Annotated in this window: 61 protein-coding genes and 2 tRNA genes (1 of these 63 cut by a window edge); 45 read left to right on the top strand and 18 right to left on the bottom strand. The window is 66.8% G+C overall.

Features of this window, described 5'->3' with window-relative positions; all coding sequences use genetic code 11:
• Positions 1-124, bottom strand: the start of a protein-coding gene (locus F579_RS0110110; RefSeq protein WP_017925122.1) for a PleD family two-component system response regulator. Its footprint begins 296 nt before the window's first position; 124 of the gene's 420 nt are visible here — the first part of the coding sequence; it begins with the start codon at positions 122-124; its stop codon lies beyond the left edge, outside the window.
• A 206-nt stretch (positions 125-330) separates the two neighbouring features.
• Here F579_RS0110110 and gshB point away from each other — a divergent pair, with 206 nt between their 5' ends.
• The 11 genes from gshB (at position 331) to F579_RS0110055 (ending at position 9,227) form a co-directional block, all read left to right on the top strand.
• Positions 331-1,272: a glutathione synthase gene (gene gshB / locus F579_RS0110105; protein ID WP_019023326.1), complete on the top strand. Its 942-nt coding sequence runs from the start codon at positions 331-333 to the stop codon at positions 1,270-1,272.
• A gap of 18 nt (positions 1,273-1,290) precedes the next feature.
• Positions 1,291-2,343 (top strand): FAD:protein FMN transferase, encoded by a 1,053-nt coding sequence (locus tag F579_RS0110100; RefSeq protein WP_019023327.1) that lies wholly within the window; start codon positions 1,291-1,293, stop codon positions 2,341-2,343.
• Positions 2,340-2,714, top strand: coding sequence for a NusG domain II-containing protein (locus tag F579_RS0110095; protein ID WP_019023328.1), 375 nt, complete (start codon positions 2,340-2,342; stop codon positions 2,712-2,714). The genes F579_RS0110100 and F579_RS0110095 overlap by 4 nt, the downstream gene beginning before the upstream one ends.
• Before the next feature lie 7 nt (positions 2,715-2,721).
• Positions 2,722-3,267 carry a Gx transporter family protein gene (locus F579_RS0110090; protein ID WP_019023329.1) on the top strand — a complete coding sequence of 182 codons (546 nt, stop codon included), beginning with the start codon at positions 2,722-2,724 and terminating at the stop codon, positions 3,265-3,267.
• Entirely contained in the window at positions 3,242-4,174 is a 933-nt protein-coding gene (locus F579_RS0110085; protein ID WP_019023330.1) for an energy transducer TonB, read from the top strand. Before F579_RS0110090 ends, F579_RS0110085 begins: the two co-directional genes overlap by 26 nt.
• A gap of 47 nt (positions 4,175-4,221) precedes the next feature.
• A complete protein-coding gene (locus F579_RS0110080; RefSeq protein WP_019023331.1) occupies positions 4,222-4,800 on the top strand; it encodes a YqgE/AlgH family protein in 579 nt (192 codons plus the stop codon).
• Positions 4,801-4,818: 18 nt separating this feature from the next.
• The gene (ruvX, locus tag F579_RS0110075) at positions 4,819-5,211 is read left to right on the top strand and encodes a Holliday junction resolvase RuvX (RefSeq protein ID WP_018993249.1); all 393 of its coding nucleotides are present in this window, start codon (positions 4,819-4,821) and stop codon (positions 5,209-5,211) included.
• Positions 5,208-5,732 (top strand): bifunctional pyr operon transcriptional regulator/uracil phosphoribosyltransferase PyrR, encoded by a 525-nt coding sequence (gene pyrR / locus F579_RS0110070; protein ID WP_012983770.1) that lies wholly within the window; start codon positions 5,208-5,210, stop codon positions 5,730-5,732. The genes ruvX and pyrR overlap by 4 nt, the downstream gene beginning before the upstream one ends.
• Positions 5,729-6,751, top strand: a complete 1,023-nt coding sequence (locus F579_RS0110065) for an aspartate carbamoyltransferase catalytic subunit (protein WP_018138146.1) — start codon at positions 5,729-5,731, stop codon at positions 6,749-6,751. Before pyrR ends, F579_RS0110065 begins: the two co-directional genes overlap by 4 nt.
• Positions 6,748-8,043, top strand: coding sequence for a dihydroorotase (locus F579_RS0110060; protein WP_019023332.1), 1,296 nt, complete (start codon positions 6,748-6,750; stop codon positions 8,041-8,043). The genes F579_RS0110065 and F579_RS0110060 overlap by 4 nt, the downstream gene beginning before the upstream one ends.
• A gap of 278 nt (positions 8,044-8,321) precedes the next feature.
• Positions 8,322-9,227, top strand: coding sequence for a dihydroorotate dehydrogenase electron transfer subunit (locus tag F579_RS0110055; RefSeq protein WP_019023333.1), 906 nt, complete (start codon positions 8,322-8,324; stop codon positions 9,225-9,227).
• Between the two features lie 65 nt (positions 9,228-9,292).
• On the opposite strand, the gene F579_RS0110050 is transcribed toward F579_RS0110055, so the two are convergent.
• Genes F579_RS0110050 through F579_RS0110040 form a run of 3 tightly spaced genes read right to left on the bottom strand, consistent with a single transcriptional unit; the run spans position 9,293 to position 12,687 of the window.
• Positions 9,293-10,411, bottom strand: a complete 1,119-nt coding sequence (locus F579_RS0110050) for a PilT/PilU family type 4a pilus ATPase (RefSeq protein WP_019023334.1) — start codon at positions 10,409-10,411, stop codon at positions 9,293-9,295.
• Between the two features lie 27 nt (positions 10,412-10,438).
• Entirely contained in the window at positions 10,439-11,611 is a 1,173-nt protein-coding gene (locus tag F579_RS0110045; RefSeq protein WP_017925113.1) for a PilT/PilU family type 4a pilus ATPase, read from the bottom strand.
• Positions 11,612-11,652: 41 nt separating this feature from the next.
• Positions 11,653-12,687, bottom strand: coding sequence for a type IV pilus twitching motility protein PilT (locus F579_RS0110040; RefSeq protein ID WP_012983776.1), 1,035 nt, complete (start codon positions 12,685-12,687; stop codon positions 11,653-11,655).
• A 143-nt stretch (positions 12,688-12,830) separates the two neighbouring features.
• On the opposite strand from F579_RS0110040, the gene F579_RS0110035 reads away from it, so the two are divergent.
• Both F579_RS0110035 and proC read left to right on the top strand, forming a co-directional pair.
• Positions 12,831-13,544, top strand: coding sequence for a YggS family pyridoxal phosphate-dependent enzyme (locus F579_RS0110035; RefSeq protein WP_019023335.1), 714 nt, complete (start codon positions 12,831-12,833; stop codon positions 13,542-13,544).
• A 14-nt stretch (positions 13,545-13,558) separates the two neighbouring features.
• Positions 13,559-14,377: a pyrroline-5-carboxylate reductase gene (gene proC, locus F579_RS0110030; RefSeq protein ID WP_019023336.1), complete on the top strand. Its 819-nt coding sequence runs from the start codon at positions 13,559-13,561 to the stop codon at positions 14,375-14,377.
• 103 nt (positions 14,378-14,480) lie between these two features.
• On the opposite strand, the gene cysQ is transcribed toward proC, so the two are convergent.
• Genes cysQ through F579_RS0110015 form a run of 3 tightly spaced genes read right to left on the bottom strand, consistent with a single transcriptional unit; the run spans position 14,481 to position 16,638 of the window.
• Positions 14,481-15,314 (bottom strand): 3'(2'),5'-bisphosphate nucleotidase CysQ, encoded by an 834-nt coding sequence (cysQ, locus tag F579_RS0110025; protein WP_019023337.1) that lies wholly within the window; start codon positions 15,312-15,314, stop codon positions 14,481-14,483.
• Positions 15,315-15,371: 57 nt separating this feature from the next.
• Complete coding sequence (gene nudE / locus F579_RS0110020) at positions 15,372-15,917, bottom strand: ADP compounds hydrolase NudE (RefSeq protein ID WP_019023338.1); 546 nt, start codon at positions 15,915-15,917, stop codon at positions 15,372-15,374.
• Between the two features lie 7 nt (positions 15,918-15,924).
• A complete protein-coding gene (locus F579_RS0110015) occupies positions 15,925-16,638 on the bottom strand; it encodes a hypothetical protein (RefSeq protein WP_019025618.1) in 714 nt (237 codons plus the stop codon).
• Between F579_RS0110015 and F579_RS0110010 the strand changes: the two genes are divergently transcribed.
• Positions 16,637-17,410, top strand: coding sequence for an HAD family hydrolase (locus tag F579_RS0110010; RefSeq protein ID WP_026300971.1), 774 nt, complete (start codon positions 16,637-16,639; stop codon positions 17,408-17,410). The genes F579_RS0110015 and F579_RS0110010 overlap by 2 nt on opposite strands.
• 498 nt (positions 17,411-17,908) lie before the next feature.
• On the opposite strand, the gene F579_RS0110000 is transcribed toward F579_RS0110010, so the two are convergent.
• Entirely contained in the window at positions 17,909-18,562 is a 654-nt protein-coding gene (locus F579_RS0110000; RefSeq protein WP_019023342.1) for a 7-cyano-7-deazaguanine synthase, read from the bottom strand.
• A 44-nt stretch (positions 18,563-18,606) separates the two neighbouring features.
• Here F579_RS0110000 and F579_RS0109995 point away from each other — a divergent pair, with 44 nt between their 5' ends.
• A complete protein-coding gene (locus F579_RS0109995; RefSeq protein ID WP_019023343.1) occupies positions 18,607-19,080 on the top strand; it encodes a TerB family tellurite resistance protein in 474 nt (157 codons plus the stop codon).
• A gap of 15 nt (positions 19,081-19,095) precedes the next feature.
• Complete coding sequence (locus tag F579_RS0109990) at positions 19,096-19,758, top strand: sulfite exporter TauE/SafE family protein (protein WP_019023344.1); 663 nt, start codon at positions 19,096-19,098, stop codon at positions 19,756-19,758.
• A 31-nt stretch (positions 19,759-19,789) separates the two neighbouring features.
• Here F579_RS0109990 and F579_RS0109985 read toward each other — a convergent pair whose 3' ends face one another.
• From F579_RS0109985 to ppsA, 4 genes are all read right to left on the bottom strand, one after another.
• Positions 19,790-20,242: a DUF4426 domain-containing protein gene (locus F579_RS0109985; protein ID WP_017925102.1), complete on the bottom strand. Its 453-nt coding sequence runs from the start codon at positions 20,240-20,242 to the stop codon at positions 19,790-19,792.
• Between the two features lie 141 nt (positions 20,243-20,383).
• Positions 20,384-20,947 carry a YggT family protein gene (locus F579_RS0109980; RefSeq protein WP_019023345.1) on the bottom strand — a complete coding sequence of 188 codons (564 nt, stop codon included), beginning with the start codon at positions 20,945-20,947 and terminating at the stop codon, positions 20,384-20,386.
• A 92-nt stretch (positions 20,948-21,039) separates the two neighbouring features.
• Complete coding sequence (locus F579_RS0109975) at positions 21,040-21,855, bottom strand: pyruvate, water dikinase regulatory protein (protein ID WP_019023346.1); 816 nt, start codon at positions 21,853-21,855, stop codon at positions 21,040-21,042.
• Positions 21,856-21,858: 3 nt separating this feature from the next.
• On the bottom strand, positions 21,859-24,219 hold the full coding sequence (gene ppsA, locus F579_RS0109970; RefSeq protein ID WP_019023347.1) for a phosphoenolpyruvate synthase: 2,361 nt from the start codon (positions 24,217-24,219) through the stop codon (positions 21,859-21,861).
• A 152-nt stretch (positions 24,220-24,371) separates the two neighbouring features.
• On the opposite strand from ppsA, the gene F579_RS0109965 reads away from it, so the two are divergent.
• From F579_RS0109965 to F579_RS0109920, 10 genes are all read left to right on the top strand, one after another.
• Positions 24,372-24,866, top strand: coding sequence for an ATP-dependent zinc protease (locus tag F579_RS0109965; protein ID WP_019023348.1), 495 nt, complete (start codon positions 24,372-24,374; stop codon positions 24,864-24,866).
• On the top strand, positions 24,863-26,413 hold the full coding sequence (locus F579_RS0109960) for an inactive transglutaminase family protein (protein ID WP_019023349.1): 1,551 nt from the start codon (positions 24,863-24,865) through the stop codon (positions 26,411-26,413). Before F579_RS0109965 ends, F579_RS0109960 begins: the two co-directional genes overlap by 4 nt.
• A 1-nt stretch (position 26,414) precedes the next feature.
• Positions 26,415-27,470: an alpha-L-glutamate ligase-like protein gene (locus tag F579_RS0109955; protein WP_019023350.1), complete on the top strand. Its 1,056-nt coding sequence runs from the start codon at positions 26,415-26,417 to the stop codon at positions 27,468-27,470.
• Positions 27,471-27,533: 63 nt separating this feature from the next.
• Positions 27,534-28,004, top strand: a complete 471-nt coding sequence (locus tag F579_RS0109950; RefSeq protein ID WP_018863481.1) for a transcriptional repressor — start codon at positions 27,534-27,536, stop codon at positions 28,002-28,004.
• 10 nt (positions 28,005-28,014) lie between these two features.
• Entirely contained in the window at positions 28,015-28,527 is a 513-nt protein-coding gene (locus tag F579_RS0109945; protein WP_019023351.1) for a DNA-deoxyinosine glycosylase, read from the top strand.
• Positions 28,528-28,654: 127 nt separating this feature from the next.
• Positions 28,655-29,983: a hypothetical protein gene (locus F579_RS0109940; protein WP_019023352.1), complete on the top strand. Its 1,329-nt coding sequence runs from the start codon at positions 28,655-28,657 to the stop codon at positions 29,981-29,983.
• A gap of 83 nt (positions 29,984-30,066) precedes the next feature.
• A complete protein-coding gene (locus F579_RS0109935; protein ID WP_019023353.1) occupies positions 30,067-30,993 on the top strand; it encodes a metal ABC transporter substrate-binding protein in 927 nt (308 codons plus the stop codon).
• Positions 30,994-31,082: 89 nt separating this feature from the next.
• A complete protein-coding gene (locus F579_RS0109930; RefSeq protein ID WP_019023354.1) occupies positions 31,083-31,691 on the top strand; it encodes an ATP-binding cassette domain-containing protein in 609 nt (202 codons plus the stop codon).
• Positions 31,681-32,451: a metal ABC transporter permease gene (locus F579_RS0109925; protein WP_019023355.1), complete on the top strand. Its 771-nt coding sequence runs from the start codon at positions 31,681-31,683 to the stop codon at positions 32,449-32,451. Before F579_RS0109930 ends, F579_RS0109925 begins: the two co-directional genes overlap by 11 nt.
• A gap of 45 nt (positions 32,452-32,496) precedes the next feature.
• The gene (locus F579_RS0109920; protein WP_019023356.1) at positions 32,497-33,357 is read left to right on the top strand and encodes a class I SAM-dependent methyltransferase; all 861 of its coding nucleotides are present in this window, start codon (positions 32,497-32,499) and stop codon (positions 33,355-33,357) included.
• Positions 33,358-33,610: 253 nt separating this feature from the next.
• Here the strand turns inward: F579_RS0109920 and folE2 are convergent, their stop codons facing one another.
• Positions 33,611-34,555 carry a GTP cyclohydrolase FolE2 gene (gene folE2 / locus F579_RS0109915; RefSeq protein WP_081616920.1) on the bottom strand — a complete coding sequence of 315 codons (945 nt, stop codon included), beginning with the start codon at positions 34,553-34,555 and terminating at the stop codon, positions 33,611-33,613.
• 115 nt (positions 34,556-34,670) lie between these two features.
• Here folE2 and dksA point away from each other — a divergent pair, with 115 nt between their 5' ends.
• The 7 genes from dksA to F579_RS0109880 all read left to right on the top strand — a co-directional run bounded on the left by dksA (position 34,671) and on the right by F579_RS0109880 (position 40,533).
• Positions 34,671-35,072, top strand: coding sequence for an RNA polymerase-binding protein DksA (dksA, locus tag F579_RS0109910; protein WP_019023358.1), 402 nt, complete (start codon positions 34,671-34,673; stop codon positions 35,070-35,072).
• A 63-nt stretch (positions 35,073-35,135) separates the two neighbouring features.
• Positions 35,136-36,392 carry a zinc metallochaperone GTPase ZigA gene (gene zigA, locus F579_RS0109905; protein ID WP_019023359.1) on the top strand — a complete coding sequence of 419 codons (1,257 nt, stop codon included), beginning with the start codon at positions 35,136-35,138 and terminating at the stop codon, positions 36,390-36,392.
• Positions 36,389-37,036 carry a DUF1826 domain-containing protein gene (locus tag F579_RS0109900; protein ID WP_019023360.1) on the top strand — a complete coding sequence of 216 codons (648 nt, stop codon included), beginning with the start codon at positions 36,389-36,391 and terminating at the stop codon, positions 37,034-37,036. The genes zigA and F579_RS0109900 overlap by 4 nt, the downstream gene beginning before the upstream one ends.
• A 216-nt stretch (positions 37,037-37,252) precedes the next feature.
• Positions 37,253-37,705 (top strand): hypothetical protein, encoded by a 453-nt coding sequence (locus F579_RS15290; protein ID WP_155984983.1) that lies wholly within the window; start codon positions 37,253-37,255, stop codon positions 37,703-37,705.
• Positions 37,706-37,709: 4 nt separating this feature from the next.
• Positions 37,710-38,669 carry a YafY family protein gene (locus F579_RS0109890; protein ID WP_019023362.1) on the top strand — a complete coding sequence of 320 codons (960 nt, stop codon included), beginning with the start codon at positions 37,710-37,712 and terminating at the stop codon, positions 38,667-38,669.
• A gap of 233 nt (positions 38,670-38,902) precedes the next feature.
• Complete coding sequence (locus tag F579_RS0109885; RefSeq protein WP_019023363.1) at positions 38,903-40,030, top strand: sugar-transfer associated ATP-grasp domain-containing protein; 1,128 nt, start codon at positions 38,903-38,905, stop codon at positions 40,028-40,030.
• Between the two features lie 89 nt (positions 40,031-40,119).
• The gene (locus tag F579_RS0109880) at positions 40,120-40,533 is read left to right on the top strand and encodes an HIRAN domain-containing protein (RefSeq protein WP_019023364.1); all 414 of its coding nucleotides are present in this window, start codon (positions 40,120-40,122) and stop codon (positions 40,531-40,533) included.
• A gap of 24 nt (positions 40,534-40,557) precedes the next feature.
• Here F579_RS0109880 and F579_RS0109875 read toward each other — a convergent pair whose 3' ends face one another.
• Positions 40,558-41,925, bottom strand: a complete 1,368-nt coding sequence (locus F579_RS0109875) for an NAD-dependent succinate-semialdehyde dehydrogenase (RefSeq protein WP_019023365.1) — start codon at positions 41,923-41,925, stop codon at positions 40,558-40,560.
• Positions 41,926-42,032: 107 nt separating this feature from the next.
• On the opposite strand from F579_RS0109875, the gene F579_RS0109870 reads away from it, so the two are divergent.
• The 9 genes from F579_RS0109870 (at position 42,033) to F579_RS0109830 (ending at position 50,641) form a co-directional block, all read left to right on the top strand.
• Positions 42,033-42,995: a complex I NDUFA9 subunit family protein gene (locus tag F579_RS0109870; protein ID WP_019023366.1), complete on the top strand. Its 963-nt coding sequence runs from the start codon at positions 42,033-42,035 to the stop codon at positions 42,993-42,995.
• Positions 42,996-43,011: 16 nt separating this feature from the next.
• A complete protein-coding gene (locus tag F579_RS0109865) occupies positions 43,012-44,244 on the top strand; it encodes a multifunctional CCA addition/repair protein (RefSeq protein WP_019023367.1) in 1,233 nt (410 codons plus the stop codon).
• 131 nt (positions 44,245-44,375) lie between these two features.
• On the top strand, positions 44,376-45,032 hold the full coding sequence (locus F579_RS0109860; protein WP_019023368.1) for a protein-L-isoaspartate O-methyltransferase: 657 nt from the start codon (positions 44,376-44,378) through the stop codon (positions 45,030-45,032).
• 120 nt (positions 45,033-45,152) lie between these two features.
• Positions 45,153-46,502: a TolC family outer membrane protein gene (locus F579_RS0109855; protein ID WP_019023369.1), complete on the top strand. Its 1,350-nt coding sequence runs from the start codon at positions 45,153-45,155 to the stop codon at positions 46,500-46,502.
• Complete coding sequence (locus F579_RS0109850; protein ID WP_019023370.1) at positions 46,499-47,062, top strand: isochorismatase family protein; 564 nt, start codon at positions 46,499-46,501, stop codon at positions 47,060-47,062. Before F579_RS0109855 ends, F579_RS0109850 begins: the two co-directional genes overlap by 4 nt.
• 30 nt (positions 47,063-47,092) lie before the next feature.
• The gene (locus F579_RS15360; protein WP_196799362.1) at positions 47,093-47,233 is read left to right on the top strand and encodes a hypothetical protein; all 141 of its coding nucleotides are present in this window, start codon (positions 47,093-47,095) and stop codon (positions 47,231-47,233) included.
• Positions 47,234-47,243: 10 nt separating this feature from the next.
• Positions 47,244-48,095 (top strand): hypothetical protein, encoded by an 852-nt coding sequence (locus F579_RS0109840; RefSeq protein WP_019023371.1) that lies wholly within the window; start codon positions 47,244-47,246, stop codon positions 48,093-48,095.
• A complete protein-coding gene (locus F579_RS0109835) occupies positions 48,095-49,165 on the top strand; it encodes a homoserine O-succinyltransferase (protein WP_019023372.1) in 1,071 nt (356 codons plus the stop codon). Before F579_RS0109840 ends, F579_RS0109835 begins: the two co-directional genes overlap by 1 nt.
• Positions 49,166-49,300: 135 nt before the next feature.
• Complete coding sequence (locus F579_RS0109830; RefSeq protein ID WP_019023373.1) at positions 49,301-50,641, top strand: MFS transporter; 1,341 nt, start codon at positions 49,301-49,303, stop codon at positions 50,639-50,641.
• 6 nt (positions 50,642-50,647) lie between these two features.
• On the opposite strand, the gene trmB is transcribed toward F579_RS0109830, so the two are convergent.
• From trmB to thiS, 3 genes are all read right to left on the bottom strand, one after another.
• Positions 50,648-51,370, bottom strand: a complete 723-nt coding sequence (trmB, locus tag F579_RS0109825; RefSeq protein WP_019023374.1) for a tRNA (guanosine(46)-N7)-methyltransferase TrmB — start codon at positions 51,368-51,370, stop codon at positions 50,648-50,650.
• Positions 51,371-51,687: 317 nt separating this feature from the next.
• Complete coding sequence (locus tag F579_RS0109820) at positions 51,688-52,494, bottom strand: thiazole synthase (protein ID WP_019023375.1); 807 nt, start codon at positions 52,492-52,494, stop codon at positions 51,688-51,690.
• Positions 52,495-52,537: 43 nt separating this feature from the next.
• Positions 52,538-52,744 (bottom strand): sulfur carrier protein ThiS, encoded by a 207-nt coding sequence (gene thiS, locus F579_RS0109815; RefSeq protein ID WP_019023376.1) that lies wholly within the window; start codon positions 52,742-52,744, stop codon positions 52,538-52,540.
• A gap of 65 nt (positions 52,745-52,809) precedes the next feature.
• Here thiS and F579_RS0109810 point away from each other — a divergent pair.
• The 3 genes from F579_RS0109810 to F579_RS0109800 all read left to right on the top strand — a co-directional run bounded on the left by F579_RS0109810 (position 52,810) and on the right by F579_RS0109800 (position 53,550).
• Positions 52,810-52,883: transfer RNA gene (locus F579_RS0109810), tRNA-Gly, on the top strand.
• A gap of 84 nt (positions 52,884-52,967) precedes the next feature.
• Complete coding sequence (locus F579_RS0109805; RefSeq protein WP_019023377.1) at positions 52,968-53,405, top strand: Fur family transcriptional regulator; 438 nt, start codon at positions 52,968-52,970, stop codon at positions 53,403-53,405.
• Between the two features lie 69 nt (positions 53,406-53,474).
• Positions 53,475-53,550 (top strand) — tRNA-Thr (locus F579_RS0109800).
• 42 nt (positions 53,551-53,592) lie between these two features.
• On the opposite strand, the gene rhlB is transcribed toward F579_RS0109800, so the two are convergent.
• A complete protein-coding gene (rhlB, locus tag F579_RS0109795; protein ID WP_019023378.1) occupies positions 53,593-54,927 on the bottom strand; it encodes an ATP-dependent RNA helicase RhlB in 1,335 nt (444 codons plus the stop codon).
• Positions 54,928-54,994: the final 67 nt, after the last annotated feature.

The following is a 54,994-nucleotide window of genomic DNA, read 5'->3' as shown; positions in this document are numbered from 1 at the left end:
CCGCACCGTGCTTTTGCAGCAAGGATTCGGCCGTGCGCCGAATGGTCTTGCTGTCATCAATGACCATGACTTTCAGCCCCTGAAACTCGGCGGCCGAGTCCGCTTCTGCCAATGCGTTCGCCACCCTGCTCCCCCTGAAGGCTCTCTGCGCCCCCGAATCTATCGGAAGCTCGAGTCCGTGACAAACAGCACACAATGATATTGCCTGCCCCCGCGAGCAGCGCAAGGAGTGCGAGCGAAGGCACACAGTTGCCCTGTCTGGACGGGGATCCATAAGCGCCGCAATGACATGGCATACTCGAGCCACACTTCGACACCGCGGAACCGCTCGTGGCGCATGACATCGCTGTCCTGATGGACCCAATCGCCAGCATCAAGCCCTGGAAGGACACCACCTTCGCCATGCTGCTCGCCGCCCAGGCACGCGGACACCGCCTGCATTATCTGGAACCCGGCGACCTGTGGATCGAAGAGGGGCGCGCGCAGGTCCGCAGTCGCCCGGTGGCAGTGCACGACCAGCGCGAGGACTACTACACCCTGGGGCCCGAACAAGAAGGCGACGCCAGCCGCTTCGATCTCCTGCTGATGCGCAAGGACCCGCCGTTCGACCTCGAATACATCTACGCTACCTACGCCCTGGACCTGGCCGAGCGGGACGGCGTACGCGTGGTGAATCGACCCGGAGCCCTGCGCGATGTAAACGAGAAGGCCTTCGCCACGCATTTCGTCGACTGCGGGCCGCCGACCCTGATCACCCGCGACCGCGCGCGCATCCGCGCCTTCCTCGAGCACCACGGCGACATCGTGGTCAAACCACTGGACGGCATGGGCGGGGCTTCGGTATTCCGCATCCGCGAGGGCGACCCCAACCTCTCGGTCATCCTCGAGACCATGACCGAATTCGATCGGCGCACCATTGTCGCCCAGCGCTTCCTGCCGGAATACACCGCCGGCGACAAGCGCATCATCCTGATCGGGGGCGAACCCTACGATCATGCGCTGGCACGTATCCCGGCCGAGGGCGAGACCCGGGCCAACCTGGCCGCCGGCGGGCGCGGCGAGGCCGTACCCCTGACCGATCGCGACCGCTGGATCTGCGCGCAGATCGCCCCCGAGCTCAAGCGTCGCGGCCTGGACTTCGTCGGTATCGACGTAATCGGCGACTACCTGACCGAGATCAACGTGACCAGCCCCACCGGCGTACGCGAACTCGATGCCGCCCGCGACGATGACCTCGCCGGCCAGTTCATCGATTACCTGACCCACCCCTGACCCCGCGAGGTGATGCCCATGCCGATCCCGTTTCCGCGCACCCGCCAGGGCCTCGTCGGACCGCTCCTGCTCGCCGCGCTGGCCCTGGCCGGCTGCGACCGCGACACGCCCGACACCGAGACCCTGAACTTCTTCGCGTTCGGCACGATCGTGGACGTCACGCTCTACCCCGCCGGGGCCTACGATCTGGAAGCACTGGAATCGGAGTTGCAAGCCGAACTGGAGATCCTGCATACCTCCTGGCATGCCTGGGAGCCGGGATCGCTCGGACGCACCAATGAACTGCTGGCGCTTCGGGCCGAGTTCAGCGCCCCGCCCTCCGTACTGCCCCTGATCGAACGTGGCAAGGAGATGGAAGAGCTGAGCGACGGCCTGTTCAACCCGGCGCTGGGCAAGCTGATCGCCGCCTGGGGCTTTCATCAGGACGAGCCCGAAGGGCCGCCACCGGACGACGAAACCCTGGAGGCGCTGCTAGAGGATCCGCCCAGCATGCGCGACGTCGAGCGCAACGGGGTGCGTCTGCGCGGCCAGCACGCGGACCTGCAACTGGACTTCGGGGGGCTCGCCAAGGGCCTCGCCGTCGAACGCATGCTCGACCTGCTGCAGGACCAGGGCGTGGGGGCCGCGATCTTCAACGCCGGTGGCGACCTGATGACCCTCGGTCGCCCCACGGACCGGGCCTGGCAGGTCGCGATCCGCCACCCGCAGGGCGGCATTCTTGGCAGCATCGAACTCGACGCGGGCGAGGCGCTGTTCAGCTCCGGCGACTACGAGCGCGGCTACGAATGGGAAGGCCAACACATCCACCACGTCATCGACCCCCGCAGCGGACGTCCCAGCGAGGGCATCCACGGGGTCACCGTGCTGCACAGCGACCCCGCCCTGGCCGATGCCGCCGCGACCACGCTGATGATTGCCGGCCCCGAGGAATGGCCGCGCTACGCCCGCAAGATGGGTATCGAGTCCGCCCTGGTGGTACTCGATGACCGCATCGAGGCGACCCCGGCGATGGCCGAACGCGTGCGCCTGGAAGACGCACAGCCCGCGCTCGAGGAGCGCGAGCTGCCGTGACGTTTTCCGACCTGCGCTGGGGCGACGGGCTGATCGCCGCCCTGGCCAGCGCCGCCGTGGTCGCGGCCTTTGCCCTTGCCTACCTGCCGGATACCAAGGCCTCCATGCTGGTGATCACCCAGACCGGCGAGCCGCCGCGGCAGGAGCCCCTGGACCGCACCCGCGAGATCGAGATCCAGGGGCCTGCCGGCATCACCCGCGTGCAGATCGAACCGGGCAGGGCCCGCTGCGCCGACTCCCCCGGTACGCGCAACATCTGCGAGAACAGCGGCTGGCTGCAGCGACACGGCGAGGTAGCGGTCAGTCTGCCCAATCGGCTGACCCTGCAGGTTCAGGGTCGTGGCCCCGGTTACGACAGCCTTCACTACTGAGCCCGACGTGACCGCACCATCCCCCGACACGCTGACACAGCGCGACCGCGCGATCGCCGCGCTGGCCGCCATCGCCATCGGTGTCCAGGTCCTGGAAGCGGCGATCCCGAGCCCGGTTCCGGGCATCAAGCCGGGGCTCGCGAACATCGTGACCCTGATCGCCCTGCTCACCCTCGGCTGGCGCGCGGCAGTCGCCGTCACGCTGATCCGGGTCGTCGGCGCCGCCCTTTTGCTCGGCACGCTGCTGAGCCCCGCCTTCTGGCTGTCGCTGGCCGGCGCCCTGGCCGCCCTGGCCGCGCTCGGCCTGCTGCGCCCGCTGGCGCCACGACATATCGGCGCGCTGGGCCTCGCCATCGCCGCGGCGATGGCGCACATCACCGGCCAGTTCCTGCTGGCCTGGGGCGTGATCATCCCCCACCCGAACCTGCCACTGGTGCTACCCCCACTTTTGCTGGCCGCTCTGATTGCCGGCAGCGTGACCGGTATACTGGCCGCACACGTGCTCGCAGACCCCCGGATCCAGCGCCATGCCCGTCTCGCACGGCATCCTTGAACCCGAATCTCCGCAGCATCGTGGCCAGTTGGGCCCGATGCTGTTTCTGGCCGTGGTCGCGCATGCCCTGATCATCCTCGGCATCGGCTTCGCCGTGGACCCACTGGACACGCCTTCCCGCGAGCCCCTGGACGTGACCTGGGTGACCGACCCGGACGCGCAGGCGCCAGAGCCGGAAGAGGTCGAACGCATCGCCACCGAGGACCAGGCCGCCAGCGGCGAAGGCGAGGAAGTGCAGGAGGCGTTATCCCCGGAGGCCGAGACCGAGGGTGTCGGCGAACCGGAACCCGAGGGCGTCGAAGCCACGCTGCCAGACCCAGGGCCACTGGTCATGGAGCCCGCCCAGCCGGAACCGGAGCCCGAACCCGAGGCCGTGGATGCCGAGACGGACGACGCGGAACCGACTGCCCCCGAGGTCGCCGAACCGGACCCGATCGAATCGCCCGAGGCGGAGGAACGCCCGTCGGCCGCCGCGCTGATGAACCGGGGCCTGGACACCGCGCGCGCCGCCCCGGCCGAGGAGCGCCGCGAATTCTCCACCCGCGCCACCCGTACCCGCTACCTCGACAGCCTCGCCGCGCGCAGCGCGCCGGAGGCCGCGTATCTGCAGGCCTGGATCAACAAGGTCGAGCGCGTCGGCAATCTGAACTACCCCGACGAGGCCCGCCGCCGGGGCCTGTCCGGTACACTGGTGCTGTCGGTGCGCCTGAACCCGGATGGCGAGCTGATGAACATCGAGATCGCCCGCAGCTCCGGCGAGCCGGTGCTGGACCAGGCCGCGATGCGCATTGTGGAGCTGGCCGCGCCCTATGCCCCGTTTACCGAACAGATGCGCGAGGAATACGACGAGCTCGTAATCACCCGGACCTGGGCCTTCCGCCGCGACCAGATGGAGCAGATTCGGTAGGCCCCGGGTTCCTTGCGGCATAACGGAGCAGCGTCGATACTGAACACATGACGCAAGCCCCTTCCAGCTCGAGCGCGGCCAGCCTGCGCGATCATTTCCTGATCGCGATGCCGAGCCTGAACGATGGCTACTTCAGCCATGCGGTCACCTATATCTGCGACCACGACGCCGAAGGGGCCCTGGGGCTCGTGATCAACCAGCCCACCGAGTTGTCGCTGCGCGACCTGCTGCAGCACGTCGATCTCGAGCCTCGCGACGAGCTGCCGGAGATCCCGGTCTACCGGGGCGGCCCGGTCCAGCCCGAGCACGGTTTCGTGCTGCACACCGGCAAGCCCGAGTGGCGGGGCAGCCAGCCCATCACCGACTCCATCGTGCTGACCACCTCGCGCGACATCCTGGAGGCCATCAACGAGGGCCGCGGCCCGAACCGCGTCCTCATCGCCCTGGGGCACGCCGGCTGGGGACCGGGGCAGCTCGAGAGCGAACTGTCCGAGAACGCCTGGCTGACCACCCGCGCCGATGCCGACATCCTGTTCGACCACCCCAGCGCCGAGCGCTGGGCCGCGGCGGCCAAGCTGATCGGGATCGACGTCAACCTGATCAGCTCCGCGCCCGGCCACGCCTGAGGCGGGCCCGGCAACGTCATGGGGCTTCTGGCCTTCGACTACGGCCGCCGGCGGATCGGGATCGCAGTGGGCGAGGAACTGACCGGCGCGGCGCGCGGGCTGCGCACGCTCAACACCGATTCACCGGAACTCTGGTCCGTGATCGACACTCTGGTGAGCGAGTGGGCGCCCGAGGGCTTTGTCGTCGGCTGGCCCACCCAGGCGGACGGGAAGCCCACGCCGCTGGCGAAACGCATCCGCGCGTTCGGGGCCGCCCTCGAAGCGCGCTACGGCCAGCCGGTATACTGGTACGACGAGCATCTGACATCGCACCTGGCCCGCGAGCGCAGCGGGCGGGGACGCCACGACCCGGGGCTGGACGCCCACGCTGCCGCGGTCATCCTCGAAGGCTGGTTTCAGGAGAACGCATGAAGACGCCGGACGTCCCAACCCTGCTCGACCGCATGGCCGACCAGACGCGCCAGTACCTGGCCAGGCACGACATCGACAACCCGATGGTGGTCGGCATCCACTCCGGCGGTGTCTGGATCGCCGAGCACCTGCGCGAGCGCCTCGGGGTGGAGAGGCCGCTGGGCAAGCTGGATATCAGCTTCTACCGCGACGACTTCTCGCGCATCGGCATGCATCCACAGGTCCGCCCGTCCGAGCTCCCGGAGGACCTGGACGGCGTGCATGTCCTGCTGGTGGATGACGTGCTCTACACCGGGCGCACGATCCGCGCCGCCCTGAACGAGCTGTTCGACTACGGCCGTCCCGCCTCGGTCACGCTCGCCGTGCTGGTCGAGCGCGACGGGCGCGAGCTGCCGATCGCCGCCGCGATCGTCGGGGAGCACATGGAGCTCGGCACCCGGGAACAGATCAAGCTGCGCGGCCCCGAACCCCTGCGCCTCGAGCGCGTCACCCTGGAGACCGATGGGGACGCCGACGCATGAGCGATACCGTGGTCACCCCGGTCCTGGCCGGCGCCGCCCGCCTGCCGGAGCCGGGCCCGTTGCCCAATCGCCTGCAGCTGACCGATGACGGCCAGCTGCGCCACCTGTTGACCATCGAGGGCCTCAACCGCGATCTCCTGAACGAGATCCTGGATACCGCCGAGTCGTTCGCGAACATGAACGAGAAGGCAGTGAAGAAGGTCCCGCTGCTGCGCGGCAAGACCATCGTCAATCTGTTCTTCGAGGCCAGCACCCGCACCCGCACCACCTTCGAACTGGCCGCCAAGCGCCTGTCCGCGGACGTACTCAACATCAACATCAGCACCTCGTCGGCGGTCAAGGGCGAGAGCCTGCTGGATACCCTGCGCAACCTCGAGGCGATGAACGTGGACATGTTCGTGGTACGCCACGAGGAAAGCGGGACCGCGCATTTCATCGCCCGCCATGTCGCCCCCGGCATCAGCGTGCTCAACGCCGGTGACGGTCGCCACGCGCACCCCACCCAGGCCCTGCTGGACATGTTCACCATCCGCCGGCACAAGGGCGACTTCACCAAGCTGAAGGTCGCGATCGTCGGCGACATCCTGCACTCGCGCGTCGCACGCTCGCAGATCCACGCGCTCAACATCCTGCAGACCGGCGAGGTCCGTGTGGTCGCGCCCTGCTCGCTACTGCCGGCGGATGTCGACCAGCTCGGCGTGCACGTCTACAACAACCTCGACGCGGGTCTGAAGGACGTCGACGTGATCATCATGCTGCGCCTGCAGCGCGAGCGCATGGAGCACGCCCACCTGCCCTCCGAGCACGAGTACTACCAGCTTTTCGGTCTGACCTCGCGCCGCCTGCAACTGGCACACCCCACCTGCCTGGTGATGCACCCGGGCCCGGCCAATCGTGGCGTGGAGATCGAGTCCGCGGTGGCGGACGGGCCGCACTCGGTGATCCTGCAGCAGGTGACCTACGGCATCTCGGTCCGCCAGGCCGTGATGTCCATGGTGATGGGGGCGCATCAGTCGTGAGTGTGTTGATCGAGAATGTACGAATCATCGATCCGGCGGACGACTACGACGAGGTCGGGGCGCTCTGCGTGCAGGGCGCCGAGATCCTTGCGCGGGGCCAGATACCGGACGGCTTCGAGCCACGCCGGCGCATTGATGGCAGCGGGCTGTGGGTATTCCCCGGCCTGATCGACCTGTCCGCGCGCATGCGCGAGCCCGGCGAGGAGCACAAGGCTACCATCGCCAGCGAGACGCTGGCCGCTGCACGCGGGGGCATCACCAGCGTCGTGATTCCCCCGGATACCGATCCGCCGATCGACTCCCCGGCCGAGATCGAACTGATTGCGCGCCGCGCCCGGCAGGCCTGCGGCGTACGGGTCTACACCCTGGGCGCCCTGACACAACGCCTGGAGGGGCAGCAGCTGGCCGAGATGGCGGCGCTGCAGCAGGCGGGGGCCCGCGGTGTGAGCAACGCCCACAAGCCGCTGGCCAGCCTGCTGGTACTGCGCCGGGCTCTGGAATACGCGACCACCTTCGGCCTGACGATCGTGCTGCCCGCCCAGGACCTGTCGCTGACCGGCTCGGGCTGCATGCACGAGGGCGCCGTCTCCACACGCCTGGGCCTGTCAGGAATCCCGGAAGCCGCCGAGACCGCCGCGCTGGGCGCCATCCTGGCCCTGGTGGAACAGACCGGGGCGCGCGTGCATGTCGCGCGCCTGTCGACGCGCCGCGGGGCCGAGATGATCGCCAAGGCACGCGCCGAGGGGCTGCCGATCACCGCCGATGTCGCCGCTCACCAGCTATTTCTGACCGAGGTCGACGTGGCCGAGTACGATCCGAACGGCCATGTGATTCCGCCGCTGCGAGCCCAGCGCGACCGTGATGGCCTGCGCGCGGCCGTCGCGCGCGGGGAGATCAGCGCCATCTGCTCGGACCACCAGCCGCACGAGGCGGACGCCAAGCTGGGGCCGTTCGCCGGAACCGAACCGGGCATCTCGGCCCTGGAGACCCTGCTGCCCCTGACCCTGCGCCTGGTCGAGGATGGCCTGCTGAGTCTGGGTGAGGCGCTGGCGCGCGTGACCTCCGGACCTGCCGAGATCCTGGACTTCGAACAGGGCCGACTGGGCGCCGGCGCGCGCGCCGATTTCGTGCTGTACGATCCCACCGCGCTGCAGGAGATGCGCAAGCAGGACTGGCTGAGCACCGGGCGCAACTCGCCGTTTTTCGGCTGGACCTTCACCGGCCAGGTTCGCGAGACCTGGGTGGCGGGCCGCCCAGCCTGGACCCAGCCCACTGAGGGAAACACTGAATAATGTACACGCTCGCGTTGGCACCCCAGGTTTTCCGAGACAAGGCGCGTCGTGCAGCGGGTAGTGGTTCTACCCGCAAGCGGCGCAACGCCGGATCGGGGAACCTGGGGCACCAACCCCACAAGCTATTGAATGCAGGGGCTCGGCCGCTTTTGCGCGGGAACGGCGTTGCGGCTCCTTTGTGCAGAATGACTGCACGGCAGTCGCCGCGCCTTGTTCGCACGCAAAAGCGACTCGAGCGCGAGCGTGTACAGTAATCAGTGTTTCCCTAAGGACAACGCATGACCCCTACCGACGCCGAACGCCCCCACCGCGGGACGATCTTTCAGGAGACGGCCCGCATCCTCGATAACCAGGATGCCGGGGCCGGGCAGTGGATCCTGCGCGTCGAGGCACCGGAATGCGCGCGCCGTGCCGCGCCCGGGCAGTTCGCCCATATCCAGTGCTCGCCGAATCTGCCGATGCGGCGCCCCCTGTCGATCCAGCGGGTCGACCGCGAGGCCGGGTGGGTCGAGTTCCTCTACAAGGTGGTGGGCGACGGCACGCGGGCGCTGTCGCAACAGCCGGTGGGTGATTCCCTGAGCGTACTGGGGCCAATCGGGCTCCCGTTCCGGCTGAATCCGGAACGCCCGCTGCGGCTGCTGCTCGGGGGAGGCGTCGGGATCCCCCCGATGATCTTCCTGGCCGACCACCTGCGCCGCCAAGGCGAGGCGGGCCAGACCCGCGCGATCCTCGGCTCCGAGGTTCCGTTCCCGTTTCGCGCCAAGCCCTCGGAAATCCTCTGGCCGGGGCTGCCGGACGGGGCGATCGCGACCCTGCCACTGCTGGAGGACTGGGGCGTGGCCTGTCGCCTGACCTCGAAGGCCGGCATCCCCGGCGCCCATGACGGCTTCGTGACCGATCTCGGCCGGGCCTGGCTCAAGACGCTCTCGCCTGCCGAACGTGACCAGGTCGAGCTCTATGCCTGCGGCCCGCACCCGATGCTCGAGGCCTGCGCGGAACTGGCGGCGGAGTTCGGCCTGCCCTGTCAGGTCTCGCTGGAGGAGTTCATGGCCTGTGCGGTGGGCGGCTGCGCCGGCTGCACGGTACCGGTGCGTACCCCCGAGGGTGTGGCCATGAAACGGGTCTGCGTGGACGGGCCGGTGTTTGCGGCCGCCGATGTCTTTCCGCAACCGGAACGCGCCTGAGGGGAAAGCCCGGCCCGGAAGACCCTGGCCCAACTTTGGCAGGGGCTTCGCCGGCAAGCCAGCTCCTACTTGTCGGGAAGCTGAAGGTCTTCTTCGGTCTCTTCAGCCGCGGAGACACCACCGCCAAAGTTGAGGCGCCATTCAAGATCGGCACGCGAGTCCGCCTTGTTCAGGGCCTCGTCCAGCATGACGCGGCCACCCTTGAACAGCTTGACGATGGCCTGATCGAAGGTCTGCATGCCCACCGAGCTGCCCTTGGCCATGATCTCCTTGATCTCGTTGATCTTCTCGTCGCGGATCAGTTCGGAGACATACGGCGTATTCACCATGATCTCCAGCGCGGCCACACGCTGACCGTCCTTGGTCTGCAGCAGGCGCTGGGCAATGATCGCGCGCAGATTCAGCGACAGATCCGAGAGGATCTGCGAGCGGTTGTCCTCGGGGAACAGGTTGATCACGCGATCCAGCGCCTGGGTAGCGTTGGTCGCGTGCAGCGTGGTCAGCACCAGGTGGCCGGTATCGGCATAGGTCAGGGCCGCACGCATGGTCTCGCGGGAACGCACCTCGCCGATCATGATCACATCCGGGGCCTCGCGCATCCCTTCCTGCAGGGCGTGATCGTAGCTTGGAGTGTCGATCCCGACCTCGCGCTGGCCGACGATCGAACGCTTGTGCGTAAAGAGAAACTCGATCGGGTCCTCGACGGTGAGGATATGACCGCTGGAATGCGTATTACGGTGATCAATCATCGAGGCCAGCGTGGTGGACTTGCCGGTTCCGGTCGCTCCGACAATCAGCACCAGCCCGTCATGGTGCGAGACGAATTCCTCCAGCACCGGGGGCAGTCCAAGCTGCTCGATAGTCGGGATGGACATGCGGATGAAGCGGATCACCATCGCGACCTCGCCGCGCTGGCGATAGACGTTCACGCGGAAGCGCCCGAGCCCGGAACGCGAGATACCAAAGTTGACCGCCGTCTCGCGCTCGAAGATCTCGGCCTGATGCTCGTTCATCATCTCGCGCGCTATGGTCTCCGCCTGGCCGGAGGCCAGGGCCTTGCGCGAGATCGGCTGCAGGACTCCATCGACCTTGATGCTCGCAGGCGCACCAGTCAGGAAAAACAGATCCGAGGCGGCCTTTTGCGCCATCAGGCTCAGGTAAGGTTCGATCTGCAGTTGACTCATCACTGATCTCCCGAGCGGCAGCCGCCGCTAGCGGACACTGTAGTCCTCGGGGCGCTCGTCCACGGACAGGCCCTCGCCCGTGTCCGCCACCGCCGGTGCACCGTCATCCTGTGCCCGTTGCGAGTCGAGCTTGATGCGCAGCCGCAGGTCGTTCACCGAATCGGCGTTGCGCAGGGCCTCCTCGTAGCTGATCTTGCGGGTCTCGTAGAGGTCGAACAGGGCCTGGTCGAAGGTCTGCATGCCCTGCTCGCGGGACCGCGAAATCAGTTCCTTCATCTCGTGCACGGCACCCTTCAGCATCAGGTCGGCCATCAACGGGGTGTTGATCAGGATCTCTACCGCCGGCACGCGGCCCTCGCCATTCTCCTGCCGCACCAGGCGCTGCGAGATTACCGCCTTGAGGTTCAGTGACAGGTCCATCAGCAGCTGTTCGCGCCGGTCCTCGGGGAAGAAGTTGATGATGCGATCCAGCGCCTGGTTGGTGCTGTTCGCGTGCAGGGTGGAGAGGCACAGGTGCCCGGTCTCGGCAAAGGCGATCGCGTAGTCCATCGTCTCGCGGTCACGGATCTCGCCGATCAGGATTACGTCCGGGGCCTGGCGCAGGGTGTTCTTCAGCGCAATCTCGTAGCCCTCGGTGTCCACGCCCACCTCGCGCTGGGTGATGATGCTCTTGTCGTGCTCGTGGACGAATTCGATCGGGTCCTCGATGGTGACGATGTGATCCGCGGAGGTACGGTTGCGATAGCCGATCATCGCCGCCAGCGAGGTCGACTTGCCCGAGCCGGTTCCCCCGACAAAGATCACCAGCCCGCGCCGCTCCATGGTGATCTTCTCCAGCTGCGGCGGCATCTGGATGTCCTCGAACTTCGGAATCACCGTGTTGATCACGCGCAGGACCATGCCCGGGCTCCCGCGCTGGGTGAAGACGTTCACGCGGAAGCGCGAAACCCCCTGCAGGCCAATCGCGAAATTGCACTCCTGGTGGCGCTCGAACTCCGCCGACTGCTTGTCGTTCATCAGCGCACGCACCAGCGCCTGAGTATGCGAAGGCGTGAGCTTCTGCTCGGTCATTGGTACCACGCGGCCGTCGATCTTGGCCGCCGGCGGCATGCCGACTGTAATGAACAGGTCCGACCCTTCGCGGTCCACCAGGGCGCGGAGGAGGTCGTGCATGTACTTGATCGCCTTGTCACGATCCATGGTGCTTCTCCCCTTGCCGAACCCCCGGGCGGGGCACGGGCTCAGAACGAATCCGGGTTGGCGGCCTTGCGCTTGGCGTCCTCGCGACTGATCACGCCCTGGGCCAGCATGTCCTTCAGGCACTGGTCCAGCGTCTGCATGCCGGTGCCGGCGCTGGTCTGGATGGTCGAGTACATCTGCGCGATCTTGTTCTCGCGGATCAGGTTGCGGATGGCCGGCGTGCCCAGCATGATCTCGTGCGCGGCGATACGCCCGCCGCCGATCTTTTTCATCAGGGTCTGCGCGATGACCGCCCGCAACGACTCGGACAGCATCGCCCGCACCATGTCCTTCTCGGCCGCCGGAAACACATCGACGATACGGTCGATCGTCTTGGCCGCGGAACTGGTATGCAGGGTGCCGAAGACGAGGTGCCCCGTCTCCGCCGCGGTCAGCGCCAGGCGGATCGTCTCGAGATCGCGCAGCTCGCCGACCAGAATGGTGTCCGGATCCTCGCGCAGCGCGGAACGCAGCGCCTCGGAAAAGCCGTGGGTGTCGCGGTGCACCTCGCGCTGGTTGACCAGCGACTTCTTCGACTCGTGCACAAACTCAATCGGGTCTTCGATCGTCAGGATGTGGCCGTAGTCGTTCTCGTTGCGGTGGTTGACCATGCCCGCCAGCGTGGTCGACTTGCCCGAGCCGGTCGGGCCCGTGACCAGCACGATCCCGCGCGGATAGTTGGAGATATCCTCGAAGATGCGCGGTGCCGCCAGCTCTTCCAGCGTGAGCACCTTGGAGGGGATGGTACGGAAAACCGCCGCCGCGCCCCGGTCCTGATTGAACGCATTGACACGAAAACGCGCCAGCCCGGTGACCTCGAACGAGAAGTCCGTTTCCAGGAACTCCTCGTAGTCCTTGCGCTGGCGGTCGTTCATGATGTCGTAGATCAGGCCCTGGACCTCCTTGTGGTCCATGACCGGCACATTCACGCGGCGCATATCGCCGTCGATGCGCACCATCGGCGGCATGCCCGCCGAGATGTGCAGATCCGAGGCCCCGTTCTTGACCGCAAAGGCCAGCAGCTGCGTGATATCCATGCATCCCCCTGTACAACCGGAAACGAGCCGCCAGCCCCAGCGCCCCGCCCCGGGCGACGCCCTTCCGGGCCCCGCAGCGTGTGACGGACACCGCCCGCCTGGCAGCGGTGCCCTTACGTTTCACCGGACTATATCATAGGGCCATGAACGCACCAGACCACGCATTCAGGGCCGTTCGCGAACGTATCGTTCACGCCTGCGAGCAGGCCGGACGCGACCCCGGAAGCGTGCGTCTTCTGGCCGTATCCAAGACGCGTACGGCCGACGACATCCGCGCGCTACACGCCCTCGGGCAGACGGCGTTCGGCGAGAACTACGTGCAGGAGTTCATCGACAAGTTCGACGCCCTCGAGACCGGCCCGACCCCCCCGGACCTCGAGTGGCACTACATCGGCGCGCTGCAGAGCAACAAGACCCGCCCCGTGGCCGAGCGCGCCCACTGGGTACACACCATCGACCGCGAACGCATTGCCCGCCGCCTGTCGCTACAACGCCCGGAACACCTGCCGCCGTTGCAGGTCTGCCTGCAGATCAATGTCTCGGGCGAGAGCCAGAAGGCGGGCGTCCCGCCGGAGGCTGCCGCCGCGCTGGCCGACACCGTCGCGAATCTGCCCGGGCTGACGCTGCGCGGGCTGATGACCCTGCCGGCCGCCGAGAGCGATCACGAGCGCCAACGCCGGCCGTTTGCCCGTCTGCGGCAGCTGAAGGACGAGCTCAATGCGCGGGGACATGACCTGGATACGCTGTCCATGGGCATGTCCGGCGATCTCGAGGCCGCGATCCTCGAGGGCGCCACCCTGGTCCGCATCGGGACCGCCCTGTTCGGGCCCCGCAACACACCCGCAAGAAACGATTAAAAACAGGAGTCCGCATGACGGAACACCGCTTCGAAGTCGGCTTTATCGGCGCCGGCAACATGGGCGAAGCCCTGCTGCAGGGCCTGATCCAGTCCGGCCATGACGCCGCGCGCATCGCCATCGCCGACAAGAGCGCCGAACGCATGCGCGATCTCCAGGCCCGCTACCCCGGGCTGCAGGCCGCGAGTGCCGAGACGCTCGCCGAGGACAGCGCCACGCTGGTCCTCGCGGTCAAGCCTCAAACCCTGCCGGACCTGGCCCCTTCGCTGCGCGAGGCGGTCACCCGCAGGCAGCCCCTGGTGATCTCGGTGGCCGCCGGCATCACCACGGCCCAACTGGCCCGCTGGCTGGGTGACGACACCCGCCTCGTCCGTGCAATGCCCAACACACCGGCCCTGGTCGGCGCCGGCGTAACCGGCCTGTTCGCCGCCCCCACGGCCACCGCCGAGGACCGCGACACCGCCACCCGTCTGCTGGGGTCGGTGGGGCGGGCGATCCCGGTGGCGGACGAGGAGCTAATGCACGCGGTCACCGCGACCTCGGGCAGCGGCCCGGCCTACGTCTTCCTGATGATCGAGGCGATGCAGGAGGCCGCGCAGTCGCTCGGCCTGCCGCCCGACACCGCACTGGAACTGACCCTTGGCACGCTGGCGGGTGCGACCCGGCTGGCTGCCGAGAGCGACGAGCCGCCCGCCGAATTGCGTCACCGCGTGACGTCGCCGGGCGGCACCACCGAGCGGGCCCTGCAGGTGCTGGAGGACGGCGATCTGCGCGGACTCATGCGCCGCGCGATGGCGGCGGCGGCCGAGCGCTCGCGCGAACTCGGACAGTAGAGCGCTCCGCGCGACCGATTTTCAGGCTGAGCTTGGTTCGGCCTAAACGACGCTGAGGACCAACCAGGGCACATCAAGGCCCGCTAGCTGGCGCGGGAGAAGGCTAGTCGTCGGGGAGGCCGAGGCGGCGCAGCCAGCGCGCCGGATCACCGGCGCAGACCAGAAACTCGGGATTGAGCATGCTCTCCTTGGTGTTGTAGCGAAGCTCCTGCCCATGGAGATCCGTCACATGCCCGCCCGCGGCCCGCACGACCGCATGCGCCGCCGCGGTATCCCACTCGCTGGTCGGCCCCAGCCGCGGATAAATATCCGCGGCCCCCTCGGCCACCATGCAGAGCTTCATCGAACTGCCAAGGCTCACCAGCTCGTGCGGCCCAAGGCGTTCCAGCACCGCTTTGAGCCGCTCGGCCCCGTGTGAACGGCTGCCCGCCACCAGCGGGTGCTCGGTATCGAGGCGGTCGCGCGCCACCTCGATGGCGCGCGGGGCCTCCGAGCCATCACGGCGGATGGCGCCGCCCCCGGCGTGCCCCGCATACAGACGCTGAAGCACGGGGCTCCAGACCACGCCCATGAGCGGCTCGTGGTCATGGATCAGGGCAATGTTGACCGTGAATTCACCCGTACGCTTGACGAACTCGCGGGTCCCGTCGAGGGGGTCGATCAGCCAGTAGGTCCGCCACTGCTTGCGCCGTTCGAACGGTACGTCCTGCCCCTCCTCGGACAACACGGGCCACTCCGGCGCGATCTCGCGCAGGCCCTGGGCAATCACGCGATGCGCGGCCAGGTCGGCCTCGGTCAGTGGGGAGCGATCATCCTTTTCGGTGACCGCGAAGCGGGTCTCGTAGATCTCGAGAATGGCTCGGCCGGCATCCTCGGCCAGACCACCCACTTCCTGCATCAGGGCGGTCAGAGCCGCGTCCCTGGGCGGTTCGTTCATCGGGGCATCCTTGTGGTTCTACTGGTACGGGATGCGCGTACCTTGGCAGAACCCGGGTCAGGCGTCGAGAAAATCGCGCACCATGTAGAGCGCCGCGATGGAACGGGCCTCGGTACAATCCTCGCGGGTGACCAGCTCGCCCAGCCGGTCAAGCGACCAGGGGACCACCTCGATGTCCTCCGGCTCGTCACCCTCCTCGCGCTGTGGGTAGAGATCCTGCGCCACGATCAGATGAGTCTCGTGCGACATGTAGCCGGGCGCGACGGTCAGCGCACCCAGGTGGGTCAGGCGGTGACCGCCATACCCGACCTCCTCCATGATCTCGCGGTTTGCCGCCACCAGGATATCCTCGCGCGCCTCGATGCGGCCCTTGGGCAGGCCCAGTTCGTAGCGGTGGGTACCGGCCGCGTACTCGCGGATCAGCAGCACGGTGCGATCCGGCTGCACCGGGGCGACGATGACTGCGCCGTTGCCACGGCTGATCAGGCGCTCGTAACAGGTGCGCGCCCCGTTGCTGAACTCGAGGTCCAGTTCCTCGACCTCGAACAGCCGACTGCGGGCCACCGTGCGGCGGCCCTGGACATCCGGTTTGTCTCGACTCATAGACGTTTTATTCGGCGTTGCGCAGCCGTACCTGGGTTCTCAGTTCGCCCTCGAACAGGGTGTCGAGGATGATGCCATGGTCGGACTCGACGACGTCGAAGCCTTCCTGTGCCTCGGGGTGGGTCTCCTGCAGACGCAGGTCCAGATCGCCCCAGTTTACGGCCATGGTCACGCGCATGGGGAAATAGCCATCCAGGAAACGCCGCACGAACGGACCGTTCTCCATCTTGTAGACACCCTCCCCCTCGTGTTCGATCACGCGCATGCGCGCCGTGATGCAGACCTCGGAGTCCTGCTCGAGCCCGCGCAGATCGACGCGATCGCCCAGCGCCTCGGCGTGCGCAATGTTGGTCGTGGATTCGACCTGAAGCTCGTCGATTCGCTCTTCGTTGTAAACCAGCACCATGCGCCGGATCGGCGCGATATCGCTGTGACACTGGCGTAGATCCACCCAGCCGTCCTCCAGCGAAGACGAGCTCAGCGTGATCTGATTCTGGTGGTGATGAGGAACCTGCTCCGGCTCCTCGGTCAGAAACTTGATCTCCGGGCTGGTGGTCTGGGTCTGGTCCGGCGATACAGTCTCGCCCCACAGGCTGTCATCCTCGAACGGGTCGTAATCGGGGTCGTCCGGGTCCATCGCCTGCACGGAAAACGGCAGCAGCGCCAGGGAGACCAGCGCCAGAAACAGCGGGCCAGGGGCCAAACGGGATTCAGGTACCATGGCAGCCATCGCAATCACCCTCTTTGAGGTTCCGTTCGCTGTGGACCCCAATAACCCCGAAAAAAATCCGAATCCTCAGGAATCATCGGTGCATGTCGACTGGTCGGGCATCGATACCGTGCTGTTCGACATGGACGGTACACTGCTGGACCTGCACTTTGACAACCGCTTCTGGCGCGAGCTGATCCCCGCCGAGTACATCCGCTGCCAGCCGGACGACCCGGAATGCGCCCGCCGACGCCTGGAAGACGAGATGCAGCGCGTGCGCGGCAAGCTCGAATGGTACTGCGTGGACCACTGGACCCGCTTCACCGGCCTCGATGTGCTGGGGCTGAAGCGCGAGCTGGCCCACCACGTCGCAATCAAGCCGCACGCCGAGGCCCTGCTGGACGCCCTGCATCGCTCCGGCCGCCGACGCGTGCTGGTGACCAACGCCCACCCGAAGGTCTACAACTTCAAGCATCAGCTCACGCGGATCGGGGACCACCTGGACACGATCGTCTCTGCCCACGACCTCGAGTGCGCGAAGGAAGACACCGATTTCTGGGAGCGGCTGCAGCGCATCACCCCCTACGATCCGGCACGCACGCTGCTGGTCGACGACAACCTGCTGGCCCTGGCCAGCGCAGCCCGGCAGGGCCTGACGGAACTGCGCGGCATGCGCTACCCGGACGAGCGCGGGGAGCCGATGGACTCGCGGGAGTTTCTGTTGCTGGAGTCGCTGGCCGACCTGCTGCCCGGACTGCCGGGCCGGGCACCACCCGCTACTTGACCGGAGTCGGCAGGTTGCGGATCAGGTCCAGCCGGATCTGAACGTCACGCCCCTCGCACTCGCCGTCCAGCCAGTGATATCCGTCCGCCTCGCGCACCTCGCGCGGGGTCACCTTGCCCCGCTAGGGAAACACTGATCAATGCGCACACTCGCGTTGGCACCCCAGGTTTTCCGAGACAAGGCGCGGTGCGCAGCCGGTAGTGGTTCTACCGGCAAGGGCCGCAACGCAGGATCGGGGAACCTGGGGTGCCAACCCCGAAGGGGCTCGGCCGCTTTTGCGCGCGCACGGCGTTGCGGCTCCTTTGTGCAGAGTGACTGCACGGCAGTCACCGCGCCTTGTTCGCACGCAAAAGCGACTCGAGCGCGAGTGTGCACATTGATCAGTGTTTCCCTCGGCCTGACTGGAATCGGGCTCGGCCCAGTTCAGCTGCAGGGTCTCGCCTGTGAGAATGGCGATCTCCAGGCGTTCGATCACATGTTTGGGAAGGACGGACTCGGTCATCGGGGTGGTTCGCGGTAGTCGGTGGGATCCGGCACGCCCGCCGAGGCAAAGGCCGCGCGGCGCGCCTGGCACTGCGGGCAGCGCCCGCAGTGGAGCGATTGTGCCAGAAGGCAGCTCCACGTGCGGGACCAGTCGATCCCCAGCGGATCGGTGGTGTAGATGATATCGGCCTTGGACTGCGCGATCAGCGGGGCCTCGATCACCAGCCCCGGTACCAGCTCGTCCGCCAGCGCCGCGAGGTGCCCGATAAAGGATGGGTGCGAGCCCGGGCCATGCCCCTGGTCCTCGCGATTGAGGGCCAGCAGGATACGCGCCGCCCCCTGGTGCTCGGCAAGGTTGATCGCCAGCGCCAGCACCAGCAGGTTGCGCTGCGGGAGCGGCACATGCGCGACCCACTCCGAACGTTTGGCAAACGCCTGGCGCAGCGCGCGCAGGTCCATCTCGACGGGGTCGACCCCATAGTCCGCGCCCAGGGCGCGGATCGCAGCCCGCTCGCGTTCGGCATTGCGCTGGCCATAGTCCACCCACATGGCGCGCAGCGGTCGGGCCTGCGCATGCCGCTGCGCCAGCAGGGCGCTGCTCTCGATACCCCCGGACAGCAGGAGCAGATCGGGGGGCGATTCACCCGTGTACTTGTCCGTGGCGTGCATTCGGGCACCATACGCAAAGCACACGCCCGCAGAAAGGAACCCTGATGATCGACGAGCTGCGCCGCCACTGGCAGCGCCTGATGCGCACGGATCTGAGCGACACCGAATCCGGCGACAATGAACACCGCCTGCAACGTGCGGCAGCCGCGCTGATCATGGAGGTCTGCCGCGCCGACTTCGAACTGCACGAGGTCGAGCTCGACTCCGTGCGCGCCAGCCTGGTCGAGCTGTTCGAACTGGATGCGGACACCGCTGACGGCCTGCTCGAAATCGCGCGGGAAAAGAGCGACGAGCTGGTATCCATCCACCCGATGGTGCGCGAGGTCAACGCAGCCTTCGATGCCGACCAGAAGGCAGACATCATGCGCGCACTGTGGCGCGCCGCCTGGGCTAACCAGGACCTGCACAAGCGCCAGGAGGCCGTAATCCGGCACCTGGCCGACCTCCTGTATGTCCCGCACTCGACATTCATCCGCACCAAGCACGAGGTCCTGGGCGATGCCGCCGATCCGGACTGACAGGGAGTGGCGCTGATGGGCGACCCGGGCACGCTGCTCGCGGCCCTCGCAGTGGGCATCCTGGGAGGTGTTCACTGCCTCGGGATGTGCGGCGGCATCGTGGGCGCGATCTCGCTCGGACACGGCCGCCGGGGCCCGGGGTTCGACCTGCTCCTGGCCTACAACCTCGGGCGCATGGCCAGCTATGTGATCGCCGGGGCCCTCGCCGGCTGGCTGGGTGCCACCCTGCTGGGCGGCCTGCCGGCCGGGCAGGCGATCCTGCAGGGGTTTGCCGCGGCCTTCCTGATCCTGCTGGGGCTGTACATCGGTGGCTGGTGGCCGGTACTGGCACGTCTGGAGCAGGCCGGCGGCGTGGTGTGGCGTCGTATCGAGCCGCTGGGTCGGCGGTTGTTGCCAGTGCGCAATGCCGGTCAGGCCCTGCTGGTGGGCGGGCTTTGGGGCTGGCTGCCCTGCGGCCTGGTCTACAGCGTGCTGGCCTGGTCGCTCGGCGCCGGCGGGGCCACCGAGGGCGCGCTGCTGATGGCGGCCTTTGCCCTGGGCACGTTGCCGAACCTGCTACTGATGGGGGTCTTCGCGGCGCGTATGGCTGCGTTTGTGCAACAACGCTGGGTTCGCGCCCTGGCGGGAGCCGCGATCCTGCTTTACGGCGGCTGGATGCTGCTACGGCTGGCAATGTAACCCCCGCCTCCCGGCGGGGGATATCAATGGCTCAGTCGGCGAAGAACTCGCGACTGAAGCTGATGGGCAGGGTCCGCTCGCTGCCTTCCGGCGTTACCTCGAGTGCGAACTCGAGGGTCTCGCCGCGGCGAACGGTCACCTCGGAAAGCTGATAGATGGCATCGCCATCCTGGATCTCCCGAAAGCGCAGGTTGCGCATCTGGTCGTTCATGTTGGTCGCGGTACCGCTGAGATTCGCGGAGACGGCCTTGAGCCCGTCGTCGGTGCGTTCCATCACGGTGACGTTGAGCATTGCGCGGTTGGAACTGCGGCGCACGTCGTAGGCCTGGGCGACCTCGGGGGAGAGGAAGGTGGTGTTGATGACGTTGTAGTACACCACGTAGTTATCGAATTCCGCCTCGTTGGCGGACGCGATCGAGCTGCCGAGGACAACCGCCGCCAAGGCGACGATGAAGCCGGTGATGACCCGATGCACTCTTACCATGGCTGACTCCTCTGCCGTTACGGGAATGCAGAGGCGGTGCCGCCGGCTTGGCTGACACCATCCCCTGTCTTCGAGTCTAGCGCCTTTTTGTGCGGATGAAACCGCCAAAAAAGGAGGGTTTCGGGGTCCGAATGATCTCGATCAAAAAGAGCGCACCAGAATCAGCAAGATGTACAAACCGACCAGCGCAACCATCGGGGAAAAATCGATCGCCCCGGCCTGCGGCAGCGTCCGACGCAGGGGACCGAGGATAGGCCGATTGACGTCGCCGACCAGACGCAGGATGGGATTGTGCCCCCCACCACCGCCTCCGGCCTGAATCCAGCTCATCACGACCTCGACGATCAGGGCGATGATGAACACCCAGATGACGGTGGTCAGCACCTCGCGAATGGCGACGTAGAAGATCACGCCGAGCCCCACATCCGCCCCGAGGATCGCGGCGCGCAGCCAGAGTTCGACACACTTGAGCACGATGATCAGCACGATCGCGGCCAGATCGACCCGCCCGACCGAGGGGATCACCCGTCGCAGGATACGTAGCGGCGGGTCGGTCAGCATCACGATCGTCTGCGAGATCGGGTTGTGGTATTCCGCCCGCACCAGCCCGAAGATCGTGCGCAAGATCAACAGGATAATGTAGATCCCGAAGACGACGCTGATCAGGAAGATGGCAATCTCTTGTCCGGGTCCGGCGGCGTTCATGCGGGCTCCTTGCTGCAGTTCAACGGAAAGTGCGCGTCATTCTCCGGCATGCCCGACGGGATGCCAAGAAGACGCCGACCAGTTCAGGCGCCTCAGGTCCGATCCAGGGTGTCGCGCACCTGGGTCGCGATCTCCTCGATCGACAGCTCGGTGACATCCAGGTGGGGGATGGTCCAGGTCTCGAGAAACTCCTGGATCGCGGCACATTCCGCGCGGCACTGAGCAAGGCTTGCGTACTGGCTGCCGGGGCGGCGGCCCTCGCGGATCTGGGACAGGCGCTGGGGGGTGATGGTCAGCCCGACCATGCGCCCGCCGAGACCGCGCAGGCTGCGCGGCATGTGCGGAGTATCATCCCGGCCCAGGTCCTCCGGCACCAGCGGGTAGTTGGCCGCGAACAGGCCGTAGTTCATCGCCAGGTAGAGACTCGTGGGTGTCTTGCCCGAACGCGAGGCGCCCAGCAGCACCACGTCGGCGACGGAAAGATCCTGAGTGGACAATCCGTCGTCGTGCGACAGCGTGTAGTTCAGGGCCTCGATGCGACGGTCGTAGCGGGTCACGTCCCCCATGCCGTGGGCCCGCCCGGACACCGACTGGGCCGTGACCCCGAGCACCTCCTCCAGCCGCCCGACCTGCTCCCCGAATACGTCGATCACCGGGACGGGGCTGTGGCGCAATTCGTGGCGCAGGTCGGCATTGGCCAGGGTGGCCACAACCACCGCCGGTTGCGGCCCGGCCTCGATCCGCGCGAACACGCTGGACAGCCGACCCGGGGTCTGCACGAACGGCAGTCGATGCCAGGCCGGATCCAGGTCCGGGAACTGGGTGAACAGCGAACGCGCCAGCGTCTCCGCTGTGATCCCGGTCCCGTCGGACACCAGATACACCTGCGGGCACCGCGGATCGGCCATGTCCTATCCCCTTACCTTTGCCAGTTGCTCCCAGGTGGAGAGTAGTGCATCCGGGTTCAACGACAAGGAATCAATGCCCTCGTCCATCAGCCACGTGGCCATTTCGGGGTAGTCCGACGGGGCCTGTCCGCAGATCCCGACGTACTTGTCGGCATCCTTCGCGGCACGGATTGCCATGGTCAGCAACGCCTTCACCGCATCGTCGCGCTCGTCGAAGGAATCCGCCACCAGGCCGGAGTCGCGGTCGACCCCGAGCGTGAGCTGGGTCAGGTCGTTGGAGCCGATCGAGAAGCCGTCGAAGTGCTCCAGGAAGCGCGCCGCCAGCAGGGCGTTCGACGGAATCTCGCACATCATCACGATCTTCAGGCCGTTCTCGCCGCGGCGCAGACCTTCCTCGCCGAGCACGCGGATCACGTCCTCGGCCTCGGTCAGCGTGCGCACGAACGGGACCATGATCTGCACGTTCTCTAGCCCCATCTCATCGCGTACGCGGCGCAGGGCGTCGCACTCCATCGCGAAGGCGGGGCGGAAGGTGTCGGAGCGATAGCGCGAGGCACCGCGGAACCCGAGCATCGGGTTCTCCTCCTCCGGCTCGTAGCCCGCGCCCCCGATCAAATGGGCATATTCGTTGGACTTGAAGTCCGACAGGCGCACGATCACGGGCTCCGGTGCGAAGGCCGCGGCCAGCGTGGCAATGCCCTCGGACAGCTTGCGCACGAAGAACTCGCGCGGGCCATCATCGAACCCGCGCAGGCGCTCGGCGATGCGCTCCTGCACATCGGCATCCAGCCGCTCCGGGTCCTCGGCGTAGTCCAGCAGCGCCAGCGGGTGCACGCCGATAGTCCCATTGATGATGAACTCCAGCCGTGCGAGACCGATCCCGGCATGCGGCAGCTGCGAGAAGGCATAGGCGCGCCCCGGGTTGGCCACGTTCAGCATCAGCTTCACGGGCAGCTCCGGCAGCTCGCCAACATCGGCCTTCTTGACCGAATAGTCGAGCCGCCCGGCATAGACATGGCCATCGTCACCCTCGGCACAGGAGACGGTGGCCTCCATGCCATCGGACAGGGCCTCGGTCGCATTGGCACAGCCGACCACCGCCGGGATGCCCATCTCGCGGGCGATGATCGCCGCATGGCAGGTGCGCCCGCCGCGATTGGTCACGATTGCGGCGGCACGCTTCATCACCGGCTCCCAGTCGGGGTCGGTCATGTCCGCCACCAGGATGTCGCCCTCCTCCATGGTGTGCATGGAATCCGGGGAATCCAGCACGCGCACGACCCCGGCACCGACCTTCGAGCCGATTGCCCTTCCGGTGACCAGCGGTTTTTCGTTGTGCGCGGCCAGCTCGTAGCGCTCGCCCGCACCGAGCTCGACGCGGCTCTCCACCGTCTCCGGGCGCGCCTGCACGATAAACAGCTCGCCGGTCTCGCCGTCCTGGGCCCATTCGATATCCATGGGCCGGCCATAGTGCTGCTCGATCGCGACCGCAAAGCGCCCCAGCTGCTCGGCATCGGCATCATTGAGGCAGAAGCGCTCGCGCAGATCCCGCGGCGTGTCTTCGGTGCGCGTGCCACCCTCGTCCAGGACCATGCGGATAGCCTTGGTGCCTAGGGTGCGACCGATGATCGCGCGCTTGCCCGCCGCCAGTGCCGGCTTGTAGACCTGATACTCGTCCGGGTTCACCGCGCCCTGCACGACGGTCTCGCCAAGACCCCAGGCGCCAGTGATGAACACCGCGTCGCGGAACCCGCTCTCGGTATCGAGGGTAAAGATCACGCCGCTCGCCCCGACATCGGAGCGCACCATGCGCTGCACCCCGGCGCTGAGGGCGACCTCGTCGTGGGCGAAATTGTTGTGCACGCGGTAGGCGATCGCGCGGTCGTTGTAGAGGCTGGCAAAGCACTCGCGCAGCCGCGCGAGCAGCGCGTCGATCCCGCGCACGTTCAGAAATGTCTCCTGCTGCCCGGCAAACGAGGCCTCGGGCAGGTCCTCGGCGGTGGCCGACGAGCGCACGGCGACAGGCACGTCATCGCCCAGCTTGCCGTAGTGCTCGCGCACCGCCTGTTCCAGCTCGTCCGGCAGGGGCGCCGCCTCGATCCAGCCGCGCACCTCGCGCCCCGCTTCGCGCAGGGCCTCGATGTCGTTGATGTCGAGGCCCGCCAGGCGCTCCTTGATGCGGGCGGCCAGATTCTCGTGTTCCAGATGCGCGCGAAAGGCGTCGGCTGTGGTCGCGAATCCGCCGGGCACGCGCACACCCGCCCGGCCCAATTCGCGGAGAAGTTCGCCCAGGGAGGCATTCTTGCCACCGACCCTGGCCACATCGTCCATACTCAGATCGTCGAGATCGACTACCCAGCGCATTGCGCCTCCCAAGAAGGTTTGTGAACTGTCTAACATGGGGCCGTGACGCCTCTGGGATACACTGGATCCATTTTGACCCCCATAATCGAGGAGGCCCCGTGTCCATACGCCCAACCCTTCCGTCCAGCTTAACGAAAAGCGCTTTCGGGGGAATGCTGCTCGGCCTGGCCCTCGCCCTGGCCCCGGCACACGCGAAGGAAGACCCATCGTCTCTGTCCATTCTGGGCACCGTCGAAGATGTCGAAATCGTGGACGAGGGGATCGTGCTGGAGGCGCGCCTGGACACGGGGGCGACATCATCGTCCCTGAACGCACTCAACAAGGAAAAGTTCGAGCGCGACGGCGAGGACTGGATCCGCTTCGATGTCATCGACCCGGATGACGACGACGCCTATATCACCCTGGAACGCCCGGTCGAGCGCATCGTCCGCATCCGCCGCCACAGCGGCGAGAGCCAGGAGCGGCCGGTAATCTCGATGGAGTTCTGCATCGGCGACCAGCGCATCAAGGGCGACACGACCCTCATCGACCGGACTAACCTCACCTATCAGGCCCTCATTGGCCGCGCGCACCTGGCCGGACATATTCTGGTCGACTCTGGGGCCGAACACACGCATCGGCCCGACTGCGGAGACGACGATTCGTGAGACGTTTTCATCTCCCGATCCTGATCGTGCTGTTGAGCACGATCGGGCTCGGGATCTTTGCGTACAAGGTCATCGCCCTGGACATGCCCGTCATGCCCGGGGCATCGGCCGAGACCTGGCAGATTGAAGCACGCGTTCGTTATCAGCCCACCGGGGGTGCGGCCAACGTGCAGTTGCGCATCCCGGATCGCTTGCCCAATTTCGCCATCCTGGATGAAGGCTTCGTCTCGCGCGGCTATGGCCTGAATACGCTGCGCGGCCAGGACGACCGCATCGCCCAATGGACCACCCGGCAGCCGCGCGGAGAACAGGTGCTGTACTACCGGGCGACCCTCTACCGCGACAGCGATGACCGCTCGGACGCTGACTACCCAGGCCCCGTCGGGGCCCCTGAATGGACCGAGCCCTACCGCTCCGCGGCGGATGCGCTGATCGAGGACGTCCGCAGCCGGTCTTCGGATATCCAGACCTTCGCCTCGGTGCTGGTCAATGACCTCGCACACGCCGCACCCGCATCGAATGCCGCGGTATTCGCCGATGACGGCGGCGACCGCGTACAACGCAGTCAGACGCTGATCGAACTCCTGGCTACGGCCCGGATCCCCGCGCGCATGGTCACCACGTTGCACCTGCGCGACGGGCGCCGCGACATACGGCCAGAAACCTGGATCGAGGTCCACAACACGCGGCGCTGGGTGCCCATTCACCCGCTGTCGGGCGAGATCGAATACCCGGACGATGTGGTCGTCTGGGCCCATGGCTCCGCGCCCCTGCTGGAGGTCTCCAACGGACGCGACGCCGAGGTCCGCTTTGCGGTCTCGCGGGGCGTACAGGACGCCCTGACCACCGCCCAGCGATTCGGCGAGACCGTGAACGCGCAGCTGATGGAGTTCTCCACCCTGAATCTCCCGCTGGGAACCCAGAACACCTACCGCGTGCTGCTCATGGTCCCCCTCGGGGCCATGATCATCGTGTTCCTGCGCAATGTGATCGGCGTCCAGACATTCGGGACGTTCATGCCGGTACTGATCGCACTGTCCTTTCGCGAGACACAGCTGCTGGCCGGGATCATCCTGTTCACCCTGATCGTGTCACTCGGCCTGGCTGTACGCTTTTACCTCGAGCACCTGCGATTACTGCTCGTACCGCGACTGGCCGCAGTGGTCAGCGTGGTCATCATGCTGATGCTGGGGATCAGCATCCTCTCGCACCAGCTGGGGTTCGAACGGGCGCTCGCGCTCTCGCTGTTCCCGATGGTCATCCTGGCCATGACCATCGAGCGCATGTCCGTGGTCTGGGAAGAACACGGGCCATCGGACGCGATTACCCAGGGCATCGGCAGCCTGGCCGTGGCCGCGGCCGCCTATGGCCTGATGGCCAATCGCCACCTGGAGCACCTGTTGTTCGTATTCCCCGAACTGCTGCTGGTGCTGCTGGCGATGACCCTGCTGCTCGGGCGCTACACGGGCTACCGCCTGAGCGAGCTGTTCCGTTTCGGCCGCATGCAGGAGGCTATGCAGCCCTCCAAACGCTCGGAGGATCGCTAGCATGGGCTGGCTGCCACGCTTCGTACTCCCGCGGACCTTGCGCGCGCAAGGCATTGTGGGGATGAATGCGCGCAACGCCCGCTTCATCGCGCAGTACAATCACCGACGCTTCTACCCGCGGGTGGACGACAAGCTGGAGACCAAGCGCCTCGCCCTGGATGCCGGCCTTTCGGTGCCCGAACTCTACGGGGTCGTGCGGTCGCATCACGAGATTCGCAAACTCGAGCGTCTGTTGCGCGCCTATCCCGACGGCTTCGTGATCAAGCCGGCGCATGGGGCCGCCGGCGACGGCATCCTGGTCATTACCGGCTGGCGCGGGGACCGGCTGCGGCGCGCCAGCGGCCGCACGATGGAGATGAGCGAGCTGCACGACCACTGCTCCAACATCCTCTCCGGGATGTACAGCCTGGGCGGACGTCCCGACATGGCGATGATCGAACAGCGGGTCCGGTTCTCCTCGGCCTTCGATCAGATCACCTATCGTGGCGTGCCCGACATCCGCACCGTTGTCTACCGGGGGTACCCGGTCATGGCCATGATGCGCCTGCCCACCCAGGACTCCGACGGCAAGGCCAACCTGCACCAGGGTGCAGTCGGCACCGGGATCGACCTGGCTTCCGGCAAGACCATCGGCGGCGTGCAACACAACCGGCCCATCTGGGAACACCCCGACACCGAACACTCGATTGTCGGGCTGGAAATTCCCGGCTGGGGTGACCTGATGCAACTGGCGTCGGGCTGTTACGAACTGAGCAAACTGGGCTATCTGGGCGTGGACGTGGTGATCGACCAGAACCGCGGCCCCCTGATCCTCGAACTCAACGCCCGCCCCGGGCTCGCGATCCAGATCGCCAATGGCGAGGGGCTGGAGAGCCGGTTGCTTGCCGTGGACGCCCACCTGGTCGGGCGCGACGGCACCGAGCCCCCCGAGCAGCGCGCGCGCTGGGCCGGCGAGGTCTTCGCGCGTCACGAAGCGACGGAGGCAACGCCCGCGGATGCCGCCTCGGCCACCCCTGTGACGCAAGACGCGGATTCAACAGGGATCGAGCTGCGCTAGCGAGACTGGCGCCTCTCGACCAACGCCGAGAGGCGCGAGCCACTTTCCGCTATCCTAGGCGCCATGACCTCGACAGCGCATTCCCACAGTCCGGCGGATATCGAGCAGGCCCTGGCGGACGCCGAGCGCGTCTGCACCCGACGCGGGGCCAGACTGACCGAACAGCGCCGCCGCATCCTCGAACAGATCCTGCGCACCGACGGCGTGATCAAGGCCTACGACCTGATCCATGCGTTGTCCTCGGATGACCACAGCATCAAACCGCCAACGGTCTACCGGACCCTGGCCTTCCTGCTGGAACAGGGTCTGATCCACCGCATCGAGAGCCTGAACGGCTTCGTCGCCTGCTCCCACCCGGGCGAACGCCACGAATCCGCGCTGATGATTTGCGACGGCTGTGGCCAGATCACCGAATTCCACACCCCGGACCCGGCCACGCAGGCGCTCGAGGCCGAAGCCACCGCTCAGGGCTTTGCCATCGACTCGCGCATGGTCGAACTGCACGGGCTCTGCGCGGACTGTCGCAACGCCTGACCGATCCGGGATGGCCGAGCCCGCTCACCTTCAGGCCTTTCCACCGGTCCTGAACGCCCACACCCGCGCCGTCGTGCTGGGCAGCTTCCCCGGGGTGGCCTCCCTCCAGGCCCAGGCGTACTACGCGAACCCGCGCAACCAGTTCTGGCCGATCATGGCCGCCATCCTTGGCGAACCCTTCCCCGACCTTGAATACCCCGAGCGCATCCGCCGCCTGCTCGAACACCGCATCGGCCTCTGGGATGTCTACGGCACCTGCCAGCGCGAGGGCAGCCTGGACAGCGCCATCCGTGCCGCCGCACCCAATGACCTCACTCGGCTGACCCGGGAAGCACCGGAACTGCGCCTCGTCCTGCACAACGGCGCGGAGAGCGCTCGCCGCCTGCACGAGACCCGGGCACTCGGCGTCGAGGCCCTGCGCCTGCCATCGACCAGTCCGGCCAACGCGCGCTGGAGCTTCGAGGCCAAGCTCGAAGCCTGGGCCGAAGCCCTGACAAGCGTCGGGATTCCCAGGCACCTGTAGTCCCTCCGGCCTCCGTCGGGGTTGCGCCCTAAAACGTTATCTTATAACGTGAGATCGCCGTGTAACGATATAACAACCTATTCACGCCGAGACCTTCGGCGTGTCTGTACATGTTTGGGAGTCCGTCATGCCGCACAACACGCACCTGCTCCGCCCCGCCCTGGGTGGACTGACCGCCCTGGCACTCGCCGTGCCGACCGCCGCCACCGCCCAGCAGTGGGAGACGCGCGCGGGAGACCGCAACTGGGGGCTGGACATCTCGCTGATCCTGGAAGGGATCTACTACAACGAGATGTCACACGGGATCCGCGAACCAGCTGGATTCGATGACGGCCATGACCATGGGCACGACCACGGCCACGGGCATGACCACGGGTTCGACGACGGCTTCAACCTGGGGCACAACGAACTGGCCTTTGAGGCCAATCTCGGCGACCTGTTCGACGGGTTCCTGATGCTCGGGTTCGACGAGGACCACGTCGAGGTCGAAGAGGCCTACCTGACCACCCGCGCCCTGCCGGGCGGCTTCCAGGTCAAGGCGGGCAAATTCCTGTCGGACATCGGCTACATCAACAGCCGCCATGGCCATGACTGGGACTTCGTCGACCGCCCGCTGGTCAACGAATACCTGTTCGGCGACCACGGCCTGCAGGAAACCGGCGTCCAGGCCACCTGGCTCGCGCCGACGGAGACCTATACCAAACTCGGGGTGGAGCTCCTCCAGGGCGACAACAGCTTCATCCCCTATCAGGGCTCGGGCGGCTCGCACACCACCAACGACGGCGACGAGATTCGTTCCTCGTTCTCCAGTGTATCGGGTCCGCGTCTGATCACTGCCTTCGCCAAGTTCGGGCCCGACCTGGGGCCGGATCACGCCATGCAGTTCGGCATCTCCGGTGGCTACGCCCGCACCTGGCAGGAAGAGACCGAACACGGTTCGGGCCTGGAGGAGTGGGATGGCGATGCCTGGTTCGCAGGGCTGGACGCCGTCTACAAGTACAGCTCGGGCAGCGCCTACGGCCACGGCGACTGGCGGCTGCAGGGCGAATACTTCTATCGCGAGATCGACGTCGACTACCAGCGTCGCGAAGACCAGACCACCATCGCCGGCAACGCCCAGGGTAGCGGCAAGGCGCGCCAGGATGGTCTCTATATCCAGGGGGTGTACGGCTTTGCCCCACGCTGGGAGGCCGGCCTGCGTTCCGAGGCCCTGGGCCTGACCAATCGCGGCCTGCCCACGAACGAAGGCAGCGAGCGCAACTTTGCGGAACCCTCGTTCGGTACCAGCTATCGCCACTCCGCCCAGGTGACCTTCCGCCCGGTGGAGCCGGTATTCCTGCGCGCGCAGCTGTCGCAGAACGACTTCGTCGACGAGGACGGTGATCGCGACCGCGGGCTGGAATTCATGCTGCAGCTGAACGTAGCCCTCGGCGCGCACGGCGCCCACCGCTTCTGATCAGTATTGCCTTGCTCAAGGTCGGCAGGACCGCTGAAGCCCTGCCGGCCCCATCCGTACGCCGATATTACCAGGAGTCCCGCATGCCCTTTAGCAAGACTCGCACCCGTATCACCCGGACGCTCGCCGCCGTTGCCTCGGTGGCGGCACTTGCCCTCATCCTGCTACCCGCGCAGGCGGCCGCCGGACTGAACATCGTGGCCACCACCTCCAGCCTAGGAGCCCTGGCCCGCGAGATCGGTGGTGACGAGGCCGAGGTCCGTGTGCTCGCGCCGCCGGACCGCGATGCACATTACCTTGACGCCCGCCCCAGCTTCATGGCCGCCCTGCGCCGGGCCGACATGCTGCTGGAGATCGGGGCCGGCCTCGAGGAAGGCTGGCTGCCCGCCGCCCAGCGCGGCGCCAACAACCGCGCAATCAACTCGGGGCAGCCGGGCCACTTCCGCGCGGCCGACAAGGTCGAACTGCGCCGTTCCATCACCATGGACGGGCCGAACATGGGCCACGTGCACGAGGAGGGCAATCCGCATTTCAATGCCGACCCCCTGCGCATGGCCGAGATCGGGCTCGCGCTGGCCGAGCGCATGAGCGAGCTGCACCCGGATCACGCCGAAGCGTTCATGCAGCGCGCAGAGGCAGCCGCCGACCGCCTGCGCGAACACGCCGATAAGCTGGCCGAGCGTGTGGAGCCAGACCAGCGCATCGTGGTCTACCACGAGGACCTCGACTATCTGGAAGAGTGGCTGCCGGTCGAAATCGTCGGCTATCTGGAACCGGCGCCGGGGATTCCGCCCACCGCGCGCCATCTGCGCAGTCTCGTGGATGATCTCGAAGGCACCGAGGGCACTGTCCTGTACGCCGAGTTCCAGCCACCTCGCGGCGCCGAATTCCTGGAACGGAACCTGGGCTGGCCGACGCACGCCGTACCGCTGGATCCGCCGGCGGACTCCGGCCTCGATGGCTACCTCGAACTGATGAGCACCTGGGCGCAGGCCCTGCCCCAGCGCTGAAGACAGCAGAAGCCGCTGTCACGACGGACCCGGAAAGCCGCTTTCCGGGTCCGTTATCATTGGCCACCGCCCCATTCTCACGAACCTGCATGCCACCCGAGCCAGTCCCGCCCATCCTGCATACCCAGTCGGCCCTCCTGGGGTTCGACCGTCCGGTAATCGGGCCTTTGTCCCTGGAGATCCCGGCAGGTGCCCGCTGGGCCCTGACCGGACCCAACGGGGTGGGCAAATCGCTACTGCTGAAAGCCATCACCGGACAGGCCCGCGTTCACGGCGGGCGTTTTGAACTCGCCCCGCGTACGCACCCCAGCCTGCTGGCTCAGGACCACGCCCGCCCGCAGCCCTGGCCCCTGTCCGGGCACGACTGGCTTCGCGCGATGGGGGCCAGCGTGCCCGAACATGAGGGCGTTCGGGCCCTGCTGGATCGGCGGCTGGACCGCCTGAGCGGCGGCCAGTGGCAACTCCTGCGTCTGGCCGCCGTGCTGACCAGCCGAGGCGAAGACTCGTCGGCGCAGCGGTTGATCCTGCTGGATGAACCCGCCAACCATCTGGATGCCGAGGTCCGTGCCGACGCGGTGGAACTGATCAAGGCGGTCCCGGCCGAGACGACCCTGCTGATCACCAGCCACGACGATGACTTCCTGCAGGCGCTCGGCCTGGAGAAACACCCACTTGCGGAGTACCTGGATGCCGGGTGACCTGCTGCTGACACCCTTCATTGCCGGCGTGCTCGTCACCATGGTGCTGGCGCTCGCCGGGGCCGGTCTGTTCCTGCGCGGCTCGGTCTGGCAGGCGCTGGCCCTGGGGCAATGGGCGGCCGTGGGCGGGGTACTCGCCTCGGTCTTGCACTGGCCGGTGCTGCCCGTGGCGCTGCTGCTGGGTGGCGGGATCATGGTGCTGCTGCAGCGCAGCCGGGATCGGGAACGCCTGCCGCTGGCCGTTTTCCTGGCCGGCCTGGCGGCGGTCACGCTACTGGCCGCCAACTTTGCTCAGGCCAGCCTGGCGGCCGCTGCCTGGGCTGAAGGCCAGCTTTACTTTGCCGGTCCCAACGAGCTCTGGGCAGCGATCGGTCTGGGCCTACTGACCGTCCTGATGGTCCCGGTGCTGCTCCGCGTCTGGCTGCATGCCCAGATCGCACCGGATGTGCCGGCGGCCAGCAGGCCGGCGGTCTGGCAGCATCTCGGCGAAATCGTCTGGCTGGTCGCCGCTATCGTGCTGGGGAGTATGGTCCTGGGGCTTCCTGCTGCCCTGGCCACCCTGCTACTGCCGGCCTGGGGTGCGGCCTGGCTGGCACGCAACCTCACCGGGCTCGTGCTCTGGACGCAGGGCATCGCACTGACCGGTTTCCTGGTCGCCTGGACCATCAGCCTGCCGCTGGATCAGCCCTTCGCACCGGTGCTGGTCCTGGTCAACGTCATGCTCGCGCTCGGCGCCCGCCTCGCCGCCATGCTGCGCTGACCCGACCCGACGCGTTCCACCCCACCGCAAGCAACGACTGACGCCATGACATCCAACACCGCCCACTCGTCATCCACCAGTGCGAATGGCACTTCGCCGATTTTCCAGGCCATCGAGAAGGCGCAGGGCGACCAGCCCTGGGGCAGCTTTCTTGATGCCGGGACGGGTCGCAAGTCCATCGAGTGGATCAGCCGCCTGGACACCGAGCGCTGGACGGCGGTAACGGCCTCCCAGGAAATGGCGCGCACGACCCGCAAGGCGGCGGGCGCGGCGCGGCGCCGGCAGGACCGCATCCTGGTCGGCAACTGGATGTCGGATCAGCTTCTGTTCGGTGAACGCTTTGACACGGTGCTGCTGGACTACTTTATCGGGGCCATCGAAGGTTTCGCGCCCTACTGGCAGGACCGCGCCCTGCACCGGTTGCGGCCCCACGTGGGCGACCGACTGTATCTGGTGGGCGTCGAACCCTACGTATTGGTGGAACCGAAAGATGAAGCCGGCGCGCTCGTGAGGGAGATCGGACGCCTGCGTGACGCCTGCCTGTTGATTGCGGGCAACCGGCCCTATCGCGAATACCCATCATCCTGGGTCATGCGCCAGCTTGGAATCGCGGGATTCCGGGTTCTGGATGTCCGCTATTTCCCAATCCACTATCGCGAACGGTTCGTCAACGGCCAGCTCGACCTGTGCCTGCGGCAACTGCCGCATCTCAGCGATGAGGGTCTGGCCAAGGCCATGCACCACCAGATCGAGGCCCTGCGTGAACACGCCCTGCCTTTGGCCCGCAGCCGGGAGGGGCTGAAACACGGCTCAGACTACCTGATCGTGGCCGAACCGATGGCCGACCGGCATCGCGGCCTGCACGACCCGCCGCAGCCTCATCAGACCCTCCCGAACCCGGAGTAGCCTCAAGCCGATACCGGTTCACCAAACGGCACACAGCATTACTGACCGAGCATGTTGACACCAATACACATTTGCGTATGATTCTCATTTAGATGCGCAGCCCGGACAGCTGTGTGTCGCCAAGACGAAAGGCGGCTTTCTGCCTTTGGTCTCTCCAACCTCCGTAAGCGTTGCCGCCGGATGAGCAATCCGGCGGCTTTTTTATGCATTGTCACTACCGCCAGGCGTGCCAGTACGCAACGGGCCGATGTCTTCAGCGATGGCCGGTCGCCCTTCGTTCTACACGGGCGACCGCGTCATGCGAATGCAGACTCTCGCGATGGCGAACGTGGATGCGATAGCCGCGGGCGGAGTACTCCGGGCGCAGGGTGCTGTCCAGGCGCCGTACGGCGTCTTCGCAGAACATCAGGTTACGGCCGTTGGCGAGCGCGAAGGCCTTCTCGTCGACACGCTTCACCGCCGTTTGCAGGGCTGTGCCCAGCGTCTGTTCCACACCATCGATCAGATCGGGCAGGGGCAGCGTCGATATCAGCGGATCCAGACCGACCGTAACGGTTGCCTCGCTGCGCTGGCTGTGGGGGGTCGCGACAATCCCCTCGGCCCGGCCCAGCCATTCGCGCACGGTTGCCGCATCCACGGCCGAGCGTGTGAAGTCGCGGTCGAACTGCTCCTGGATCGCCTGCCGCGCCAGGGCGGCGGAGCACGGACAGGTGGAGGAATAGCCCACCTGAACCTCCAGCTCCAGGGACACCGCCCCGGACTCGCTGCGTGCAGCGATCCGGAACGGGTAGCGCTTCCAGCCCGCAGCCGCACTGACCAGGGCCGGCCGTTCCAGCGGCAGCTCACCGGCAAGCCGGACCTCGGCCACGCTGGACAGGCCATCGTGCGAAGCCAGAAAGGCCTCGAGCACACCACACAGCCGCGCGACATCCAGCTCGCAGGACTCCAGCTGCCGCAGGGCCCCGTACAGCCGCGACATATGGATGCCGCGCGCGCCCGGGTCGTCGAGGCTCACCCCCGCGCTGGCCCGGGCGGTCACCGGCTGGCCGGTCAGATACAGCGGAAGGGTGATGTCTTCCATACCAACCCAGTCGAGCGCGGAGCCGTGCGTAGCGGCCGAAGCGGCAATATCCGGTAGCGGATCGGTCGCGGAGGTTTCCGTATCCGGCGAGGCCGGAGACACACAGGTAGAGGACATAAGACACCTTTTTGCAAGCGGGTCGACCCCATCACAGGCCGGTGACCGACCCGTGTTGTCGGGGCTCAATCGAAACGTTATGGTATAACATCCTGATCGCAACCGACGGAACCCCATGACCCGCGACGAACTGCTGGCCATGCCTGCCGAGGAATACATGAACGAGGCCCAGCTCGGGTACTTCCGCGAGCGACTCCTCGAAATGCGCAACGAGATCCTGGACGACATCGAGGGCGCCCGAGATGGGCTCCTCGACAACGAGCGCACCCCGGACGAACTGGACCGCGCTGCAATGGAGGAGTCCCGGCTCCTCTCCATGCGGGTACAGGAACGCGAGGGACGCCTGCTGCGAAAGATCGACCAGGCCCTGGATCGTATTCAGACCGGCGAGTACGGCTACTGCGAAGTGAGCGGTGAACCCATCGGCCTGCCCCGCCTGCTGGCGCGTCCCACGGCCAGCCTCTGCATCGAAGTCAAGGAACGCCAGGAAAAGACCGAGCACGTAATCGTTCGCTGAGGCCGCATCCCCATTCGACTCGGGCGCACTCCAGCGGCCCGAGCATTCCCCCTGGAGGTAGCAATGAAACGTCTTCCCGTCACCGTCCTGTCCGGCTTTCTCGGCGCCGGCAAGACCACGCTGCTGAACAACATCCTGCACAACCAGTCGGGGTTGCGCGTCGCGGTCATCGTCAACGACATGAGCGAGATCAACATCGACAGCGCCCTGGTGCTCGGCGGCCAGGATGCCGTCACCCGCACCGATGCCCGCATGGTCGAGATGACCAACGGCTGCATCTGCTGCACGCTGCGGGACGACCTGCTGGTGGAGGTGCGCCGCCTCGCCGAATCCGGGCAGTACGACTACCTGGTCATCGAATCCACCGGCATTTCGGAGCCCATGCCCGTTGCCGCCACCTTCGCCTTCCGCGACGAGAACGGGCAGTCCCTGGATGATGTGGCCCGCCTCGACACCATGGTGACCGTCGTCGATGCCGGCGCCCTGCTGAAGGACTATGCCTCCACCGACTATCTCGGGGATCGTGGTGAATCACTGGGCGAGGAGGACGAGCGCACCGTCGTTGACCTCCTGGTGGATCAAATGGAGTTTGCGGATGTCATCGTCGTCAACAAGGTGGACCGCGCGACGCCCGATGAACTCGCGACCGTCCGCGGCGTGGTCCGCGGCCTGAACCGCGAAGCGCATGTGATCGAGGCTACCCATGGCAACGTTCCCCTCGAATTTCTGCTGGGGACCGGTCGCTTCGACTTCGACCGCGCATCGCAGGCCGCTGGCTGGGCGCAGGAGATGATGGGCGGCCACACGCCGGAAACCGAGGAATACGGGATCTCCAGCATCGTGTACCGGGTGAATCGGCCGTTCCATCCGGCCCGTTTCTTCGCCCTGCTGCACCAGGAATGGCCCGGCGTGATTCGCAGCAAGGGCTGGTTCTGGCTGGCCTCGCGCCCGGACTGGGCCGGCACACTGTCACAGGCCGGCGGCGCGCTGACGCATCACGCCGCCGGCTTCTGGTGGGCCGCTGTACCGCCGGAGAAACGCCCCACTGACGAGGACTGGTGGGACACTGCCATCGCGCCGGTGTGGGACGAACGTTTCGGCGATCGCCGCCAGGAGATCGTACTCATCGGTATCAACATGGACGCGGACGCCATGCGCCAGCGTCTCGATGCCTGCCTGCTCACCGACGACGAAATGGCGGCGGGCCCGCAGCAATGGCAGCACTTCGAGGACCCGTTCCCGGTCTGGCGTCTTGCGGATGAAGCCGATAACGCGACATCACCCGAAGAGTCCCGGACCGGAGAGGTGTCATCCGCATGAGTCCGAAAAACCAATCCGCACATCGCCCCGGGCCCTCCAGTCGTCATCGCTTCGTCGACCAGTCCAGGGAGCTCCTGGGCATCCACCGTGAAGAGGTCAATGCACTGATCTGGAGACGACCACTGGACCCGGCCCTGTCGACTCAGTCGGAAGCCCTGGCCAGTACCGAGCCGGGTATGCTGCTGGATACCCGCTGCCGTCCCGACCAGGTACGGCTCCGGCTCCTGGAAGCCACCGGACAGCCCCCGTTCCAGGTCCATCTGCTGGGCCGGGACATTGAGCATCTCGCCCGTGCATTCGCCATCGTTGCGAGCGTGGTCAGCATCAGGATTCAGCTTGAAGTCCTCGATCATCAGCCCTGCCGTCTGTTCCATGTGGACAACAATGTCCTTCGCATGTTGTGCACCTATTTCGGGCCCGGGACCGAGTACGCGGACGAGCGACACCTGAACCGCGAACGACTGCAACAGAACGACAACGAGGGCGTGCTAGGCGGGCGCCCCCCGTTAACCACCGAAGCCGGACAGGCCATCCTGATGAAGGGCAAACGCTACGCGTCGGAAAATGGGCGCGGCGCGGTGCATCGATCGCCACCCGTTCCCGCGGGTCAGCGCCGCCTCGCGCTCCGTCTGGACTATCCATAGTGTTTGTCTCCGGTATCGCGCGGGACCTGCCCCACTGAAAGCGGCAAGCGGTAACCTCCCGGGCGCGAGGGACCCGAGCCGCAGCATCTCCTCCCTTGGCAGCCCAAGAGGCGGATCTGAACTTTTCACAAAAACCCGGAAAGCCACTTGACCCCTGCGTCGTCTTTCGTCAACCTTCAATTGCGAACGCTTCTCATTTAATTCAGGAGGTCTCGAATGTTCACCCTGGATGCCTGGCTGGAACGCACCCACCCTTCGCTGCGGATCGTCGACAGCGCCTCACGCCGCGTCATCGCCCAGTGGCAGGGAGACGATCTGCACCACCTGTTCGAATCCGGCACGATCGCGCCGGAAGAATGCTGCGGACCACGCTCCCGGGAATCCGAACATGAAACGATTCGCGAGCTCATGCTGGAAGCATGTCTGGAAGGGCTTACCGTCTGCCGGCGCAATCGGCCGCGCATCTCACAGTGCGCAGCTTCGGCGACGTCTCAGTGCCCGCTCGAACAGCTCGCGACCAGTGAAGCACCACACCAACCCGACGGCCGGCCCCGAAACCTCCAGCTGATTGGCTCGACCCGAAGCGTTCCGGTCCGCCACAAGACCCATGATGTTGCGCAACGACCATCGTTGCGCTTAGCGTTCCGGAAATGCCCTTCCCCCTACTGACCCGGTGAACCGCGCCGAACGCATCTTTCATCTGCACCGTCTGCTGCAGGCGCGGCGCCCCCCGTCGCTGGCGGACCTGATGGAGCGGCTCGAGGTCTCGCGCGCCACCATCAAGCGCGACATCGAGTACATGCGCGATTTCATGCAGGCGCCGATCGAATACGACCCACAGGCCAACGGCTACCGATATGGGCAGGACGCCCCGGCCTTCGAGCTGCCCGGGCTGTGGTTCAACGAGTCCGAACTGCTGGCACTTCTGACCATGGAGCAACTGCTGGAGGACGTGCAGCCGGGTCTGCTGGCACCCACGCTGGGCCCGCTGAAGGACCGCATTCGCGAATTGCTTGCCAGCGGCGGGCACCAGCCGGACGCCGTGCGTCGTCGCATCCGTATCCAGCCACTGGCACAGCGGGGTGGGCGGAGCGAGGGTTTTCAGGCCGTGGCCGCTGCCACACTGGACGAGCAGCCGATCGCGATCGAGTACCACGGTCGCGCCCGCGACACCGCGACCCAGCGCGTCGTGCATCCACAGCGCCTGCTTTATTACCGCGACAACTGGTACCTGATCGCCTGGTGCGAGCAGGCACAGGATCTGCGCACCTTTGCGCTGGAGCGCATCCGCTCGGCAACCCTGGCCGAGGGCACCTATCGCGACATCGACGAGGCCACTCTGGACGCCCATACCGGCTCGGCCTTCGGCATCTTCACCGGCCCGGCGCGGGAATGGGCCGAGCTGCGCTTCACCCCGGAGCACGCCCGCTGGGTGGCCGACGAGACCTGGCACCCGGACCAGATCGGCGAATACGAGGGCGAGGCCTACCGCCTGCGCATCCCCTACGCAGACCCCACCGAGCTGATCCAGGAAATCCTGCGCCACGGAGCCGGCGTCGAGGTGCTTGCGCCCGAGAGCCTGCGTACGCGCGTCGCCGAAGCCCTCAGGGAAGCGGCCCGCCAGTACCCGTAACGCTCTGCGCTTGGCGATCCGCGAACCCGACGCTTCCCTCGGGATCACAAAATCCGCATACACCCCTGATCCACACAGGCGTTCTGTGAACTTTGGTCGAGACGGCAACGTCTCGCGCCTCCTAGCATTCGCCATGTACGTGGACAGCGTCTAAAAAACGACCAAGGGATTCAGGAGTGTGGCGCGCATATCATTCATGGAAAAGGCGTTATGGCCGCTACCGGCTTTACCGGGTGCACCGCAGGGAGGCGACAAAGCTGCTGCGGCCAATCGAGCGACAAAAGGGGCGCCTGCCCCGCTCCATCCGCCGCCAGGCGCGAGAATACGCAACCGAAGTGCTCGGCTGGAACGGCTATGCCGACTGGCTTCAGGTGTACGCGGCCGTGGCCGGAGAATTTCGCGAGGGCTGGATTCCCGGCAACTACTACAGTCAGGTGGTATTGCCGACCATCAACCGCAAGGCGGGTCAGATCTCCAGCATCCGCTCGCTCTCGCGGCATCTCTTTCGCAGCCCGCACTTTCCCGATCGCGCCCACGTGATGAACGGTCGGCTGATGTCTCCATCTTTTCGACCGATCCCGGACGATGCCTGGGAGCACACGCTGTTCCGCCATTCCAGTCGTGTCGTGTTCAAGCCTGACGGCGGCCGCGAAAGCAGCGGGGTGATGTTGCTGGACGCCCGTTCACTGGACCGCGAACGCCTGCGCAAGCTGCCCGACGGCACCCTGCAGGAGTTCGTGGTCCAGCATGAACTGTTCGACCGCATTGCCCCCGGGTTTGTGACCACGCTGCGCATCACCACCGTCCTGCATCCCGATGGCCAGGCTCGCGCCCGCGCCGCGTTCCTGCGAACGGGCATCGACCCGAACCAGCACGCTCCGCAGGCGGCCGATTTCTGTATTCCACTGAATCGTGCGACCGGGGAGCTGGAGGAACTGTACGTCCCCGTCTCGGTCGAGACCGGACGCCTGGGCGCCTTCGGCTATCTCCCTGACTGGACCGAGACAGAGCGCCACCCCGTATCCGGCATCATGTTCGCGGGTCTCGAGACCCCCGCCTTCCGCGAGGCCGTCTCGGTCGTCGAAAAACTCCACAACCGGATCCCCCATGTCGGCTGCATCGGCTGGGATGTGGCCATCAGCCGCCAGGGCGAGGTTCGCCTGCTCGAGTGGAATGCACGATTGCCGGCCATCACTTTCGCCGAAGCCGCCATGGGCCCCTGTTTCACCGGCCTCGGCTGGGAACACCTCTGGCGCCCGCCGGAACAGCGCCCCGTACCCGCAACCCCTCCCCTGCAAGACCCACCCGGCAACAAGGTCAAGGCCCCCATTACTGCCAAGACCCGGCCCAAACCCGCCTGAGCGAGAACGCCCTCAGGTCCGGTGGCTCATTCTGTGAGCCACCCCCGGTGCTACAACGGACCCAGACCCAGACAACAACGGAGTCCGAGATGCCCAACAAGACCCAGCAGGCCCGCCCGATCCCCACCCTGCGCGGCTACTACGCCAAACGCGGTCGCTACAACGCGACCGCGACCACCGAGGAGCTGCTACAGACCATCCCACTGGCCGGTTTCCGCCACCACCACGCCCCGAAGCTGTGGAACGCCCTGAAGCGCGGCCAGGCCCTGACCCTGCGCCGGGAACGGCTGAACCCGCATGACGAGAAGGCCGTCGCCATCGACTGGGTGGACCACCAGCTCGGCTACCTGCCACGGGACCGCAACGGCCTGGCCGCCGAACTGCTGGACCGCGACGAGCCCCTGGTCGCCCGCATCCTCGAAAAACGCGATCACGCCGACCGCCACAGTCGCCTGGAACTCGGCCTGTACCGCGCCCGCCCCCGGAGCGCCCCCGCGCACTAGAGGGCGCTCTTGGCCGGGGTGGTTCTATCCCACCCAGATGGTCTTGGCGTTCTGGAATTCGCGGATGCCGAGTTCGGAGAGCTCGCGCCCGTAGCCCGAGTCCTTGACCCCGCCGAAGGGCAGGCGCGGGTCGCTCTTGACGATGCCGTTGACGAAGGCACAGCCGCATTCCAGACGCCGCGCCAGGGCCTCGCCACGTACGGGATCGGCGGTCCAGACACTGCCGCCCAGACCGAAACGCGAGCGGTTGGCGAGCGTGATCGCGTGATCCGCGTTGCGGGCACGGGTCACCGCGGCCACCGGGCCGAAGGTCTCCTCGTCGAATGCAGGCATGCCCGGTTCAACCGCGTCCAGCAGCGTGGGCGGGTAGAAGTAGCCCGCCCGCTCCAGCGGCTCGCCGCCGCTCACGAGCCGCGCGCCAGCGGCGACACTGCGCCTGACCTGGTCGTGCAGTTCGTCGCGCAGATCGTCGCGCGCCAGGGGCCCGATATTCGTGTCGTCGCTCATCGGGTCGCCGATTACCAGCGCCTCGATGGCCGCCCGGAATCGCTCGACAAAGGCGTCCGCAATCGATTCCTCGACGATGAAGCGCTTGGCGGCGATGCAGGTCTCGCCGTTGTTCTGAAAACGCCCGCGCACCGCCTGCTCGACGGTGTGGTCGAGATCGGCGTCCGCCAGCACGACGAAGGCATCCGAGCCGCCCAGCTCCAGCACCGAGGTCTTGAGCGCCTTGCCGGCAGCCGCGCCCACCGCGCGCCCGGCCCTTTCCGATCCCGTCAGGCTCACGCCCTGCACGCGGGTATCGGCAATAATGCCCTCTACCGCGTCCGACCCGACCGGCAGGTTCTGGAACACGCCCTCGGGCAGGCCCGCCTCGGTGAACACACGTTCCAGGTGCTCGGCACAGCCCGGGACATTGGAGGCGTGCTTGAGCAGCACGGTGTTCCCGGCAAGGGTCGCCGGGAGCGCCTGGCGAAAGGCCTGCCAGTAGGGGAAGTTCCAGGGCATGACCAGCAGAACGGTACCCAGTGGCTGCCAGGCGATGAACGAACGGCTCGCGTCGGAGGCGATCATCGTGTCCTGGAGAAAGTCCGGACCGCGGTCGGCGTAGTAATCGCAGGCATTCGCACACTTGTCGACCTCGGCACGCGCCTCGACCAGGCGCTTGCCCATCTCCTGCGTGGCAGTGCGCGCCAGCGCCTCGCGCTGATCACGCAGCACGGCAGCCAGATCGCGCAGGCACTGGGCGCGTACCGAAGCCGGATGCCCCGCCCAGTCCTGCTGAGCGCTGGCCGCCCGCGCCAGCGCGGCCTCCAGGGCCTCCGGGCCCATGCGCGGGTAACGGGCCAGGGTTTCGCCAGTGGCGGGATTGATCGCGGTCAGGTCGGTCATGTCGAGGCCTCTGAAGTATAAAGGGCGCTTGCGGAACCCGGTTTGAAGATTGACAGTCACCCGAGTATAAGACCACCCCCACTGGCTTTCGGAAGGACCTTGGGACCATGTCGATTGATTCGATTCGCTCTGTCTGCCTGCTCGGCGGCACCGGCTTTGTCGGCCATCAGATCATCCGCCGCCTGATCGATCGCGGTATCCGCGTGCGTGTCCTGTCGCGCCGCCCGCACCGCCACCGTGACCTGCTGGTGAACCCCGAGGTCGATCTGATCGAGGGCAGCGCGCACGACCCGGCCACGCTGGAGCGCGTCTTTGCTGGGCAGGATGCGGTGATCAACCTGGTCGGCATCCTGAACGAGCGCGGGCGCAACGGCTCGGGCTTTCGTGCCGCGCATGTGGAACTGACGCAGAAGGCCCTGGCGGCCGCCGAGAGCTGCGGGGTGCGCCGCTTTTTGCAGATGAGCGCGCTGAAGGCCGACATGGAGAATCCGCCCAGCCACTACCTGCGCACCAAGGGCGAGGCGGAACAGCTGGTATTCGCCTGCGACGCGTTCCCGGTCACGGTCTTTCGTCCGTCGGTGATCTTCGGGCGCGACGACTCCTTCCTGAACCGCTTCGCCACGCTGCTGAAGATCTCGCCGCTCATGCCGCTGGCACGGGCCGATGCGAAGTTCGCGCCCGTCTACGTGGGTGATGTCGCCGAGCATTTCGTCGAGGCCCTGGAGGATCCGGAGACCTTCGGCGAGGGCTTTGAACTGTGCGGCCCGCAGACCTACACCCTGGAAGAGTTGGTGCGCTATGTCGGCCGCCAGATCGGCCATCGTCGCCCGGTCGTGGCGCTACCCGACTGGGCCGGGAAGCTGCAGGCCAGCGTGTTCGAATTCGTGCCCGGCAAGCCGCTGTCGCGCGACAACTTCGCCTCGCTGACCATCGACAGCGTCTGCGAAGGCGACTCCCGCCTGCCCTGCCCGACGCGCCTCGAGGCGATCGCCCCGGAATACCTCGGTGGCGGCATCGAGGCGCGCAAGCAGGCCCTGCGCACCCATACGCGCGAGGTCGACCGCGGCTAGCGGCCGCGCGGGCGCCATGCAGACCTATCTCGTCGGGGGCGCGGTGCGCGACCGGCTGCTGGGGCGCCCGGTGCATGAACGCGACTACGTGGTGGTGGGCTCCACGCCCGAGGCCATGGAGGCCGCCGGCTTCCGCCCGGTGGGGCGCGATTTCCCGGTCTTCCTGCACCCCGAGACGCACGAGGAATATGCGCTGGCGCGCACCGAGCGCAAGACCGCGCGCGGCTACCACGGCTTCCAGTTCAATGCCTCGCCCGAGGTCACACTGGAGGCCGATCTCGAACGGCGTGACCTGACCATCAACGCGATGGCAGAGGACAACGACGGCCACCTGATCGACCCCTACAACGGCCAGGCCGACCTTGAGGCGCGCCTGCTGCGCCATGTCTCGCCCGCCTTCGCCGAGGACCCGGTGCGGCTGCTGCGCGTGGCCCGCTTTGCCGCGCAGCTGGAGCCGTGGGGCTTTCGGGTCGCCGATGACACGCGGGAACTGATGCGCGAGCTGGTCACCTCCGGCGAGGTCGATGCGCTGGTACCGGAGCGCGTCTGGGCCGAGTGCGAAAAGGCCCTGAAGAGCCCGGCCCCGCGCCGCTTCATCGAGGTACTGCGCGAGGCCGGGGCGCTGGCCCGCCTGTTCCCCGAGATCGAATGCCTGTTCGGCGTCCCGCAGCCGGCGCGCTACCACCCGGAGATCGATACCGGCGTGCATACCCTGATGGTGCTGGACCAGGCCACCCGCCTGTCCGACTCCCCGGAGGTCCGCTTCGCCGCGCTGGTCCACGACCTCGGCAAGGGCAACACCGACCCCGAGATTCTGCCCAGCCACCACGGCCACGAGGAGCGCGGGGTTGTACTGATCCGCGCGCTGGCCGCGCGCCTGCGCATCCCCAACCGCTACCGCGACCTGGCCGTGCGGGTCTCGCGCTACCACGGGCTGGTGCACCGGGTCTTCGACCTGCGCCCGAAGACGGTGATGAAACTGGTAGACGGGCTCGATGCCCTGCGCCGGCCGGAGAACGTCGAGCCTTTCCTGCTCGCGGTGGAGGCGGATTTTCGCGGCCGCACCGGCTGGCAGGACAAGCCCTATCCCCAGGCCGATGCGGTGCGCCGCGCCGTGGCGGCCGCGCAGGGGGTCGACGTCCAGACCCTGATGGCCGAGGGGCACAAGGGCAAGGCCCTCGGCGAGGCCCTGGAGCGCGAACGTATCCAGGCAGTCGAGGATGCCCTGCGCGTCGACCCGACCTCGTAGGAGGCCAGGCCTCTGGCCGAATCGGGCCTGATCAACATCCCATCGGCCAGAGGGCTGGCCTCCTACAACTTGCCTGGACGAGCGTGCGAACGTACTCTTTCGCCGCTATTGACGTACTCGAGGACTCCGCGATGGATTTCGCCCTGGCCCGGATGAACATGGTTGAACAGCAGGTCCGTCCCTGGGACGTGCTGGACATGCGTGTACTGGACGTGATGGAAACGCTCCCGCGCGAACGCTTCATGCCGGACGCCTACAAGGCCCTGGCGTACGCCGACTCCGAGATCCCGCTCGGCCATGGCTCGCATACCTTGCCGCCGGTGGTGATCGGCCGCCTGCTGCAGGCCGCCGCCGCACAGCCAACCGAGACGGTGCTGGAGATCGGTACCGGCTCCGGCTATGTCACCGCCTGCCTGGCGCGCCTGGCCGCGCACGTCGACTCCATCGAGCGCATCGACGAGCTGCGTCTGAATGCGCGCAATACGCTGGTCGACCTGGGGCTGGAGAACGCCAGCCTGCGCACCGCCACCGTGACCCCCGAGTGGGCACCGCCGCGCGAGCGCTACGACGTGATCGTGCTGACCGGCGCGATGACCGAATACAACGACTTCCTCGAACGCTACCTGACCCTGGGTGGCCGGCTGTTCGTGATCACCGGTGACGGCCCGATCATGCAGGCCAACCTGATCACCCGCACCACCGAGGACAGCGTCCGCCACGACGTCCTGTTCGAGACCCGTGTGGAGCCGCTGGTCGGTTTCGAACCGAAGCCCGCGTTCGAATTCTGACGTCCCACCCCCGGCCACCCGCCCGCCGGGGTCTCCATCGCAGAAACACGGATCCGCGTGCACATTGCCCGGCGTTTCCCTACGATGGAGCTTTACCTGTCTTTTCAGGAAGCCGCGCCCATGAACCGGTCCGTCAAACGTATCTTCTCCACGCTGGCGACTGCCGGCATCGCCCTGTTGGTGGCCAGCCCCGCCCCCGCCGCCAGCCTGCTTGAGGTCTACGAGCGCGCCGCTACGGAAGACGCCGAACTGCGCGCGGCCGAGGCCGAATATCGCAGCGTTCTCGAGCGCCGCCCGATCGCACGCTCCGCGTTCCTGCCGCAGATCACCGGCGATGCCGAGGCCGGCGCCTTCTACAACAACTATCGCAACCAGGACAGCTTCGACGGACGCCAGACCAGCTTTGGCGTATCGCTGATGCAGAGCCTCTACGACCGGCGCAACTACATCGAACTGGCGCAGGCGGATCTCGAGATCGCACGTGCCGAGGCCGAACTGGACGCGGCCCGTCAGGACCTGATCCTGCGAGTATCCGAGGCCTACTTCGATGTGCTGATCGCGCAGGAGACCCTGGCCTTTCGCGAGGCGGAGCTCGAGGCCATCGGCCGCCAGCTGGAACAGACCGAGCGCCGCTTCGAGGTGGGCCTGATCGCCAGCACCGACGTGAAAGAGGCCCAGGCCCAGCGCGACATCGCCGAGGCCGAACGTATCGCCGCCGAAAACCAGCTGGATGTGGCGCGTGAACAGCTCGCGGTGATCACCAACACCTACTGGGACGAGCTCGATCTCCTGCGCGAGGACGCCGAACTGACCCCGCCGGAGCCAGCCGATGCCCAGGCCTGGGTGGATATCGCGCTGGAAAACAACCTGGAGCTGGCCGCCCAGCGCCTGACCACCGAGACCGCCCGCGAACAGATTCAGCGCCAGCGCGCCGAGGGGCACCCGCGCCTGAACCTGAACGCCTCGGTCAGCGAAAACCGTTTCCACGGCATCGACGACGGCGGCACCCAGCAGGGAGTGGGCCCCTTCTTCAACGAGGGGACCGAGGCCCAGGTGGGCGTGCGCCTGGAGGTGCCGTTCTACACCGGCGGCCGGGTGAGCGCGCTCACCCGGCAGGCGCGCGAGGACTTCCAGGCCGCACAGGAAGGCCAGTCGCTCGTTGAACGCCGCACCACCCAGGACACCCGCACCGCCTACCTGTCGGTGATCGCGAACAGCTCGCGCGTACGCGCCCTGGAGCAGGCACTGATCTCCACCCAGGCGGCATTCGAATCGGCCGAGGCCGGGTTCGAGGTCGGCACGCGTACCCAGGTCGACGTGCTGCTGGCCCTGCGCGAGGTATTCCGCGCCGAGCGCGACTACGCGGAGGCCCGCTACGGGTTCCTGACCGACTCGCTGCGCCTGCAGCGCGCCGCCGGCCGCCTGAGCGTCGCGGACCTGGAATCGATCAACCAGTTGCTGGAGCGATGACGGTCGATCCACGCGCCCGTTGCGACCGTGGCCGCTCCCGCCTGGTCCTGATCGACCTGCAGGAGCGGCTGCTGGCCGCCATGCCGGACAGCGAACGCGAGGCGGTGGAGCGCCACACCGCACGGCTCGTCGAGGCCGCACGCAAGCTGGGCGTCCCGATCGAGGTCTCGCGCCAGTACCCAAAGGGGCTGGGCGAGGTGGCGGCGAGCCTGCAGCAGGCGCTGGACGGGCACGGCACGCTGACCGACAAGACGGCCTTCTCCTGCTGTGCGGAAGATGACCTGCACGCGCGCCTGACCGGTGGCGACCAGATCGTCCTGACCGGCGCCGAGACACACATCTGCGTCACACAGACGGCTCTCGAACTGCTGGACGCAGGTGTTACCGTATTTGTGGTCGAGGACGCGGTCTGCTCGCGCGACACCATGCGCAAGCGCAACGGACTGGAGCGCCTGCGCGCGGCGGGCGCGATCATCACAAATCACGAATCGGTCCTGTTCGAGTGGCTGCGCGACGCGGCCGACCCGCAATTCCGCGAACTGAGCCAACTGATCCGCTAATTAACGACAGGGAGAAACGCAGGGATGCGCATGCTTGGAAACATTCTGCTGGGCGCGTGGCTGATCCTGTTCGGCCTGCGCGGCCTGCTGGGGCTGCAGTTTCAGTACGACCACTATGTGATCAGCGGTCTGGCCGTGATCGCAGGTATCCTGTTCATCCTGCGACGTTAACTGAGCCGACATGCGCCTGACGCCCGAGGAATACCGCCAACTGGACCACCGCCGGATCACCCTGCTGGGGATGTCCGGTGTCGGCAAGACGCGCCTGTCCAACATGCTCCGGCGCGAGGAGTGGTTCCACTACTCGGGTGACTACCGCATCGGTACGCGCTACCTGAGCGAACCGATCCTGGACAACATCAAGGCCCAGGCGATGGCCGTGCCGTTTCTGCGCGACCTGCTGCGCTCGGACTCGATCCAGATCATTAACAACATCACGGTGGACAACCTGCACCCGGTCGCGAGCTTCCTCGGCAAGCTCGGCAACCCGGAACAGGGCGGCCTGCCGCTGACCGAGTTCAAGCGCCGCCAGAACCTGCACCACGAGGCCGAGGTGCAGGCGATGCTCGACGTGCCGGACTTCATCCACAAGTCACAGACGCTGTTCGGGTATCCGCATTTCGTCAACGATGCCGGCGGCTCGGTCTGCGAGCTGGACAGCCCCGGCGTGCTGGAGACGCTCGCCGAGCACACGCTCATCCTCTACATCAAGGCGACGGACGAGGACGAGCGCCAGCTGATCGAACGCGCGGAACGCGACCCGAAGCCGCTGTACTACCGCGAGGCCTTCCTCGACCAGCAGCTGGCCGAATACATGCGCGACGAGGGGCTGGACTATGTCGCCCAGATCGACCCGGACGCCTTTGTGCGCTGGGTGTTCTCGCGCCTGTTCCGCGCGCGTCTGCCACGCTACGAGGCGATCGCGGAGGCGCACGGCTACACCATCAGCACCACCGAGCTCGCGCAGGTCCGCACCGCCGCGGACTTCGACGACCTGGTCTGCATGGCCCTGGAACGGGAGGCACGCCTCTAATGCCACTCGTTGCCCACTCCGACCTGCCCACCTTCGCCCGCCTGAAGAGCGAGGGCGAGACCGTACTGCCCAGCGACTTCGCCCAGCAGCAGGAGATCCGCGCGCTGCATATCGGGCTGCTGAACATGATGCCGGACGCCGCCCTGGCGGCCACCGAGCGCCAGTTCTTCCGCCTGATCGGCGAGAGCAACCAGATCGCGCAGTTCTACATCCACCCCTTCACCCTGCCGCAGCTCAAGCGCGGGCCGAAGGGGCGCGATCACATCAAGCAGTACTACGAGGACTTCGAGGATCTGAAGAAGGAAGGCCTCGACGCGCTGATCATCACCGGGGCCAACGTGACCCAGCCCGATCTGGCGCTGGAACCGTTCTGGGAGCCCCTGGCGGAGGTCGTCGACTGGGCCTGGGACAACGTGACCTCCACGCTGTGCTCCTGCCTCGCCACCCACGCCGTACTGCAGGCCCGCTACGGCGAGCACCGCGTGCACATGGGCGAGAAGCTGTGGGGCGTGTTCCCGCATCGCGTGGTGGACCGCGGCCACCCGCTGGTCACCGGCGTTAACACGCGTTTCGACGTGCCGCACTCGCGCTACAACGATGTCTCGCGCGAGCAGTTCGAACGTCACGGCCTGCGCGTGCTGGTCGAGAGCGAGGACGCAGGCATTCACCTGGGCGCCTCGCCGGACGGCTTTCGCATGGTCTTCTTCCAGGGGCACCCGGAGTACGACTCGATCAGCCTGCTCAAGGAGTACAAGCGCGAGGTCGTGCGCTACATCCAGGGCGAGCGCGAGAGCTATCCGCCCCTGCCGGAGAACTACCTGCTGCCGCAGGCAGCGGCGATCCTCGACGAGCACCGCGAGCACGTGCAGGTGGCGGTCGAGCACTGCACCGAGATCCCGGCACTGCCGGAGGCACTGCTGCTCGACCGCCTGGACAACACCTGGCACGACACGGCGCTCGCGGTGATGAACAACTGGCTGGGCAACGTCTACCAGTTGACGAACCTCGACCGGCGCAAGCCGTTTCGCGACAGCGTCGACCCGAACGACCCGCTCGCCGGCCGGCGCTAACCCAGCCCGGAAGGCGAGCCAAGCGGGTAGTCACCTCCCGGGGCTACCGGCTTCTACCCGCGCATCAGTCTTCGGCAAGTGCTGCGCCCCCGGGGCCTCGCAATGACGAGAGACTCCCTGTAACCAAAGGTACCCATGGCCGAGACCGCCTCGGAAAAGCTGCCGCGTCCAATCCTGCACCTGTACGAGACCATCGCCGGGGAGGAAGACGCGCGCGTCTGCAAGGACATCCCGGAGGATGCCTGCCGCGCGCAGCCCGCCAACTTCTTCGTCCACCTGGTCTCCAACACACTGAGCAAGATTGGCGACGAGTTGGCCTCGGCGCGGCTGGTGCTGGCCTGGCTGCTGGGGGCCCTCGGTGCCCCGGCGGCGTTTGCCGGCTTCCTCGTCCCGATCCGCGAATCCGGCTCGCTGCTCCCGCAACTGTTCGTCGCCGCCTCCATTCGCCGCCGCGCCATCCGCAAGGGATTCTGGATACTGGGCTCGGTCCTCTCGGGGCTGGCGGTCGCCGGGATGGCGATCGTCGCCCTGACCCTGGAAGGCACGGCGGCGGGCTGGGCAATCCTCGGGCTGCTGGCCGTGTTCGCGCTGGCGCGCGGGATCAACTCGGTCGCCTCGAAGGACGTGCTCGGCAAGACAATCGCCAAGCAGCGCCGCGGCACCGTGATGGGCTATGCCGCCTCGCTGGCCGGCTTCTTCACGCTGGGCCTGGGGGTCTATCTGACTTTGGCGAACCTGGAGGAAGCCGGCATTGGCGTGTTCGTCGCCCTGCTGGCCGCCTCCGCCGGCGCCTGGTGGGTGGCGGCCGCGACCTTTACCCGCCTGCACGAGGCGCCGGGCTCCACCGAGGGCGGCGGCAATGCGATCACCCAGGCCCTGTCCTCGGTACGCCTGCTGTGGACCGACCGCGCGTTCGGGCATTTCGTGTTCACCCGCGCGCTACTGATGAGCACGGCCCTGGCATTGCCGTTCTACGTGCTGCTGGCGGAGGATGCGACCTCCGGGGATCTGGGCACCCTGGGGTTGCTGATCCTGGCGAGCGGCCTGGCGTCGGCAGTCAGCGCCCCGGTCTGGGGACGCCTGTCCGACCGTTCCTCTCGCTGGGTGCTGATCCTCTCGGGCCTGCTGGCCGCAGGGCTCGGCCTCCTGGTCGCCCTGAGCGTCTGGTTCGCGCCGGTGGATACCGACTCGGCGCTGGTGCCGGGCGGGGTGATCTATGCCCTGCTGTTCTTCCTGCTGGGGGTCAGCCATGCCGGCGTGCGGCTGGGGCGCAAGACCTATCTGGTGGACATGGCCACCGAGAAGACCCGCGCCGCGTTCACCGCCGTCAGCAATACCGTGATCGGGGCGCTGCTACTCGTGGGCGGGCTGTTCGGGCTGCTGGCTCAACTGGCGGGCACCGAGGTTGCGATCTTCGTGCTCGCCCTGATGAGCCTGGCCGGCGCGGTCAGCGCCTGGTGGATGGGCGAGGCCTGAGGCCCGTCAGGCGTTGGTCCGCCGGTAGAGCAGGTCGGCCACCGCGTGACCGCGCCGCTCGCCGCGGCGCTCGAACTTGGTGACCGGGCGTTCCGGCGGCCGCCCCGGGGCCGGCACCGGGCCGTCCGGCTCGAACCACGGCGCGCACTCTTCCAGTACCGCCATCATGTGCTCGGCGTATTCGGCCCAGTCGGTCGCCAGATGCAGCCGCCCGCCCGGACGCATGCGCGAGGCCAGCAGACGCACGAACGGCGGCTGGATCAGGCGGCGCTTGTGGTGGCGCTTCTTGTGCCAGGGGTCGGGGAAATACACCTGCACGCCGTCCAGGGCCGCCGGCGCGATGTAGTGCTCCAGCAACTCCACGGCATCGTGGTCGGAGACGCGCACGTTGGTCAGGCCGCGCTGCTCCACCTCGCGCAGCAGGTGACCCACGCCCGGGCGATGGACCTCGGTGCCGATGTAATCGCGCCCCGGATTCTGCGCCGCCTGTTCGGCCAGGCTCTCGCCATCGCCAAAACCGATCTCCAGCGTGACCGGCGCCTGGCGACCGAAGACGGCCGCCAGGTCCAGCGGCGCCGCGGGCTCCGGCAACGCGAGCCCGAAGCGCGGCAGCAGCTCGTCCAGCGCGCGCTGCTGGCCCGGCGTCAGCCGCCCCTCGCGGCGCACGAAACTGCGGATACGCCGGTAAAAGGGCTTGTCGTCGGGAACGGAATCAGCGGGTTCGCTCATGCCCAGGGAGACACTGACCAATGTACACGCTCGCTGCTTCGTCGCTTTTGCGTGCGAACAAGGCGCGGTGACCGCCGTGCAGTCATTCTGCACAAGGGAGCCGCAACGCAGTGCGCGCGCCCGTTTTTGATAACAACGGGCGGCCGAGCCCCTTCGTTCATTAAGTTGTGGGGTTGGCACCCCAGGTTCCCCGATCCTGCGTTGCGCCCCGATTCAATCAAGAACGGGCGGGTAGAACCACTACCCGCTGCGCGACGCGTCTTGCCTCGGAAAACCTGGGGTACCAACGCGAGTGTGTACATTGATCAGTGTCTCCCTCAGCTGAAGAACAGGCCGGTCTGCGGCGAGGAGGCCGAGGCGTAGCGCCGCGGCGCCATGCGCCCGGCACGGTAGGCCTGACGCCCGGCGATGATCGCGTGACGCATGGCCGAGGCCATCATCACCGGGTCCTCGGCAGCCGCGATGGCCGTATTCATCAGCACGCCGTCGCAGCCCAGCTCCATCGCGATCGAGGCGTCCGAGGCCGTGCCCACGCCGGCGTCGACCAGCACCGGCACCTTGGCGTTTTCGACGATCTCGCGGATGTTGTAGCGGTTCTGGATGCCCAGCCCGGAGCCGATCGGGGCGGCCAGCGGCATGATCGCCTGACAGCCGATGTCCTCCAGACGCCGGGCCAGCAGCGGGTCATCCGTCGTGTAGACCATCACGTCGAAGCCCTCGGCCACCAGGATCTCCGCGGCCTTCACGGTCTCGAACGCGTCCGGATACAGGGTCTTCTCGTCGCCCAGCACCTCCAGCTTCACCAGGCTGTGGCCGTCCAGCAGCTCGCGCGCCAGACGGCATGTACGGATCGCGTCATCGGCGGTAAAGCAGCCGGCCGTGTTCGGCAGCAGCGTGTAGCGCTCCGGCGAGATCACGTCCAGCAGGTTGGGCTCGTCCGGATTCTGGCCGATGTTGGTGCGGCGGATCGCGACCGTGACGATCTCCGCCCCGCTGGCCTCGATGGCATCACGGGTCTGATCGAGGTCACGATACTTTCCAGTGCCCACCAACAGACGGGAGGTGAACTCGCGTGAACCCACGCGGAAGAGGTCGTCGGCAGACGCAGCGGCCGATTCGGTCATGGTGATTCCTTCGTTGAAAGTAGTTACGGACGGCGACTCGGACTCAACCGCCCCCAATCGCCTGTACGATCTCCACGCGATCGCCGGGATGCAACGGGTGCGCGGCGTGCTCGCTGCGCGGCACCAGTTCCTCGTTGACCTCCACCGCCAGGCGGTGGCCACCCAGGCCTCGTGCCTCGATCAGCGCAGCCAGGGTGGCCTCGCCATCTTCCGGGAGTTCGAAGGGTTCGCCGTTCAGCTGAATCTGCATAGTTCTTCGACTGGTCACTTTGCCGTTGAGCCGGAGGCCAACAAGACCTACAATCGCCGACTCAAGCGGGTGTAGTTCAATGGTAGAACGGGAGCTTCCCAAGCTCTTAATGTGGGTTCGATTCCCATCACCCGCTCCATTCTATCAGAGGCTTGCGCCTCCGGACCCCCATCGGACTGACGTGATCTGGACGTGATCCAGCAGCTGTTATATTGTCCGGAATATGTCTGCTATATCTGACAATCCGAATCTGCTGGACGTCGACGACGCCCGCGCGCTGCTGCGCGAACATGCGATCTCTCCGACCGAACAGCGCGTGGAGATCGCCCGCGTGATGTTCGCGCGCCATCAGCATCTGAGCGCCGAACAAATCCTCGGCCGCCTGGTGCAGCATTCGTCGCGCGTCTCCAAGGCCACGGTCTACAACACGCTCAAGCTGTTTGCGGAGAAGGGCCTGGTGCGCGAGGTCGTGATCGATCCGACCAAGCTGTTCTACGACTCCAACCTGAATCCGCACCATCACCTGTTCCACACCGACACCGGCGAGCTGGAAGATGTCGATCCCGCGCGGGTCGATATCTCGCACCTGCCCCCGCTGCCGGAAGGCAAGGAACTGCTGGGTGTGGACGTGATTATCCGGGTCAGCGACCGCAAGGCCTGATCCGGAACCCGCGCTGCCGGTCGCGCGGGATTGTTGTCGAGCCCCACCCCCGCTATTATGGCGCGCTTCGCCGACGTAGCTCAGTTGGTAGAGCAATCGATTCGTAATCGATAGGTCGCAGGTTCGACTCCTGCCGTCGGCACCATTTCCGCCTGCCTTTCCCTCTTGCGCCCGTTCGCAGAACGGCTCAGGGGCCCTTTGGCTTGTCGCCCCCGCTGCGACGACGATGGCCACCGCCACCCGACGGCTTGCCCGACCCGTGCGAGCCACCGCGTCCGCTGCCCCCGCGACCACCGCCGCGCCGGTCATCGCGCGGCTTGCGCGGGCGCGGCTTCGGGCGCACCGGGTCGCTGAACAGGGCTGCGGGATCCACGGTCTCGGTGGGGATGCGCTCGCCGAGATAGGACTCGATGTCCGGCAGATAGAACGCGGAGTCCTCGCAGCCGAAACTGATGGCGTCGCCCTCGGCCCCGGCGCGCGCCGTGCGCCCGATACGGTGCACATAGTCCTCGCCCGACTGCGGCAGATCAAAGTTGAACACATGGGTCACGGCCGGGATGTGCAGCCCGCGCGCCGCAACGTCGGTCGCCACGAGAAAGGTGTACTCGCCCGCGGTAAAGCGCTCCAGCAGGCTCGAGCGCTTCTTCTGCGGCACATCGCCCGAGAGCAGCGCCGCTTTCTGCCCGTTCGCATTCAGCCAGTCACAGACCTTCTCGGCACCGTGCTTGGTGTTCACGAACACGATGGCACGCTCCGGCTTGAGATCGCGCGCAAGTCCCAGCAGCAGCGGGATCTTCTCTTCGTTCGCCGGGTAGTAGATCATCTGGCGCACGCGATCCGCGGTCAGGGTCTCGGCCTCGACCTGGACCTTTTCCGGGTTGTTCATGTGCTCATAGGCCAGCTCCATCACGCGCAGCGACAGCGTGGCCGAGAACAGCATGGACAGCCGCTCGCTGGCCGGGGCGCAGCGACGCATCAGGAAGCGCACGTCCTTGATGAAGCCAAGATCGAACATGCGATCCGCCTCGTCCAGCACCACCACCTCGGTGTGCTTGAGCCCGAACACCTTCTGCTTGAAGTAGTCGATGATCCGTCCCGGCGTGCCGATCAGGATGTCGGCTCCGGCCTCCAGCTGTTCGCGCTGGCTGTCGTAGCCGGTACCGCCATAGGCCAGCGCCAGCTTGAGCCCGGTTTCGCGCCCCAGCATCTCGGCATCCTTGTGGATCTGGATGGCGAGTTCACGCGTCGGGGCGACGATCAGGGCGCGCACATCGGTCGCCCGGCGATCGGGCGCGGGCGCCTGGCGCAGCAGACGGTTGAAGGTGGCGATCAGAAAGGCCGCCGTCTTGCCCGTGCCGGTCTGCGCCTGCCCGGCGACATCCCGCCCGGCCAGCGCAATGGGCAGGGTCAGCGCCTGGATCGGCGTACAGGTCTCGAAACCGGTGGCGCGGATACCCGCCTGTACGGCCTCGGGCAGATCAAGCTGGTCGAAGCGGGGCGTTTCCTGCGCGGGATCGGTCATGTGAATCCTCTATTACTTGAACTGTCTGGCGATCATCGTCGATAGTAAGAGCCGTGCAGCCGGCGTT

The organism is Thioalkalivibrio sp. ALJ21 (assembly GCF_000378605.1).
GTDB lineage: Bacteria > Pseudomonadota > Gammaproteobacteria > Ectothiorhodospirales > Ectothiorhodospiraceae > Thioalkalivibrio.
Note: the sequence above shows the minus strand (reverse complement) of the source record. Positions and strands in the feature narration are given on the sequence as shown.

Bases quoted from the DNA above. Each gene is read 5' to 3' on its own strand.
- nudE (WP_019023338.1), bottom strand. From the start codon at position 15,917: ATGAGTCGAGACAAACCGGATGTCCAGGGCCGCCGCACGGTGGCCCGC.
- F579_RS0110035 (WP_019023335.1), top strand. From the start codon at position 12,831: ATGAACGCACCAGACCACGCATTCAGGGCCGTTCGCGAACGTATCGTT.
- F579_RS0110055 (WP_019023333.1), top strand. From the start codon at position 8,322: ATGACCCCTACCGACGCCGAACGCCCCCACCGCGGGACGATCTTTCAG.
- F579_RS0110085 (WP_019023330.1), top strand. From the start codon at position 3,242: ATGCCCGTCTCGCACGGCATCCTTGAACCCGAATCTCCGCAGCATCGT.
- F579_RS0110015 (WP_019025618.1), bottom strand. From the start codon at position 16,638: ATGGTACCTGAATCCCGTTTGGCCCCTGGCCCGCTGTTTCTGGCGCTG.
- F579_RS0110040 (WP_012983776.1), bottom strand. From the start codon at position 12,687: ATGGATATCACGCAGCTGCTGGCCTTTGCGGTCAAGAACGGGGCCTCG.
- F579_RS0109860 (WP_019023368.1), top strand. From the start codon at position 44,376: ATGGATTTCGCCCTGGCCCGGATGAACATGGTTGAACAGCAGGTCCGT.
- F579_RS0109955 (WP_019023350.1), top strand. From the start codon at position 26,415: ATGGGCTGGCTGCCACGCTTCGTACTCCCGCGGACCTTGCGCGCGCAA.
- F579_RS0109870 (WP_019023366.1), top strand. From the start codon at position 42,033: ATGTCGATTGATTCGATTCGCTCTGTCTGCCTGCTCGGCGGCACCGGC.
- zigA (WP_019023359.1), top strand. From the start codon at position 35,136: ATGAAACGTCTTCCCGTCACCGTCCTGTCCGGCTTTCTCGGCGCCGGC.
- pyrR (WP_012983770.1), top strand. From the start codon at position 5,208: ATGAAGACGCCGGACGTCCCAACCCTGCTCGACCGCATGGCCGACCAG.
- F579_RS0110050 (WP_019023334.1), bottom strand. From the start codon at position 10,411: ATGAGTCAACTGCAGATCGAACCTTACCTGAGCCTGATGGCGCAAAAG.
- F579_RS0109945 (WP_019023351.1), top strand. From the start codon at position 28,015: ATGGCCGAGCCCGCTCACCTTCAGGCCTTTCCACCGGTCCTGAACGCC.
- F579_RS0109940 (WP_019023352.1), top strand. From the start codon at position 28,655: ATGCCGCACAACACGCACCTGCTCCGCCCCGCCCTGGGTGGACTGACC.
- folE2 (WP_081616920.1), bottom strand. From the start codon at position 34,555: ATGTCCTCTACCTGTGTGTCTCCGGCCTCGCCGGATACGGAAACCTCC.
- trmB (WP_019023374.1), bottom strand. From the start codon at position 51,370: ATGAGCGAACCCGCTGATTCCGTTCCCGACGACAAGCCCTTTTACCGG.
- dksA (WP_019023358.1), top strand. From the start codon at position 34,671: ATGACCCGCGACGAACTGCTGGCCATGCCTGCCGAGGAATACATGAAC.
- F579_RS0109975 (WP_019023346.1), bottom strand. From the start codon at position 21,855: ATGGCCGATCCGCGGTGCCCGCAGGTGTATCTGGTGTCCGACGGGACC.
- F579_RS0110000 (WP_019023342.1), bottom strand. From the start codon at position 18,562: ATGCACGCCACGGACAAGTACACGGGTGAATCGCCCCCCGATCTGCTC.
- F579_RS0109995 (WP_019023343.1), top strand. From the start codon at position 18,607: ATGATCGACGAGCTGCGCCGCCACTGGCAGCGCCTGATGCGCACGGAT.
- F579_RS0109875 (WP_019023365.1), bottom strand. From the start codon at position 41,925: ATGACCGACCTGACCGCGATCAATCCCGCCACTGGCGAAACCCTGGCC.
- F579_RS0110010 (WP_026300971.1), top strand. From the start codon at position 16,637: ATGGCAGCCATCGCAATCACCCTCTTTGAGGTTCCGTTCGCTGTGGAC.
- F579_RS0109900 (WP_019023360.1), top strand. From the start codon at position 36,389: ATGAGTCCGAAAAACCAATCCGCACATCGCCCCGGGCCCTCCAGTCGT.
- rhlB (WP_019023378.1), bottom strand. From the start codon at position 54,927: ATGACCGATCCCGCGCAGGAAACGCCCCGCTTCGACCAGCTTGATCTG.
- F579_RS0110045 (WP_017925113.1), bottom strand. From the start codon at position 11,611: ATGGATCGTGACAAGGCGATCAAGTACATGCACGACCTCCTCCGCGCC.
- ruvX (WP_018993249.1), top strand. From the start codon at position 4,819: ATGGGGCTTCTGGCCTTCGACTACGGCCGCCGGCGGATCGGGATCGCA.
- F579_RS0109985 (WP_017925102.1), bottom strand. From the start codon at position 20,242: ATGGTAAGAGTGCATCGGGTCATCACCGGCTTCATCGTCGCCTTGGCG.
- F579_RS0109865 (WP_019023367.1), top strand. From the start codon at position 43,012: ATGCAGACCTATCTCGTCGGGGGCGCGGTGCGCGACCGGCTGCTGGGG.
- ppsA (WP_019023347.1), bottom strand. From the start codon at position 24,219: ATGCGCTGGGTAGTCGATCTCGACGATCTGAGTATGGACGATGTGGCC.
- F579_RS0109880 (WP_019023364.1), top strand. From the start codon at position 40,120: ATGCCCAACAAGACCCAGCAGGCCCGCCCGATCCCCACCCTGCGCGGC.
- F579_RS0109835 (WP_019023372.1), top strand. From the start codon at position 48,095: ATGCCACTCGTTGCCCACTCCGACCTGCCCACCTTCGCCCGCCTGAAG.
- F579_RS0109990 (WP_019023344.1), top strand. From the start codon at position 19,096: ATGGGCGACCCGGGCACGCTGCTCGCGGCCCTCGCAGTGGGCATCCTG.
- F579_RS0109850 (WP_019023370.1), top strand. From the start codon at position 46,499: ATGACGGTCGATCCACGCGCCCGTTGCGACCGTGGCCGCTCCCGCCTG.
- F579_RS0109980 (WP_019023345.1), bottom strand. From the start codon at position 20,947: ATGAACGCCGCCGGACCCGGACAAGAGATTGCCATCTTCCTGATCAGC.
- F579_RS15290 (WP_155984983.1), top strand. From the start codon at position 37,253: ATGTTCACCCTGGATGCCTGGCTGGAACGCACCCACCCTTCGCTGCGG.
- F579_RS0109840 (WP_019023371.1), top strand. From the start codon at position 47,244: ATGCGCCTGACGCCCGAGGAATACCGCCAACTGGACCACCGCCGGATC.
- thiS (WP_019023376.1), bottom strand. From the start codon at position 52,744: ATGCAGATTCAGCTGAACGGCGAACCCTTCGAACTCCCGGAAGATGGC.
- F579_RS0109965 (WP_019023348.1), top strand. From the start codon at position 24,372: ATGCTGCTCGGCCTGGCCCTCGCCCTGGCCCCGGCACACGCGAAGGAA.
- F579_RS15360 (WP_196799362.1), top strand. From the start codon at position 47,093: ATGCTTGGAAACATTCTGCTGGGCGCGTGGCTGATCCTGTTCGGCCTG.
- F579_RS0109925 (WP_019023355.1), top strand. From the start codon at position 31,681: ATGCCGGGTGACCTGCTGCTGACACCCTTCATTGCCGGCGTGCTCGTC.
- F579_RS0109930 (WP_019023354.1), top strand. From the start codon at position 31,083: ATGCCACCCGAGCCAGTCCCGCCCATCCTGCATACCCAGTCGGCCCTC.
- F579_RS0109805 (WP_019023377.1), top strand. From the start codon at position 52,968: ATGTCTGCTATATCTGACAATCCGAATCTGCTGGACGTCGACGACGCC.
- F579_RS0109950 (WP_018863481.1), top strand. From the start codon at position 27,534: ATGACCTCGACAGCGCATTCCCACAGTCCGGCGGATATCGAGCAGGCC.
- F579_RS0110100 (WP_019023327.1), top strand. From the start codon at position 1,291: ATGCCGATCCCGTTTCCGCGCACCCGCCAGGGCCTCGTCGGACCGCTC.
- F579_RS0110080 (WP_019023331.1), top strand. From the start codon at position 4,222: ATGACGCAAGCCCCTTCCAGCTCGAGCGCGGCCAGCCTGCGCGATCAT.
- F579_RS0109855 (WP_019023369.1), top strand. From the start codon at position 45,153: ATGAACCGGTCCGTCAAACGTATCTTCTCCACGCTGGCGACTGCCGGC.
- proC (WP_019023336.1), top strand. From the start codon at position 13,559: ATGACGGAACACCGCTTCGAAGTCGGCTTTATCGGCGCCGGCAACATG.
- F579_RS0109820 (WP_019023375.1), bottom strand. From the start codon at position 52,494: ATGACCGAATCGGCCGCTGCGTCTGCCGACGACCTCTTCCGCGTGGGT.
- cysQ (WP_019023337.1), bottom strand. From the start codon at position 15,314: ATGAACGAACCGCCCAGGGACGCGGCTCTGACCGCCCTGATGCAGGAA.
- F579_RS0109830 (WP_019023373.1), top strand. From the start codon at position 49,301: ATGGCCGAGACCGCCTCGGAAAAGCTGCCGCGTCCAATCCTGCACCTG.
- F579_RS0109935 (WP_019023353.1), top strand. From the start codon at position 30,067: ATGCCCTTTAGCAAGACTCGCACCCGTATCACCCGGACGCTCGCCGCC.
- F579_RS0110065 (WP_018138146.1), top strand. From the start codon at position 5,729: ATGAGCGATACCGTGGTCACCCCGGTCCTGGCCGGCGCCGCCCGCCTG.
- F579_RS0109920 (WP_019023356.1), top strand. From the start codon at position 32,497: ATGACATCCAACACCGCCCACTCGTCATCCACCAGTGCGAATGGCACT.